The organism is Oerskovia turbata (assembly GCF_000718325.1).
Classification (GTDB): domain Bacteria; phylum Actinomycetota; class Actinomycetes; order Actinomycetales; family Cellulomonadaceae; genus Oerskovia; species Oerskovia turbata.
This window is the reverse complement of the sequence record NZ_JOFV01000020.1, coordinates 1-57671: the sequence shown is the minus strand read 5'-3', so window position 1 is coordinate 57671 and position 57671 is coordinate 1. Positions and strand designations below refer to the sequence as shown.

The following is a 57671-nucleotide window of genomic DNA, read 5'->3' as shown; positions in this document are numbered from 1 at the left end:
CGAACGCAGGAGCACGTCGGCCGGTCGTCCTCGCGGCTCTCGGGCGGAGCGGCGGTATGGCGTCGCTGCTCGAGGTGGCAGGGAACCTGTGGGCGTCGGGAGTCAGGCTGGAAGGGCTCTCCCGGTGGTCCGGGCAGATTCCACGATTGCCTACCACGGTGATCTCGACTCACACTTTTCCGCTGAGGCAGGTGGCCGACGTCGCCGAACCGGTCCGACCTGTGCCGATGCCGCTGCTCGACCCACCGGTTCGAGCGCTCGCGGTGGAACACGCCGCCCGTCCCTACGACCTTGAGGGGTGGGCCGAGTTCCTGTGCTCGCGACTGAGCGTCCGGCTCGACCTCGTTCCGGATCGCATCCCTCGGGAGACCGGTCTGTTCGACCTCGGGTTGACGTCGGTGATCGCCAACGACCTGCGTGAGGAGGTGGCCGCTCTGCTCGGCAGCCCACTCTCACCGACCATCATCTTCGACCATCCGACCATCTCTCTGCTCGCTGCCCACCTGAGCGGCCTGGGGGCAGGTCTCCCTCAAGCGGCGGAGGGACGGGTCCCGTCACCGGGTGCTGGTGGCGTTGCGGCTGCCGAAGCCCACGGGAGCCGAAGAACACCGGAGCCCGTCTCCGTCATCGGGATGGCTTGCCGGTTCCCGGGCGCCAGGACGCTCGCGGAGTTCTGGTCCCTGGTCGTGGGTGGAGGCGAGGTCATGTCCGAACCACCGGCGGACAGGTGGCTCGATGCCGAGGAGGCCCGGTCGACCTGCGAGCGTCAGTGGTCGGAGCGTGCAGGCTTCTTGGCCTCGGATCCTGCGGTCTTTGCCGCAGACCAGTTCGGTATCTCGCCCCGAGAGGCTCGAAGCATGGATCCGCAGCACCGGCTGCTGCTGGAGGTCACGCACGAGGCTCTTGGTGACGCAGGCATCACCAGGGACGAGCTGCGGGGGGCGCGAGTCGGTGTCTGGGTCGGACTGTCCTCCGCCGACTATGCGGCCCTGCGGCCCAGGACCGGCGCACCCGATGCCTATGCCGTCACGGGAAACTCGCCGTCGTTGGCATCGGGGCGCATCGCTCACCATCTCGGGGTCGAAGGCCCCGCTGTCACGCTCGACACGGCGTGCTCGTCGTCACTGGTCGCTTGCCACGAGGCGGTCCAGGCACTGCGCGCCGGGACGGTCGACCTCGCGCTGGTCGGTGGTGTCAACCTCATGCTGTCCGCTCGGACCACGGCAGCCCTCGGCGAGATGGGTGCACTCTCTGCGGCCGGCAGATGCTCGACCTTCGGCGCCGACGCCGACGGGTACGCCCGAGGCGAGGGATGCGGCGTGATCGTCCTGCGCCGACAGCAGGACGCACACGGACGAGGTGACCGGATCTGGTGTGACGTGCAAGGCACCTCCGTGAACCACGACGGTGTGTCTGCAGGCCTCACCGTCCCGAGCGGCGCTGCGCAGCAGCGCCTCATCGTCGACGCTCTTCGCGACGCTGCTCTGTCCGCCCACGATGTCGACTACGTGGAGGCGCACGGCACGGGCACCCCGCTGGGCGACCCGATCGAGCTTGAGGCACTCGCCAAGGTGTTCGACACAGGACGTGATCGTCCGCTGCCGGTGAGCTCCGTCAAGGCCCAGATCGGCCACCTCGAGGCGGCGGCCGGGATCGCGGCGTTCATCAAGGTGGGGCTCATGGCAGGCAGGGGCGTCGTCCCGACGCATCCGCTCGGCATCACCCCCACGCCGCGCTTCGACTGGTCGTCGAGCCGCCTGGTTCTTCCGGGCAAGGACGTGGGAGGACGGCCGGGAGAGCTTCTCACCTGTGGAGTCAGCTCGTTCGGCTTCTCGGGGACCAATGCACATGTTGTGCTGACCGGCTCGTCCGGGCGGTCCCGAGAGTTCTTGCCGCACGGACTCGTGGAGACGCCAGGTAGCGGACCGCAGCTCCTTCTGGTCTCGAGCGAGACCGAAGACGGTCTGCGACGGCAGACGCGTGATCTGGCAGACGTGTTGTCCGATCATCAGGATCGGCTGGACACGGTGGCCAGGTCGCTCGCGCACCGGCACGACCACGCCACGCACCGGTTCGCGACCGTGGCACAGGACTCCGAGGAAGCAATCCTGGCGCTTCGGTCGACCGAGAGTTCTGCCCTGGCCGATTCCGGTCGCCGAGATCGGTACACGGGCCGCGCCTCGAGCAACCGGCGAGCCACCTGGCTGTTCTCGGGAGTCGGGTCCGAGTGGAAGGGCATGGTCACGGAGCTCCTCGGCGAGCCGTCGACCCGAGCGCATCTCGCCGAAGCGGACGAGACCTTGCGCTCACTGGGGCAGCCGCCCCTGACGAACGACCAGTGGCACTCGAGCGGCCGGCAAGAGCACCTGCAGCCCGCACTGACCGCGGTACAGGTGGCGCTCGCTGCCCAGCTCCGGGGCTTGGGTGGTCACCGCGACGAGGTGATCGGCTACAGCGCAGGGACGATTGCTGCCCTCGTGGACACGAAGTGGCTCGATCTCGACACCGGACTGCGGGTCGCTGCCTGGCGTGGCCGCGTGATGGACGCAGCGAGCGGGTCGGGGGCCACGGCCGCCTGCGGGCTCAGCGTCGATGCGGTGCGAGAGTGGTGTCGCCGGGCGGGGCTGGACGACGTCGTCGTCGCCAGCGTCACCGGTCCGTGCAACTGTACTGTCGCCGGCCCCGTCGACCAGATGGCCCGGCTGGAACGCGAGTGCCGTGGAGCGGGGGTCTGGTGGAGTGCCATCTCGCACCGGATCGCATTCCATCACCCCGGTCTCGAGGACGTCGTCTCTGGCGACTTCGACCGGCCGGACGTCGTGTGGGGCCGTGGAGACGGTACGTCGGTGCACCTCGCCGACGGTTCGTCCCTCGAGGGTCTCGTGGCCGACTCGGCGAGGCTCCTCGACGATCTGTGGAGGCCCGTGGATCTGATGGCCGTCCGCAGGAGGCTCGAGGCGACCGAGCGCCCACGTACTCTCGTTGAGGTCGCACCGCAGCCGTCCGTCGGCCTCGCGATGAGCGAGTGGCCTGGCGTGCCGACGATGAGCGCCATCCCGCTCGCAGTACCGGGGAGGAACCTCGCTCGCCAGCTCCGCCGGGTCGCGGCAGCCCTCTGGGTACAGGGAGCGGACACGACCGCCCGCCTTCCCCTCTCCACCGCCCCGCTGCACGGCACGAGGTACTGGTGGCACGACGACCAGGCGAGCGAACGCTCGGAAGAGACCGGTCCCGACGCGAAGCAGGCCGGCTATCGCCTGCGCTGGATGACCGAGAACCAGCCCCCTCAGCGCTGCTCGCCCCGTCCTACCACCTGGGTGGTCGCTGCCGATGCCGATCTGGTTGCGGCCAGGACGATTCGTGATGCGGTCGCAGCCCGAGGGTTCGGCGCCGAGACACTGACGTGGGTGGAAGCCGCGAACCGCTCGATGGACGGCGGGGCCGGCCGGGGCGTCATCGTCGATGCGACGGACGCGCCTGACCCGCGGAGCGACGCGGGATGGCACGGGCGTCTCCTGGGCCTGCTCCAGACGCTGGGCAGAGCAGACAGCGAGGTGTGGGTCGTCACCCGTGGCGCGACGACAGCAGGAGGAAGCACCGAGGTGGGTTCGGCCGCCGTGTGGGGACTGGGACGGGCACTGAGCACCGAGCATCCTGAGTGGTGGGGAGGCGCGGTCGACCTCTCGGCGGCCGAGGTGTGGTCCGAGGAGATCGCCGCCCGCGTCGTTGCGGAGGCTCTCGACGGTGGGACCGAGGACCAGGTCGCCTTCCGTGGAGGGGCGAGAAGGGTGCCTCGGCTCGTCCGCGTGCCTCGGAGCGAGGAGATTCCGGTCCTGCTGGACGGCGAGGCCAGCTACATGGTGACCGGCGGATCGGGAACACTGGGTCGCCGCATGGTGAGGTGGCTCGTCGACAGGGGGGCGCGTCACCTGGTGCTGGCCGCTCGGTCGAACGAACGTACCCAGAGAGAGCGGCTCGCGCTCCTCGTCGACGACCTCGAGGCACGGGGAGCGCAGCTCTACTTCGTCGAGGCGGACGTCGCGGACCTGGCTCAGCTCGAACGGGTCGTCGCGACGACGGACGGCCCGTGGCCGCCGGTCCGTGGGGTGCTCCACCTGGCCGGGCACATGTGCTCCGGTCCCTTCTCGGAGCTGACCCCCGAGGATCTCCGGGCCTCGTGGGAACCGAAAGCAGGTGGTGCTCTCGCACTCGAGGACATCTCACGACGCCATCCCCTGGACTTCGTGGTGCTCTTCTCGTCTGCCTCATCGGTGTGGGGCTCGGCAATGGCCGGCGCATACGTCTCCGCCAACTATGCGCTCGACGTCATCGCCGAGCGCGCAGCGGCCAACGGGCTGCCGTTCATGTCCGCGAACTGGAGCTGGTGGCCGGACACCGCGATGGCTGACGGCGTTCACGAGTACTTCTCCCGGATGGGGCTCGGCCCCGTGGACGAGACGGCCGGGTGGGATGCGATGGACCGCTTGGTCGGGCAGGGTGACGTCGGTCTGGTCGTGGCGCCGATCGACTGGAGCTCGTTCCGGCCTGTCATGGCCGCTCGGCGGCCGCGACCCATGTTCGACGCGATCGCTCATGGGGTCGCCGAGCACTCAGAAGAAGGGGCTGCCGATCATGACGTTCGGACCGAGCCCTGGAACCGGTCCGAGATCGAGGATCGCCTGACTGCTGCGCTCCGTGCGATCCTCGGCACCGACCGGCCGATCGACCCGCGTCAGGGGTTCTTCGACATGGGAGTCGACTCGATCATGACGCTCGAGCTCAAACGGGACATCGAGTCGTGGAGCGGCGAACGGCTGCACGACGCCTTCCTGTTCGAATATCCGCGCCTGACCGACCTGACCGAAGCTCTGCTCCAGGTCCTGGTGCCCGAGAGCGACGCGGACTCCGCCCCTGCGCCCGAGTGCCCTGGTGAGGTACCGGGGTCCCCGGCACGGCCGTCCGGGCCGACATCAGGTCTCGACGACCTGGCGACCGACGAACTTCTCCTGCTCCTGGAGCAGGAGCTGGGCTCTGCGAAAGGACCAGGACATGACTGACGTGCTGCTGACCACTGAGGAGGACCTGCAACGGTCCACGATCACCAGGGCACTGAGGGAGATCCAGTCGCTGAAGCACGAGCTGCAGCACCGCCCTCCCGCCCGGAGCGAGATCGCGGTCGTCTCTGCGGCCTGCAGGCTGCCTCGTGCTTCCACGCCGGAGGAGTTCTGGGACCTGCTCGTCAAGGGTGACCCCACCGCCGGCCCGGTCCCGGGGGACCGCTGGGACAACGAGGCGGTCCTCGCACCCTTCCCCGGCGGTCTCGGGACGTCGTACGCCGACAGCGGATCGTTCCTGGTGGATCCGTTCGACTTCGATCCGGCGCCGTTCGGGATGTCGCCACGGGAAGCGGCATCGACCGATCCGCACCACCGACTTGTCCTGCTGTGCGCCTGGGAGGCCTTGGAACGAGCCGGGATCGCGCCTACCTCCCTGCGAGGAAGCCGCACCGGCGTCTTCGTCGGTATGAGTGGAAACGACTTTGAGCGCCATCGCCTCGCCACGGGTCGGCTCGCCGACATCGACGGCCTCGCCTCGATGGGCAGCTCGGCCAACTTCGCCGCCAACAGGCTCTCCTTTGCACTCGGGCTCCAGGGGCCGAGCCTGGTGGTGGACACGGCGTGCTCGTCGTCTCTCGTGGCCCTTCACCAAGCGCGTCGGGCCCTCGAGGAGGGGGAGTGTGACCTGGCTGTCGTTGCCGGGGTGAACGTGATGCTCTCTGCAGAGGCGATGATCGCGCTCAGCCAGAGCCGCATGCTGTCCCCGACCGGTCGGTGCCACACGTTCTCCGACCGTGCCGACGGCTACGCGCGGGGCGAGGGGTGTGTGGTGGTGGTCCTTCGCCGCGTGGACGACCAGGTCGCGCACGCGGCGACACCACTGGGGATCCTCCTGGCCACTGCGGTGAACCAGGATGGCCCGACGTCGGGAATCACGGTCCCGAGCGGGAGAGCCCAGGCCGACTTGATCCGGCAAGCTATCAAGAGCTCAGGCGTGTCAGCAGAGGACGTGGACTACGTCGAGGCGCACGGCACCGGCACACCCCTGGGCGACCCCATCGAGCTCCGAGCACTCGCCTCGGTCCATGTCGGGCGCAGGCGGGGGCCGTTGCTGGTCGGTGCGACCAAGCCGGTGACAGGCCATCTCGAGGGCGCAGCCGGGCTGGTCGGTCTATTGAAGTGCCTCATGGTCGTGCAGCACGGGACGGTTCCGGCTCAGCCTCTCGACGGACGACTCACGGACGGCATCGACTGGGAAGCGACTCCGCTGTCGGTACCCACGTCAGCCGTGGATCTCGCGCATCCCCTGCCGGTCGCCGGCGTCTCGTCGTTCGGGTACGGGGGGACGAATGCGCATGCGATCGTGCGACGTTGGAATGCGGACCGCCCGATCGGCGACGCACGTGCGACGGACGATGCCGCACCGTTGTCCCTGCGGCTCAGCGGTGCCTCGTCCGACGCCGTAGCAGCGCTCGCCCTGCGTTTCGAGGCCTTCCTCCGCGCGGAGGGTCCCGCTGCCGCGTCCCGGCTGTGCGCGGCTTCCCTCGTGGGACAGGCGGATCTCACTCATCGGTTGTCCGTCGTCGGGTCCGGAGCGGAGCAGCTGCAAGCAGGTCTTCGTGCAGCGGCTCGGGGACGCCCGCACCACACGCATGTGGCGAGGCGGACGATGATCGGGTCCGCTCAGGTCGTGGACGTGGATGGCTTCGGTCAGCCTCGTGCGGGGGACTTGTGGGCCCTTGAACGGATCGTGCCCGGCCTGCGGCAGGATGCGGAACGACTGACTCAGCAGATGCCGGCCGAGGTGGCCCCCTTGTGGCTTCGACCGGAGGACGTGCAGCAGGGAGAGTTCCGGTCGACCCCCGAGGGGACCCTCTACTTCTGGGCGGTGATCGGTCGGGGGCTCGAGAGGCTCGGCCTGACCGCCCGGTACTCGGGTGATGTGCCGGACCACCACGACCCGTCGACCTGGCTCGGGAGCCACTCCTCGACGGCAGGACCCGGCGACGTGGACGTCGTCGACGGTGAGTCACTGGTTGTGCGGTTCTTGCGTGTGGCGCACTCGGCGTGGTGTGGCGGGGCCTCGGTCGTGTGGCACGGTCTGCGCCGGTCGGTGGAGAACGGTCCGCCAATCCCGACATACCCGTGGCGGCTCACGGAACTGCGACCTCCGCTTTCCGGCCGGGCGCGCGACGTCGTGGCGGGCTCCGGCCTCAATCTCCGGATCCTCCGCACAGGTTCACGCTCCGCAGAGGCACATGCGGTTGTCGACGAGCTGTCGGTCCCCCTGTTGCGAGAGCACACGGTCCATGGGCGGATGGTGGTCCCCGGGGTCGTGTTCATGGAGCTCGTCCTGCGTCTGGCCGAGGCCGTCATCGGGACTTCTGCCCGGGTCGTCTCGCTCAACATCGCCCGACCCTGCCTGTTGGGAGACGGGGAAGCGCGTCCCCTGCACCTGACGTGGGACGGAGCAGACGGCGCAGGCTCGATCAGCGTCGCGTCCGGAGTCGGTCCGCGAAAGCAGCACCACGTCACCGCAGTTCTGGCCGTGGACGGACTGCGACCGCTCGAAGAGGCTCCGTTCTGGGCCGAGGAGGAGCCGGTTGACTCTCTGGACCGCGCCGACTTCTATCGGAGGATGTGGCCCGCGGCGTTCCACATCGGACCGAGCCTGACGCTCGTTGAGCACGTCCGCCGAGACGCGGCGGGCGATCTCTACGGCGAGCTTGCCCCCGCGCCCGACGGGTGTGCCGCGCTCAGGAGCGGGATCCGGCGCGAGCTCCTCGTCCTGGACGCCGCGATCCAGGTGGCCGGAGCACTCAGGACCGACCGGTCCGACGGTGTCGTCACGTTGGGAACGGGCTTCTCCGACCTCTTCCTGGCCGACGACGCAGACTTCGCGCGAGGTGCTCGGGTCAGGGCGGTGGCGACCGGAGTCGGAAGGGCGGACGTGATGATCTGCTCGCCGGCAGGAGCGCCGCTCGCTGTGCTCACCGGGGTGACCAACCTACCCGTCAGTGCCGAGCAGCTGACGGGCGTCGCGGACGGAGCGCAGCGATCCGCCGTGGCCGACCTCGATCGCGGTGATGGTGCAGAGGGGCTCGTGAGGAGAGCCATCGCGACGGTCCTCCGCACAGATCCGGCGGCCGTGGCACGCGAAGCGCGGCTCGAGGACCTGATGGACTCGATCCTGCTCGTCGAGCTGGGCGAGCTGCTTGCTCCGCACGCACCGGGACCGCTGGGTGTGCCGGACCTGTTGGACGCCGAGTCCGTCGAGGGGCTGATCGACCTCCTCGACACCGAGACGGCGTCGGTGGGAGAGTCGGACGAGCCCATCGCCGTCGACGGGGGACCGCCGCTGCGTAAGCGCGAGCTGACGGTCGAGGCGATGGTGGCGCTCGCCGAGAAGGAGGACGTGACCGAGGTCGACGTCGTGTCCCGCGACGCGCTGCCGAAGGGGATCCTCCTGACCGGCGCGACCGGGTTCGTCGGGTCCTTCCTCCTGCACGAGCTCCTCTCGACGACAGAACGGCATGTCTACTGCCTTGTCCGCGCAGAGGACGAGGCAGAGGCAGGGCGTCGGCTACGGGCAGCTGCAGCCTCGCACGGGCTGCCCACGGACCTTTTCGACGACAGAGTCTCAGTTGTGGTGGGCGATCTCACTCACGAGAGATTCGGTCTCGACGCGACGTCCTACGAGGACCTCCTTGCACACGTGGGGGAGATCTTCCACAACGCGGGGGCGGTGAAGTGGACGTCATCCTACGAGCAGCTCGCGCCCCACAACGTCGGCGGAACGGCGGAGATCCTCAGATTCGCCACGGCGGGCTCCGCGAAGGTGGTCCACTTCACCTCGACGGTAGGGGTCTTTTCGTCCGACCGGGTCGATCTCGGAGCGGTGGACGAGTCGGTCCCGCTCACCCAGAGCGACGCCTTGATGGTCGGCTACGCGCAGACCAAATGGGTCTCAGAGATGATGATCAGGCGCGCCGGCGAGCAAGGTCTCCGCTTCACGATCCACAGGATCAACAGCGGCCCGTCGTCCACCGCCTCGGGCTTCAATCGTCTGGACCATCTCTCCTTGATCATCAAGGGGTGCGTCGAGTCGGGGCTTGCGCCCCTCGATGGGCCGTTTCCCGTGCAGGCGGCGCCGATCGACCATGTGGCGCGTGCCTACGTCAGGCTGGCTCTCAACCCGGCCTTCGAAGGTGAGACGTCGCATCTCGTGAACGAGCCCGTCGTCAGCTGGTCCGAGTTCTTCGAGCACGTCCGGTCGTACGGCTACCCACTCACCCGGATGCCGTTCGACGAGTGGCGCACGGCTGTCACCGGCCGACGGTCCGGGACGCTCGCCCTACTGGGCCTGGCGCCCTTCCTCACTCGAACGATCGACGACGTCCGCCTGGCGAATTTCGCCGCACCGGGAACGCGCTCGGCGCTCGGCCTGACCGGCCCGTGGTGCCCGGTCGTCGACCGCGACCTCGTTCACACCTTCCTCGACGGATTCGTCGCAGGCAGGTTCTTCCCCGCTCCCACTCCGTAGTCCCGAACTACCAGAAGGGCACGCCATGCGCACGGGATCCCTTGATCTCGCGGACAAGACGTACCGCACCAACCCGTTCCCCACCTACCAGCGGCTTCGAGATGAGCATCCGGTTCATCTCCTCCCGGCGTACACGTTCGACGGGGACGACGTCTATGTCCTGAGCCGATATCACGACGTGAACGCCGCCTTGAAGAACCACGAGGTCTACTCGTCGCAGGTCCGCCAGGACGACTACCTGAACCTCCCCATGATGGTGAACCGCGACGCTCCCGACCACCGTCGGATGCGCCGCTACACCAACCAGGCTCTCAACGCCCGACGGATCGGCACGATGTCCGAGTGGATCCGTGGGCTGGTCACCGAGCTCGTCGACGACGTCCTGCAGAGGGAACGGGTGGAGTTCGTCGAGGGCTACTCCACGATGCTGCCACTGAGGGTCATCAGCGCCATGCTCGGGATCCCTCTCGATCGGCGGCGAGACCTTCGACGATGGTCGCAGGCAGTGATGGACTTCTTCTCGGTGGCCGCAGGTCTGGACCCGGACGACGTTCCCGGGTTCTTCGAGGATCTTGTCGAGTTCGGCAACTACATCGAGGAACAGGCACAGGCGCGGGAGAACGGACTGACCGACGACGTCCTGTCGAAGCTCGTGGAGGGTCAGCTCGCCGGCGAGCTGACCAAGGACGAGCTGATCGCGACGGGATGGTCGTTCGTGGCTGCGGGCCACGAGACGACCATGAATCTCCTGGGTGGCGGGATCCTGCTCCTGACGCAGCGCCCCGACCTCCAGAAGGCACTGTCGGAGGATCCCGCTCGCATCGGCGACTTCATCGAGGAGTACCTGCGCCTCTACTCGCCGACGCAATGGACGGTGCGTCGGACGACGATCGGGCAGACCTTGCACGGTGTCCAGATTCCCGCCGGTGCACTCGTGCACGTCCTCCTCGGGTCGGCCGACCGAGACGGGACCGTCTTCGAGGCACCCGACGACTTCCGGCTCGGACGATCGTCCGAGGAGAAGCACCTCGCGTTCGGCGGTGGCCCGCACTTCTGTCCCGGGGCGGCCCTGTCGCGGGTGATGGCGGAAGAGACCTTCAGGCAGTGGCTCCCGCACCTACATCGACTCCAGATCGATCCGTCCGACCCCCCACGCCTGCGCGAGCGTCAGGGATCGTACGGCTACGCCCACATGCCCTTCATCGTCGCCAAGGAGTTCTGATGGTTGGGAAGAACGTCTCCCGCAGAGTGTTTCTGTCAGCAGCCGGGGCGTCGGTGCTCACCGCTGCTTTGGCCCGTCCTGCTGCGTCGACATCCCTCGTGGAGGATGCGGACGTCGTGGTCATCGGTAGCGGCTATGCCGGCTCCGTGGCGGCACTCCGGCTGAGCCAGGCCGGAGTCTCCACCCTCGTCCTCGAACGTGGACGACGCTGGGAGGTCACCAGCGCGGGTGACACCTTCTGCACCGGTGCGCGGCCCGACGGCCGGGCGGCATGGCTCAGCACTTCGTCGCCCGTCCTGACGGGGAACGTGCCCCGCTACACCGGAGTGCTCCAAGCCGTCGCCGGTGCCGGCATCGTCTGCCTCGCCGGCGCCGGTGTGGGTGGCGGGTCCCTCGTGAACAACGGCGTGATGATGCAGCCGGAGGAGGCGGACTTCTTTCGCTCCTTCGGTGAGCGGGTTGCCTACCCGGAGATGGCCAGCACCTGGTACCCGCGGGCCCGTGCCCTGATCGGAGCCAGTCCCATTCCCGACGACGTCTTGGCGAGCACCGCGTATGCGAATGCCCGTCAGGCACAGTCGGAGCTGGCTGGGGCCGGCATCGAGACAATCCGCCCGGACATCGCCGTCGACTGGTCCGTGGTGCGACAGGAGATCGCCGGCAAGGCCGTGCCCTCGCTCATCGACGGTCAGTCCATCTTCGGGGTCAACAGCGGCGCTAAGCTCAGCGTCGACCGTACGATCCTCGCGCGCGCGGAAGCCTCGGGCCGGGTGCACGTTCGCGAGCTCTCGTCTGTCGAGGCTCTGCACAAGACCGCGACCGGGTTCCAGATCACCGTCCGGCAGATCGACACCGCCGGCGCGACCGTGCGAGAGTACAAGGTCGGTGCGCGGCGAGTGATCCTTGCTGCAGGGTCGCTCAACACCACGCGCCTTCTCCTTCGTGGACGCGCAGAGGGTACGATTCCCCACCTTCCCTCCACGCTAGGTACGACCTGGGGCACGGGTGGAGACGGGATCGTCCTGTTCGGCGGTCTACCGCGCCCGCAGCCGGCCGTGGGAGGACCTGCGCACATCGTGGGCCGCTACCGATCGACCTCCGGACTGCCGGTGTCGCTGCTGAACTTCCCACTGGGCGTCCCGATCATCGACGCTTTCGCGCGCGAGTCCATGGCCGTGGGGCACGTCCCGCCGGTCGGCCACCTGGTGCGGAACTGGTCCGGAGGCGTCGTCCCCGTGTGGAACCCCCTGGACCCTGGGGTTCGTGCGGGGAGACACGCAATGGGCGAGCTGGTGGGGAAGATCGACGCTGCGCTGCCTGACCGCAGCGCGCTGCTCTCCTCGCAGCTCCTGACGTCCCACCCACTCGGGGGAGTGGTCCTCTCCGACCTCACCGACCAGGCGGGGCAGGTGCGAGGCGTCGATGGACTCTTCGTCATGGACTCGAGCCTGATTCCGGGGGCCTCCGGCGGGGTGCCACCTGCTCTCACGGTCGTCGCCCTGGCAGACCGCTGCGTGTCCACTGCGTTGGAGCACGGGCATTTCGGACCGGTGTCAGCGCCACTCAGCGTCGCTACGGAGGGAACACAGTCATGACCGCCCCGATCCTCATCACAGGTGCCACGGCCGGGCTCGGTCGGGCCACGGCCATCTCGCTGGCGCGAGAGAAGCACCCGCTGATCCTCGTCGTCCGTGACCTCGAGCGAGGAGAGCGACTGGCGCAGTCGCTGCGGGAGGAGTCGGCCGGAGCATCCGTCGCGGTGCGCGGCGCGGATCTCTCCGACGTCTCGAGCATGCGAGCGCTCGCCCGCGACCTGATCCGGGAGCAGGTGCGCCCTCGGACGATCGTCTGCAACGCGGGCCTGCAGGTGGTCGATGGTGTCCAGATGTCGGTGGACGGCTTCGAACTCACCATGGCGACGAACGTCCTGGGACACGTCGCACTCCTCGCGCCCCTCCTCGATCACCTCAGCCCTGGTTCTCGGGTGGTCACGCTCGGCAGCGAGACGCATCGTGGCGGGTTGCGGGCGTTCGGCTTCCCGGCCGCGCGGTGGCAGGACATGGAGACCCTCATGCACCCTCCGAGCGATGCTCCGAGAGGTTCAACTGCCGGCCAGGTGCGGTATTCGACGTCGAAGCTGGCCTGCATCGTCCTCGCATACGAGATCGATCGGCGATGGGCCGCCAGAGGCGTGCGGGGTGTGTGCTTCGATCCTGGGCTCATGCCGGCGACGGGGCTCGCTCGTGAGTATCACCCGGTCGTTCGCGCGATCTATGCCCGGCTCACTCCGCTGCTGGTACGTCTGCCTGGGGCGAAGACCGTTCAGGAGTCCGCCACGGACCTTGCGTGGCTCGCCAGCTCACCGGAGGCAGAGGGGCTGTTGGGTCAGTATGTCGCCGGGCGGCACCCTCAGAAGAGCTCCGCGCTCAGCTACCGGGACGGGCTGGGTGCGGAGATCTGGGACACCTGCGTGGAGCTGGCCGGGATCGAGCCGGTTGGTGCCTGATCAGTTCGCGCCGACGCTCGCCGGGATCCTCGTCGTCACGGGGATCCGGGCGGGCTGGCCGCGGCGTCACGGTGCGCGTGAGGTTGCTGAGCGCGAGGAGTCGAGGGCGAGGATGAGCCCAGATCGTCACGACGCCTATCTGAGGGGCCGTGACGCGGCGCACCGTGCCTTGTCCTTGTGGTTGCCGATGGCCGTTCATCAACGTACCGAGGTGCTCCGGGGACCACTCGGACAACCTGTGGCGACCCGAGACGACGCCGATGTGGCCGAGGTATCGATCGCGCACTGCCCGGGTTGGGCGGCCGCGGTGGCCTCCGAGCGTGGTCGGCCTGCCGGCGTGGACGTCGAACCCAGACGGGGGGAGTCAGTGGGCCCGGCGATGCGAGCAGCGTCGTCGGGACAGATGTCGCTCGCGGTCGACGCTGGTCTCCTTCCGGAGACGGCCGCACTGCTACTGTGGACGGTCCGGGAGGCCGCTGGGAAGGCCCTCCGGACGGGCCTCGTCGTCGCATCGGACGTGCTGGACCTTGCGGGCGTCGAGAAGGTCGACGAGGCCACCTACGGGGTCCGGTTTCGCGGTCTGATGGCGATGAAGGGTGTCACGCGCATCCTGGACGATGTCGTCGTCTCGCTCGCCACGCTCGGCGGTCGGGCGGAGCGACTACAACTCACGAACGCACTACCGAAGACAAGTACTGGGGGGCACGCCTGGGGGCTCGCGGTTCGCGAGCCCCCTCGGGCGTGGAACGAGCCGGCCGATTCCGGCCCCTGAGAACTGGAGCGAGAATGAGTCTTCGGGAAGCCCTTGTCGTTGCTGCGACGGAGCTGCTCGACGAGGGGGGTGCGGAGAACGTGACCTTGCGTGAGGTCGGCCGCCGGACGGGGGTCTCACGGACCGCCCCGTACGTACACTTCGCGAGCAAGTCCGCACTGCTGGCCACCATCGCGGCGCGGGAGCTTCAGGAGCTCGTGCTTCAGGTGGAAGCGCTGCCCCTCGAGGGGCGAACGTCTACCGACGTCCTGCGCGGGGCGATGCTCCACTACGTCCGGTGGGCGCGAGAGAGGCCCGAGAGGTTTCACCTCGTCTTCGGACGTTGGCCTGAGGAGAGCGAAGAGCTGCGCCAAGCTGCGGCACGCGCCAATGAGCTTCTCGTCGACTTGGTCCACCGCAGTCAGGCTGAGGGGGCCCTCCCTCCGGGTGATCTGTGGAACACGGCCGCGGCGATACGGGCGTTCGCCCATGGGGTGGCGGTCCTCGACCAGGCGGGCCATCTTCTCGGTGCCGACCGGCGACCGCTCGACGCAGTCACGCTGGTCGAGTCGTACCTTGCGCTGGTGCCGGAGCAGGTCTTCGGTTGTGCCAAGGTCAGGTCGTGAGGCGCGCCGGAGCCGCGGGCGTGCCGTCGGCACGTGCCAACCCTCGAGGCCGGGCGGACACCGCGACCTGGTGGTGACGGCCCTCGCCCGTGCGGAGCTCGTGCTGGGCGAGCGCTGGCACCACGGGGGCCCCTGGTGCCGGCGTGGCGTCAGCCCAGCTCGCTCGTGCCGAGTACAGGTGCAGGACGGGCACGTGCAGCTCCTCGCGGGCCCGCGAGGCCCAGTCCTGGTGGAACGTGTCCTCGATCGCGTGCGGGTAGGAGACGATCGTGACCTCTCGCAGACGTCGCCGGCTGCGACCGCGTTGCGCAGCGCGGGCAGCGGGTCCGCGTTCGCTGCGCGCATCGCGCGCACCTGGGTCGACCTGAAGCGGGCCGTGAGGTGCTCGAGCGTCTCTTCGTAGTGTAGTCCGCGGCGAGGTCTCCGAGGGTGCGGTCTCCAGCCTGGCCGTGCTGCCTGGACAGGGCGTCGTCGATGTCCGTCGCTTCGGTGAGGGCGTGGACCGGATCGCGGCTCACGCTGCGTTGGCAGCGGCGTCCGTCGCGGTCGACGTAGGCCAGTCGACAATAGGGGCGCCGGTCGGCCGGCGAGTACAGGGTGACGTGGCCGTTGACGATCCGGCTGCCGGTGCTGCGGGTTCGGGTGGTGTTCATCGCTGGTGTCCTGCGGCGATCTCCGCGAGTGCGCCTTCACGCGTCATTGGCGCGCGCGACCTGTGAGTGCTTCGTCGGACGGTAGGCGCCGGGCGGGCCGTGATGGTGGACCTGGTGCGGGCCTCGACCTGGACGGTCGGTACGGCGAGTGGTGCCTGGGAGGCGAGGGTCGCGAAGTGGGCGAGCACGTCTTCGCGGAGCCAGTACAGCCGAGCCGTGGGCGATGGGCTGAGCCGGAAGGGCGGCGGGAAGCCCGCTGAGCCCACGGCCGTGCGGGTAGCGCGCAGTCCCAGGCGCAGGACGCGTTGGACGTGCTCGATCGTCCAGACGGGATCGCTGAGGTCGACCGGGGGCAGGGGAGTTGTCCGGGGGTGCATGGCGGGGACGGTGCCGGTCCCGTGCCCTGGTGCAGTCGCCGACCGGGTGAGATGTGGCGTCGGCCGATCGTGTGGCAAAAGTGTGGCACCCCGGTCGCCACGTCGGGCGGCCGGGGTGCCATCACTGCACGTCAGGGGCTCGCTACTACCACCGCGAGCACCGACGATCAGAGGTCGTAGTACAGCTCGAACTCGTGGGGGTGCGGGCGCAGGCGGATCGGGTCGATCTCGTGCGTGCGCTTGTAGTCGATCCACGTCGCGATGAGGTCCTCGGTGAAGACGTCGCCCACCGTGAGGTAGTCGTGGTCGGCCTCGAGGGCGTCGAGGGCCTCGCCGAGGGAGGCGGGGACCTGCTGGATCGCCGCGTGCTCCTCGGGGGGCAGCTCGTAGAGGTCCTTGTCGATCGGCTCGGGGGGCTCGATGCGGTTCTTGATGCCGTCGATGCCGGCGAGGAGCTGTGCGGCGAAGGCCAGGTACGGGTTGGCCGACGGGTCCGGCACGCGGAACTCGACGCGCTTGGCCTTGGGCGAGGAACCGGTGACCGGGATGCGGATGCACGCGGAGCGGTTGCGGGCCGAGTAGACCAGGTTGACGGGGGCCTCGTAGCCGGGGACCAGGCGGTGGTAGGAGTTCACCGACGGGTTCGTGAAGGCGAGCAGCGAGGGAGCGTGCTTGAGCAGGCCGCCGATGTACCAGCGGGCGAGGTCCGACAGGCCGCCGTAGCCCTTCTCGTCGAAGAACAGCGGCTCGCCGTCCTTCCAGAGGGACTGGTGCGAGTGCATGCCGGAGCCGTTGTCACCGAAGATCGGCTTGGGCATGAAGGTCGCGGACTTGCCGGCCTCCCAGGCGACGTTCTTGATGACGTACTTGAACTTCATCAGGTCGTCGGCTGCTGCGGTCAGCGTCGAGAAGCGGTAGTTGATCTCCTGCTGGCCGGCGGTGCCCACCTCGTGGTGCGCGCGCTCGACGTCGAGGCCCACCTGGTCGAGGACGGCGCACATCTCGTCGCGCAGGTCCGCCATCTGGTCGTTGGGGGAGACGGGGAAGTAGCCGCCCTTGTAGCGGGTCTTGTAGCCGAGGTTGCCACCCTCCTCGACGCGGCCCGTGTTCCAGGCCGCTTCCTTGGAGTCGAGGTGGAAGTACGACTCGTTCGGGCTCGTCTTGAACCGGACGTCGTCGAAGATGTAGAACTCGGCCTCGGGGGCGAAGAACGCGGTGTCGGCGATGCCGGTGCTGCGCAGGTACGCCTCGGCCTTGAAGGCGACGTTGCGCGGGTCGCGCGAGTACGCCTCGTCGGTGAAGGGGTCCACGATCGAGAAGTTCACGATGAGCGTCTTGCGCTTGCGGAACGGGTCGACGTAGGCGGTCGTGACGTCGGGGATGAGCTTCATGTCCGACTCGTGGATCGCCTGGAAGCCGCGGATCGAGGACCCGTCGAACATCATGCCGTCCGTGAAGGCGGACTCGGCGAACTGCGAGATCGGGATGTTGAAGTGCTGCATCACGCCCGGCAGGTCGCAGAACCGGACGTCGACGAACTCGACGCCTTCGTTCTGGGTGAAGGCGATTGCCTCCTCCGCGTTCTTGAACATCCGTAACTCCTTGGTAGTGGGTCCTCTGGCCGTACCTCCAGTGGCGCCTCGAACCTAGGCCTCAGGGGTTTCCCCACCGTTTACCGAGTGTTTCGTCCGTGTTACGCAGCGGCGGGCTGTGTGACATCGGCGCGACGGTGCCCGACGGCGGGCCCCGTGCGGGCCCGCTGGGCTCCCTCGACCGGGACGAACCGGGCGGGCGCCGGAACCCGCCTCAGCGCCACGTAGGCTGGTGCCGTGGTGTCGCGTGAAGATGTGGGTTCCTGGCTCGAGGGTACGCCGACCGGTGGGGAGAGCGGTCGAGGCGGCCGCCTCGGCCTGCCGTCCGACGGTCCCGGTTCGTTGGCGACGGTCGGCCGTCGTGCGGTCGCGCTCGTCGTCGACTGGGTGTTGTGCCTGCTCATCAGCTACCTCGTCTTCGACGCGAACTCGATGGCGACGCTCGGCGTGTTCGCGGTCGAGAACCTGCTCCTGGTGAGCACGCTCGGCTATACGGTCGGTCACCGCGTCATGGGCCTGCAGGTGCGGGTCCTGGGCGGCGAGGGGCGCATGGTGGGCCTGTGGCGGGCTCTGGTGCGCACGGTCCTGCTGTGCCTGGTCGTCCCGGCCGTGGTGTGGGACGGCGACGGTCGCGGCATGCACGACAAGGCCGCCGGCACGGTCATCGTCCGCGCCTGACGCGCTCTCTCGGTACGCATCGGCAGGCATCGGCAGAAGGCATCGTGCCCGACGGCGCCGCTCGCCGCGGCGTACGGGCCCGCCTCAGCTCTCGCCCGTCTCCGGGGCACGCCAGACGAGCGTGTACCGCCAGTAGAGCCGGCGGTGCAGCCGTGCGCCGGGCAGGATCTCCCGTGCTGCCGCACGCAGCTCGGCGTGACTCGTGGTGACCTCCGCGATCGGTGAGCCGTGCTCCCACTCCCCGCGACGCCGTCGGGCGATCTTCGCCGCGGGGACGGCAGCCGCGCTGACCGTCCAGTCCCAGGCCGTGCGCGGCCGCGTCAGTCCCACGACGGCGAGCGTCCCGCCCGGGGCGACCAGGTCGCGCAGGCGCCGCAGTCCCGCGTCGAGCGGGAGGTGGTGGAGCGTCGCGACGGTCGTGACGAGGTCGAAGGGCTCGGCGAGCCCAGGGAGCGGGTCCAGGACGTCGCCCGCGAGATAGTCGAGGCCGGTCGGGGAGCCCCCGGCGGTTTGGCGCGCACGGTCCACCTGCTCGGGGTCGAGGTCGAGCCCCAGCACCTCGGCGGCTCCGGCGGCGCGGAGCCGCCGCGTCAGGAGCCCCTCGCCGCAGCCCACGTCGAGCGCGCTGCGGGTCCCGGGACCCACGAGCCGCGTGAGGACGGGGAAGTAGTGGGTGCTGTGGTTCCAGTACGGGTCGCTCACGGGACTCCTTGCACCGTCGGCGTCGGCGTCGTCGGCGGGGGGGCGGGGGAAACGCGACGGCCCGCCGGTCACCGGGAGGTGACCGACGGGCCGGGTGCACGACGGGGCGCGGGTCAGCGCCCGCGCATGCCCTTGCGGTCGGGGCGAGCGCGCGTGGGGTCGATCCCCTTGGGGATCGGCAGCTTGGCGCCGCCGAGCGCCTTGAGGCGCTTGAGGACCTCGGCGGTCTCCGGCTTGGTGAGCGTCGGGCGCAGCTTCTGCACCGTGCGCGCGACCTTCTTGAGCGGGACCTGGCCCTCGCCGTTGCCGCACTGGATCGTGGTGACCGGGACGTTCGGCAGGACGCGCGTGATGCGGCGCTTCTCGCCGTCGAGCAGCTTGGTGACGCGGTGCGTCGGGCCCTCGCCCACGAGCACGACCCCGGCGCGCCCGACGCCGCGGAACACGAGGTCCTGCTGCGGGGTCAGGGCGACGGGCTCGTCGTCGAACGTCCAGCCGCGGCGGATCGTGCCGAGCGCGGCGCGTGCGGCCCCGGGCTGCCCGTCGATGCGGCTGTAGGCCGCGGTCTCCGCGCGGCGCGTCAGGACGAACAGCGAACCGAGGAACGCGAAGGGCAGACCCACGATGAGGGTGTACACCCACGGGCCCCAGGCCAGACCGATCCCGATCGCGACGGCGAGGATGCCGACGAACACGGCGAGCATGATCCACGTGACCGCCGGGTCCTCGGCACGCGTCATCTTGTACGCGTCCCAGACCTGGTGATACCAGCGCTGCTTCTTCTGCTTCTTCGGCTTGGTGCCGTCGACCCCGGTCGAGGGGTCGGTGCTCTTGTTGCGGGCCATGGTGCCTCAGTCTAGTGGTGGCGGAGAGTGCTCCGGTGAAGGGGCGGGGACGGCGGCGAGCCGGTCCCCACCCCCGATTCTCTCGCACGTCGGCGGGGGAACGGGAGCGGGGCCCGGCTCGGGCCGGTCAGGGCCCCGGGAGGTCAGCGGGCCAGCAGGCTCGCGGCCTCCTGACGGGCCGTCGTGGGCTCTGTCAGGTGCGCGAGCGCGGCCGGGATCTCCATGCCGCGACGCTTCATGGCCTGGCCCCACAGGCGGCCCGCGCGGTACGAGGAACGGACCAGCGGGCCGGACATGACGCCGAGGAAGCCGATGCGCTCAGCCTCGTCCGAGAGCTCGACGAACTCCTCGGGCTTGACCCAGCGCGAGACCGGGTGGTGGCGCAGCGACGGGCGCAGGTACTGCGTGATGGTGATGAGGTCGCAGCCGGCGTCGTGGAGGTCCTGCAGGGCCTCCTTCGCCTCGTCGATCGTCTCGCCCATGCCGAGGATGATGTTCGACTTGGTCACGAGACCGGCCTCGCGCGCCCGCGTGATGACGGACAGCGAACGCTCGTAGCGGAAGCCCGGCCGGATCTGCTTGAAGATGCGCGGCACGGTCTCGACGTTGTGCGCGAGGACCTCGGGGCGTGACTCGTTGACCGCGTCGAGCAGCTCGGGGATGGCGTTGAAGTCCGGGATGAGGAGCTCGACGCCCGTGCCCGGGTTGAGCGCGTGGATCTGACGCACGGTCTCGGCGTAGAGCCACGCGCCGCCGTCGGCCAGGTCGTCGCGCGCGACGCCCGTGATGGTCGAGTAGCGCAGGCCCATGGCCTGGACCGACTCGGCGACGCGGCGCGGCTCGTCCGCGTCGAAGTCGGCGGGCTTGCCCGTGTCGATCTGGCAGAAGTCGCAACGACGCGTGCACTGGTCGCCGCCGATGAGGAACGTGGCCTCACGGTCCTCCCAGCACTCGAAGATGTTGGGACAGCCCGCCTCCTCGCAGACCGTGTGCAGGCCCTCCTTGCGCACGAGTCCCTTGAGCTCGGTGTACTCGGGTCCCATGGTCGCCCGGGTCTTGATCCACTCGGGCTTCTTCTCGATGGGTGTCGCAGAGTTGCGGGCCTCGACCCGCAGCATGCGCCGCCCTTCAGGTGCGATCGTCACGCGGTGTCTCCCAGTCCGTGGTGGGCGGTGGCCCCCTGGAGTCGTGCCCGGTATCGGGTGAAAGTCAGACTACGCCAGGAGCCGGCGGGAGGGCGGCGGTGTCCACGAGGGCCGGACGTGACCTGAGCGACAGCCCGGTGACGACGAGCAGCACCGCGGCGACGGCCGGCAGCGCGAACGCGGCCGCGGTCCCCACGCCCTCGGCGACCTGGCCCCCGACGCTCGCGCCGAGCGCCACGCCCACGACGTTCGCGCTCGCGAGCATCGTCATGGCGGCGCCGCTGCGGCTGCTCGGGCTGAGGTCGCCGCCGACCGTGAAGATCGTGACCATGACCGGGCCGACGAACAGGCCCAGCAGCGCGAGCGCACCGATCAGCGCGCCGAGCGACCCGCTGCCGCCCGCGAGGAACGCGAGGACCGCGGTCACCGTGAGGCCCGAGGCGAACGAGACCCAGCGCGAGCGGGCACCGAAGGTCGCGGGCAGCGCGACCACGGCGAGGGCCGTGACGGCCGACCCGAAGCCGAGCACCGCGTAGACCAGCCCGGCCTGCTCCTCGGCGCCCGCGTCGCGCATGAACGACGTGACGGCCGTCTGGGTGCTGCCGAAGAGCATGCCCATCGCGAGCATCCCGAGCACGGGGACCAGGACGCGGCGCAGGAGCCCGACGAACGAGCCGTGGGCGTCGGCGCCTGCTGCGGCCTGCGCCGCGGGGGACGGCTCGGGTGCACCGGGGGTCGCGGTCGGGTGCAGGGCGAACGCCAGGCCGAAGACCGCGCACACCGCGGCGGCGAACAGCATCGCCGCCTGCGGGGACCACACGCTCGCGAGGATGCCGACGAGGGCCGGGCCGAGCACGAAGCCGATCTCGTCGGCCGTGGACTCGTAGCCCATCGCGGCGAGCAGCGTGCGAGGGCGGTGCTGGGTCATCGCGATCCAGCGCACGCGCGCGAGCGGCCCCACCTGCGGGGCGAACGCGCCCACGAGCGCCGCGGCGCCGAGGATCACGCCCGAGGCCGCACCGGTGCTCGCGGCCTGGACGAGCGCGACGACGGCCAGGACGTTGAGCGGCACGACGACGAGGAGCACCTTGCGCTGGCCGACCCGGTCCGCGAGGGATCCCTGCGTCGGGCCGCCGAGCGCCGTACCGACGGCGGCGGCCGCGCTCGCGAGCCCGCCGAGGGCGAGCGAGCCCGTGGTCGTCGTGACCAGGAGGAGGGTGCCGATCGTGATCATCGAGAACGGCAGGCGAGCGAGGAACGCGATCGGCAGGAACGCCTTGCCGGCCAGGCGGGGGAGCTCGCCGTACGTGGCGAGGGTGCCGCGACGGGGTTCCGCAGGCTCGGGGGCCTGCGTGGGGGCGCCGGGCGCGCCGTCAGCCGTGACGTCGGGGCGTGCGGGCGCGAGAGGGCTGGGAGTGCGGGTCATGAGGGTCCTTCAGGGGTCAACCGTTCCGCGCACCGACCCACCCGTACTCCGGTAGCGCCATGATTCCCTTGAGGTGGTCCCCATCCTAGCCGCGAACGGCCTGGAAGGGGAGGGCCCCCGGGGGGGCTAGTCTGCCGAGCAGCCCGAGGAGACGACTGAGGCGGCCGGGGTCGTGGTCGTCGCGCCCGTCGTGGTCGTCGCGGCGAGGAGCGGCCCCAGGTGCTCGTGCAGCGCGGCGACCAGCAGCGGCGTGGCCTCGTCGAGCGTGACCTGTCTGCCGGTCTCGAGCGTCAGGGACGTGACGTCGGCGTCGGAGATGCCGCACGGCACGATCCGGGAGAACTCCCCGAGGTCGGGGCAGCAGTTGAGCGCGAGCCCGTGCATGGTCACGCCGCGTGCGACGCGCACGCCGATCGCGCAGATCTTGCGCTCGCGCCGGGTCCCGGCCGCGGCCAGCCATACTCCGCTGCGCCCGTCGACGCGGTGGGTCGCGAGGCCCAGCGCGGCGCACACGTCCATGACCGCGGACTCGAGCGCGCGCACGTAGGCGACGACGTCGACGGGTTCGGCGAGCCGGACGATCGGGTAGGCCACGAGCTGTCCCGGCCCGTGCCAGGTGATCTTCCCGCCGCGGTCGACGTCGATCACGGGCGTGCCGTCGTCGGGCCGGTCGGAGAGGTTGGTGCGCCTGCCGGCGGTGTAGACGCTTCTGTGCTCCACGAGGATCACGGTGTCCGGCGCGGTCCCGTCCACGACCTCCTGGTGGACCAGGCGCTGGAGATCCCAGGCGTCCTGGTAGTCGGTGAGACCGGGGCCCTCGGTGCGCAGGTGCATGCGGTCAGGCTAGCCCTCACCCGGTCGGGGATGGGCCTCGACCATGGTGATGAGGATCTCACGCAGCGTCGCGATCTGCTCCTCGCTCAACCCCCGCGTGCTGAGCTCCTCGGCAGGGCGCGGGCTCGCGGCGGCGAGGGCGGCGGTGCGGCCGCTCGGGGTGATCGCGACGGCGCGCCGGCGACGGTCGTTCGCGTCGTCCTCGCGGGTGATGTACCCCGAACGTTCGAGGCGCGCCAGGATGCGGCTCATGGTCTGCTCGGTGATGTGCGACTCGGCCGCGAGCTGGCGCTGGGTGCGGGGACCGGCGAGCAGGTGCAGCAGGACGGGCATCGAGGCGTGGTTGAGGTCCCAGCCGTCGAGGTGGTGGTTCCACTCGCGCTCGATCCGGCGGGTCACCGCCGACAGGAGCCGGCCGGTGGGCCAGTCCTTCGGTTCCCTGCTGACCGGGTTTGCGTCCACTTGCTTCTGAGACCTCCGTCGTCAATAGTACTCAGCATGCTGAGTAATCGCTGGAGTGGTGTGCTCCGAGGCCTGGTCATTGTCGCAGTGTTGGGGGTCTGGCTTGCCATCGGCGCGATCGGGGGCCAGGCGCAGGGCAAGCTCAGCACCGTCCAGACCAACGACTCCGCAGCGTTCCTGCCGTCGAGCGCCGAGTCCACCCGGGCAGCAGAGAAGGCTCAGGCCTTCGTGTCCGACGAGTCCCTGCCCGCCCTCGTCGTCACCGTCCCCACCGACGGAGGGGCCGTCACGCCCGCGCAGCTCGAGGCACTCCAGGCCGTTGCCGCCGACCTGCCGGCGCTCCCGCTGCCCGGCGCCGGCCCCGACGACCCTCAGACGGTCGGGGACGCGCTGACCGGGGATCCCGTCGTCGTGCCCTCGCAGGACGGCGAGGCCGCGATGATCGTCGCGTCGCTCGACGCGTCGCAGTCCTCGGACCTCATGGCCGACGACGAGCGCGTCAACAACGCCGTGGTCGCCGAGATCCGGGCCGAGCTCGAGACGGCGCTCGCCGACTCGGGCCTCCAGGCCTGGGTCACCGGGCCCGCGGGCTTCGTCGCAGACCTCGTCAACGCGTTCGGCGGGATCGACACGGTGCTGCTGCTCGTCGCGCTCGGCGCCGTGCTGATCATCCTCGCGATCGTCTACCGCTCGCCCATCCTGCCGTTCATGGTGATCCTCACCGCGGTCTTCGCACTGTGCCTCGCGGGACTCGTCGTCTACCTCCTGGCTGACGCCGGCACGCTGACCCTCAACGGACAGGCCCAGGGCATCCTCTCGATCCTCGTCGTGGGCGCCGCGGTCGACTACTCGCTGCTCGTCGTGGCGCGCTACCGCGAAGAGCTGCGCGTCGTCGAGAGCCCCTACACGGCCGTTCGCCGCGCCCTGCGCGCCTCGATCGAGCCCATCGCCGCCTCGGCCGGGACCGTCATCGCGGGCCTGCTCTGCCTGCTGCTGTCCGACCTCGGGTCCAACCGCTCCCTCGGGCCGGTCGGAGCGATCGGCATCGTGGCCGCGTTCCTGGGCGCGCTGACGTTCCTGCCCGCGCTGCTCGTGGTGGGGGGCAAGCGCTCACGGGGCATCTTCTGGCCCCGCAAGCCCGCGTACGACCCCGCCGCTGCCGACGAGGCGACGACGTCCGTGGCCTCCCCGTCGGTCGAGCCCGGCGCGGGTGCTGACGAGGGCACCCGCGTGGGCACCCGCGAGGGCGCATCCGACGTCGCCCTCGCCGCGAGGCATGACGTCGAGGTGCACGTCGCCGGCCACGGCGTCTGGTCGCGCGTCGCGAGCTTCGTCGGGCGCCGTGACCGCGCGGTGTGGATCGTCACGGCCCTCGTCCTCGCGGGGTGCGCGGCGTTCGTGCCGACGTTCCGGGCCGACGGCACGAGCGACTCCGACGTCTTCCTCACCCAGGTCGACTCGGTCGACGGCGAGCAGGTGCTCGAGGAGCACTTCGGGGGAGTGGGGGTCCAGCCCGCGATCGTGATCGCCCCCGAGGCCGACCTCGACGCCGTGCTCCAGGCCGCGACCGCGACCGACGGTGTCGCGTCCGCCGCCGCCGTGACCGAGGGGGGCACGGGTGGAGCGCCCGGCGCTCCCGCGCAAGGGCCGCCGCTCGTGGTCGACGGCGACGTGCGCGTCGACGTCGTCACCGAGGACCCGAGCGACACCAACGCCGCGACGCAGACCGTCGCCGCGCTCCGCGACGCCGTGCACGAGGTCTCGCCCGACTCGCTCGTGGGCGGGGCCAGCGCGCAGCGGCTCGACACCCAGATCGCGGGCGACCACGACCTGCGCGTCATCGTGCCCGTGGTGCTGGTCGTGATCCTGGCGATCCTCATGCTGCTGCTGCGCTCGGTCCTCGCGCCGGTCCTGCTCATGGCCGCCAACGTGCTCTCGTTCGGCGCGGCCCTCGGGGTGTCGGCGATCGTGTTCAACCACGTGCTCGACTTCCCGGGTGCCGACCCGACCGTCCCGCTCTACGCGTTCTGCTTCCTCGTGGCGCTCGGCGTCGACTACTCGATCTTCCTCATGACCAGGGTCCGCGAGGAGTCCGGCATCATCGGTACGCGCCGCGGCACGCTGCGCGCCCTCGCCGTCACAGGGTCGGTCATCACGTCGGCAGGGGTCGTGCTCGCCGCGACCTTCGCCGCGCTCGGGGTGATCCCGCTGCTGTTCCTCGCGCAGCTCGCGTTCATCGTCGCGTTCGGTGTCCTGGTCGACACCCTGATCGTCCGCAGCCTGCTCGTCCCGGCCCTGGTGCACGACGTCGGACGAGCAGTCTGGTGGCCGGGTGCGCTCCGGCGCAGCGCACCCTGAGAAGCTGCGGGCCCGGCCGGGCCGCCTCGCGTCGGGCGGCTCGGCCGGGACTCGCTCCCTGGTTCGTGGTCCGTGAGGGTCAGCTCCCGGTGGGCAGCGGCTCGGACGGACAGTCGCCGAGCACGGCTGCCATCGCGTCGCGCTCGGACGGGGTGACCCACAGCTCGTAGGTGACCTTGACCGCGATCTGGCGCGCGATGTACGTGCAACGGAACGCGTGGTTGGGCGGGAGCCAGGCCGACGCGTCGCGCGCGCCCTTCGACTGGTTGGCCGACCCGTCGGACGCGAGCAGGTTGAGAGGGTCGTTCGCGAAGCGGCGCCGGGTCTCGTCGTCCCACGACTGCGCGCCCTTGCGCCAGGCGTCCAGCAGCGGGATGACGTGGTCGATCTGGACGGCCGAGCTCGTCTTGTTGCCCCGCACGAAGCTGATCGTCTCACCCGTGTAGGGGTCGTCGAACGTCCCGGTGCGGACCTCGCACCCCTTGTCACGGGTCGAGTACGTCAGATCGGTGAGGTCGCGCGCGAGGATGTCGTTGCGGGTGTCGCACCCGTTGCCGTCGACGTCGGCCCAGGCCGATCCGAAGTTCTCGCGCTCGTATCCGGTCGCTGCCGCGATCCCCTTGACGTCGAGGGTCTCGAGCGCGGCCAGAGCCGACCCGGTCGCGGGGGCCTCGTTCGCCTCGATCGTCGGTTGGTCCACCGCGTTGGCGATGACGATCCCCAGCGCCAGGGCGATGAGGGTGATGCGCAGGGCGCGCCGCAGACGCGCGCTCTTCCTGCTCGTGGGGCTCGTGCTCTTGGTGCTCAACGGACGACCTTCCCGAACTCGGACACAGACCGAGAACGACAGTTCCAGGAGGATTCGGTACATTCTGCCAGCCTTCGGGAGTGCTCCGGGACGGCGGCTAGATTGGTCGGCATGACGACGACGAGCGCACAGCTTCAGGGCCGGGCCGGCACGCCGGTACGGATCGGTCTGGTCGGGTACGGCGGGGCAGGCCGGGGGATCCATGCCCGGCTGGCCCGGGAGGCCGGGCTCGTCGTCACCGCGGTCGTCGCCCGGAACCCCGAGCGCCGTGCGTCGGCAGCGGCGGACTGGCCCGGTGTTCGGTTGCACGACGACCTGACCGGGCTCCTCGGCGACCGCGGCGCGTTCGACGTCGTCGTGATCGCGAGCCCGTCGGCGCTGCACGCCGAGCACGCGGCGCAGGTCTCCGCCGCCGGTGTCCCGTTCGTGCTGGACAAGCCGATCGCGCTCGACGGGGCGCAGGCCGCCGAGGTCGTCGCGACGGCACAGGCCGCGGGCACCCCCTTCACGGTCTTCCAGAACCGGCGGTGGGACCCCGAGCAGCTGACGCTGCGATCGGTGCTCGCGTCGGGTGACCTGGGGCGTGTGCACACGTTCGAGCGCCGCTGGGAGCGGTGGCGTCCGGTGCCGCAGCAGCGCTGGAAGGAGAACGACCCGGTCGGCGGCGGTCTCCTGCTCGACCTCGGCCCGCACCTCGTCGACTCGGCCACGCAGCTCTTCGGGCCGGTCCGCTCGGTGTACGCCGAGCTGCGCGCGCTGACGACCCCGACCGAGGACGACGTCTTCCTGACGCTCCACCACGCGCCGTCGGACGGGCGCGAGGTGGTCAGTCGGCTCTGGGCGGCCTCGGTCGTGGGTGCGCCCGGGCCCCGGACGCGCGTGCTCGGTGACGCCGGGGCCTACGTCGTGACGACGTTCGAGAACGACGCGTCGCCCTTCGAGGTCTTCGACGACGCCGCGCCGGACGGCACCGAGGGGTGGGTCACCCACGGGCGCGAGCGCAGGCCCGTGCCGCGTGCCGCGGGCGGGCACGCCGACTTCTACCGCGCGGTGGCCGGCTGGGTCGACGGCGGGCCGGTGCCCGTCGAACCCGCCGATGCGGTGCGGACCGCGCACGTCCTGGACGTGGCCCGCGACAGTGCGCGCAGCGGGCGGCGGCTCGAGGTCTGACGGGGACCTGCCTGACCGGTCCTGTGGGCACCGACCGGCCCTGACCGGCCCGCGCGGCGCCGTCGCGATCTCGGGCTGTGGACAACCTGCCCGACGGTCCCGGCTCTGCTGGGATGGGGCGATGTCGAGCGCCCGCCCGCCCCGTGCCCCCTGGCCCTCCCGCACGAGGGATCGGGAGCGGAGCGACGCCTCGGCCCCGCCTCCGTCGCTCCAGGATCTCCTGGCACGTCGAGGGTGGGCCGTCGTCGGGCGTGGTGAGGGTGCGGGCCCCGACGGGACGGGGACACGTCGCTGGGTCGTCTCCGACGGCTCGGGGCGCTGTCGCGACGTCGACCTGGTGCACGTGCCCGCAGAGCCCGCGGTGCGGGACGTGCTGGTCGAGCGGCTCGAGGTCCTGCGCAGGCTCGACGACGAGCACCTCGTGCACCTCGACGAGGTCGTCGCGAGCGACGAGGAGGGTCTGGTGCTGGTCTCCACGCGGCCGCCGGGCGTGGGCCTGCCGCTCCTGCGGGTCTGCCGCGGCCCCTTCGAGGCCGGCGAGGCCGTGACGCTGCTCGTGCCCCTCGCGCACGCGCTGGCCACGCTGCACGCGTCAGGCCTGTCGTACGGCGGCCTCACGGAGTCGGACGTCCTGGTCGACGCCGAGGGGCGGGCCGTCCTGCGGATGCCGCTCGACCTGTGCGCCGTCACCGCGGCGGACGACGTCAGGTCGCTCGCGGAGCTCGTCGTGGGCGTCCTCCCTCGTCCCGCCGCCACGGCCCCGGGCGGTGCCGTCGAGGAGGACGACCCGCAGCTGGCGGCCCTGCGCGCCGAGCTCGCGACCGCCTGCCGTGCGGATCCCCGCGCACGGCCCGAGGTCGGGACGTTCGCGGCGCTCTGCGACGAGGCGGCGTCCCCGACCCCGATCGTGCTGCCCGACGGCGCCCGGCTCGCCGCCGCAGCGATCGCCGCCCGGCCCGGGCCCGGGTCCTCGGGCCGGGCGTCGCCATCGCCCGGCGACGCCCGGTGGCGCGACGAGACGGTCGTCGGGCCGCCGGGGGCATCTGGTCGCGGCGCCGCTGTCGCCCGCCGGCGCCGCGGCGCGGGCGAGAAGCCGTCACGTACGCGACGGGCGCACGCTGCCCGACGACGTCGCTCGGCCTCGGGCTCCCGGCGTCACCCCGCGCTCGTCGCCGGCCTCGTCCTGGTCGCGTGCTCGCTCCTCGTGGTGGGAGTGCTGCTCGTGGGACCGCACCGTGCGGGCGACTCCGCCGGTCCGCCGCCGGTGCAGGCGCGTCCCGGCACCGAGCGTGCTGGGGCCGAGGGGGCCGACCCTCCGAGGTCCGCCGACCCCGGCCCCGCCGTGCTCGACCGCACCTTGCAGGCCGACGACCCGGCAGGAGCCGCCGTCGAGCTCACCGAGCGCCGCGTCGAGCTGCTCGCCGGGAAGCGGGAGCCGTCGGAGGTCCTGGCGCCCGGGTCGCCCGCCGAGGCCGCGGATGCCGACCTCGTGGGCCGGGTCACCGCCTCAGGAGTCGTCATCGACGGTGCGACGGCCTCGGTCGTGGACGCGCGTGCCGTCACGCCGGGCGAGGAGAGCACGGGGTCGGGTCCCGGTACGGAGCCCGCACCGGGGACCGAGACGCAGGTCGACGTCACCTACTCGGTCTCCGAGCACACCCAACGGGCCGCCGACGGTTCGATCACGACGGTCACGGCGACCGCACGGTCGACAGCTCGCCTGACGCTGCGGTGGACGGACGTCGGATGGCGGGTGAGCGCGGTGGCGTGAACGTGGACCGGTCAGCGTGCCGCGACCCACTCGGCCGCGGACTCCAGGTCAGGGTGCTCGAACGCGAAGCCGCTGGCCTCCAGGACCCGCGGCACGGCACGCTGCGACCCGAGGATGTCCGACGCGAACTCGCCGAGCACGACCTTGAGCGCGACCGACGGGACGGCCAGCACGGCAGGGCGGTGCAGAGCGGCGGCCAGCGCCCGGGTGACCTCGGCGTTCGTCGCGGGCGCCGGACCCGTGAGGTTCACCGGGCCGTGCACGTCCGTGCCGAGCAGGTGAAGCACGGCCGAGACGTGGTCGCGCAGCGTGATCCAGCTCCAGTACTGTCGGCCGCTGCCGAGCCGACCGCCCACACCCCACCGCAGGAGAGGCAGCATGCGGGCCAGCGCTCCGCCGTCGGGCGTCATGACGATGCCCGTGCGCAGGTGCGCGACCCGCACGCCCGCATCCTGCGCCGGGCGCGTCGCGGCTTCCCACTCGGTGACGACCCGAGCGAGGAAGCCCTCACCCGGCGACGACGTCTCCGTCAGCACCTCCGCGCCCCGGTCGCCGTAGTACCCCACGGCGGTGCCTTGGAGGAAGACCGGCGGGGGAGCGTCGAGGTGCGCGAGCGTGCGTGCGAGCAGCCCTGTCGTGCGCGTCCGGGACTCGAGGATCGTGCGCTTGTACTCCGTCGTCCAGCGATGGTCGCCGACCCCGGCTCCCGCGAAGTTGACCACGGCGTCCGCGCCCTCGAGCGCGCGCGGGTCCAGGGCGTCCTCGTCCGGGTCCCAGAAGTGCTCGTGCGCGGTCTGCGGGGGCCTGCGCACCAGTCGGCGCACCGTGTCACCGCGCTCCCGCAGACGTTCGAGGAGCTCCGTACCGATGAGACCGTGCGACCCGGCCACGACGATGTCCATGCGACCACGGTACGGCCCCGGCGGAGGGCCTGCGCCGCCTACGGCCCGTCGGACGCTCGACCGCCGTTCCCCGAGCACGGGACACGCGCGAGGCCCCCCGACCCGGAAGGGTCGAGGGGCCTCGCGCGTGGTGGGCTCAGCGAGCGCCGAGGGTCACAGACCGACCTCGGACTCGAAGGCACCCTCCTCGATGCGGTTCTTGATCGCACCCAGGAAGCGGGCTGCATCCGCGCCGTCGACCAGGCGGTGGTCGTAGGACAGGAAGATGTAGCTCATCGAACGGATCGCGATCGACTCGTTGCCGTCGGCGTCGGTCACGACGACCGGACGCTTGACGATCGTGCCCGTGCCCAGGATCGCGACCTGACCGCCCGGGACGATCGGCGTGTCGATCAGCGCGCCACCGGAACCGGTGTTCGTGATCGTGAACGTCGCGCCGCCCAGCTCGTCCGGCCCGATCTTGTTGACACGGGTACGGCCGGCGAGGTCGGCGATCTTGCGGGCGATCCCGGCGAGGTTGAGGTCACCGGCGTCCTTGATGACCGGCACGACCAGGCCGCGCTCGGTGTCGACCGCGATGCCGACGTTCTCCTGCGGGTGGTAGACGACCGAGTCGCCGTCGATGCTCGCGTTGATCTTCGGGTAGGCCTTGAGGGCCTCGACCGCGGCGAGCGTGAAGAACGGCAGGAACGTGAGGTTGGCACCCTCGCGAGCCTTGAAGTCGTTCTTGGCCTTGGCGCGCAGCTTGGCGACCTTGGTCACGTCGACCTCGACCACCGTGGTGAGCTGGGCCTGGGTCTGCAGCGCCTCGACCATGCGCGTCGCGACGAGCTTGCGCAGGCGTGACATCTTCTCGGTCGTCCCGCGCAGCGGCGAGACGGCCGGGACGCTGGCGGCCTTGGGCGCGGCGCCCGACGGCGCAGCAGCGGCAGGTGCCGGGGCCGCCTTGGCAGCCTCCGCCTTGGCGGCCGCCTCGAGGACGTCCTCCTTGCGGATGCGGCCACCGACGCCCGTGCCCGTGAGGGACGCGACGTCGACACCCTTCTCCGCGGCGAGCTTGCGCACGAGCGGGGTCAGGTAGGAGCCTCCGGTCGCGCCCGAGGTGGCACGCGAGGCGGGGGTCGCGGGAGCGGCGGGCGCCTCGGCTGCCGGAGCCGCGGCCGGGGCAGGCGCTGCTGCAGGCGCTGCGGGTGCCGGTGCCGGGGCAGGTGCGGCCTCGGGGGCCGGTGCCGGGGCGGGCGCGGCCTCGGGGGCCGGTGCGGCGGCGGCCGGAGCCGGTGCTGCCGCGCCCGAGCCGACGATCGCGAGGACGGTGCCGACCTCGACGGTCTCGTCCTCCTGGACGAGGATCTGCTGGACGGTGCCCGCCACGGGGGAGGGGACCTCGGTGTCGACCTTGTCGGTCGAGACCTCGAGCAGGGGCTCGTCGACCTCGACGGTCTCGCCGACGGCCTTGAGCCAGCGGGTCACGGTGCCCTCGGTCACGGACTCGCCGAGCGCCGGGAGCTTGATCTCCTCACCACCCGAGGCAGCGGGCGCCTCGGCAGCGGGAGCGGGCGCTGCGGCCGGAGCCTCGGCAGCGGGGGCCGGTGCCGGCTCCGCCGCGGGGGCGGGCTCGGCGGCCGGGGCCGGGGCCTCGGCGGCGGCCGGGGCTTCGGTAGCGGCCGGGGCTGCGCCCGCGCCGGAACCGATCACGGCGAGGTCGGTGCCGACCTCGACGGTCTCGTCCTCCTGGACGAGGATCTGCTCGAGCACGCCGGCGAACGGCGAGGGGATCTCGGTGTCGACCTTGTCGGTCGAGACCTCGAGCAAGGGCTCGTCGATCTCGACGCTCTCGCCGACGGCCTTGAGCCAGCGGGTGACGGTTCCCTCGGTGACGGACTCGCCCAGTGCGGGCATCTGCACGTTGTCAGACATGACCTCTCGGGTCTCCTTCGATCGTTGGGTCAGTTGTGGGCGTGCAGCGGCTTGCCGGCGAGGGCCAGGTGGGCCTCTCCGAGAGCCTCGTTCTGCGTGGGGTGCGCGTGGACCAGGGCGGCGACGTCCTCGGGGTACGCCTCCCAGTTCACGATGAGCTGGCCTTCGCCGATGAGCTCGCCGACGCGGGCGCCGACCATGTGCACGCCGACGACGGGGCCGTCCTTCTGGCGGACGAGCTTGACGAAGCCCGTGGTCCCGAGGATCTTGCTCTTGCCGTTGCCGGCAAGGTTGTACTCGAGCGTCTCGACGCCGTCGGCGCCGTGCAGCTCCTTGGCCTTGGCCTCGGTCAGGCCGACCGAGGCGACCTCGGGCTCGCAGTACGTCACGCGGGGGATGCCCGACTCGACGATCGGCGTCGGGTCGAGGCCCGCGATCTGCTCGGCGACGAAGATGCCCTGGGCGAAGCCTCGGTGCGCGAGCTGGAGCCCGGGGACGATGTCACCGGCGGCGTAGATGTTGCCGACGCCCGTGTGCAGGCGCTCGTCGACGATCACGAAGCCACGGTCCATGGTGATGCCCTGGGCCTCGAAGCCCAGGTCGGCGGTGCGGGGGCCACGCCCGACGGCGACCAGCAGGAGGTCGGCGTCGAACGTCTTGCCGGACTCGAGGGTCACGTGCACGCCCGAGTCGTCCTGCGTGACGCCCGAGAAGCGGTCGCCCAACGTGAAGCCGATGCCGCGCTTGCGGAACGCGCGCTCGAGCGCCTTGGACAGCGACTCGTCCTCGTTCGGGACGAGGTGGGGGAGCGCCTCGATGATCTGCACGTCGGCGCCGAACGACTTCCAGACGCTCGCGAACTCGACGCCGATCACGCCGCCGCCCAGGACGATCGCCGTCTTGGGCACGTAGTCCAGGGTCAGGGCCTGGTCGGACGTGATGACGCGGCCGCCGATCTCCAGGCCGGGGAGCGAGCGGGCGTAGGAACCCGTGGCGAGCACGACGTTCTTGCCCGTGTAGCGCTGGCCCGCGACCTCGACCGTGTCCGCGGCGACGAGCGTGCCGTGGCCCTCGATCACCGTGATCTTGCGGGACTTGATGAGACCCTGCAGGCCCTTGTACAGCCCGGCGATGACGCCGTCCTTGTACGAGTTCACGCCGTTCATGTCGATGCCCTGCAGCTGGCTCAGGACGCCGTACGCGCTGCCCTCACGGGCGTTGTCGGCGAGCTCCGCGGCGTGCAGCAGAGCCTTCGTGGGGATGCACCCGTTGTGCAGGCAGGTCCCACCCAGCTTGTGCGCTTCGACGAGAGCGACGTTCAGGCCGAGCTCGGCGGCACGCAGCGCGGTGGCGTAGCCGCCGCTGCCTCCGCCCAGGACGAGGACGTCGAAAGGTGTGCCGGTCTCGGCCACGTGCAGCTCCTTAGGCATACGAAAAGAGGGAGAGCAAAGTTCTCGTGACATCTTGGCACTTTGGGCACCCGTACCCCAATCGGAACGCAGACTCTTGCGTGTGATGCTCAAGACAGCCACGCCGGGCGTCCCGGTCCGCCCCCACCCACAGGCGGGGCAGAGCCCGATCCCAGGAACGCTCCAGGCGGAGCAAGTACCCTTCCTCCATGTCCAGGCTGTCGCAGCTCTTCTCCCGCAAGCCCGCGAACGGTTCCGGTGCTCCCGCCGGCGCCCCGTCGACCGCGGACCAGCGCCGCGCGACCGTCGAGCACCTCGCCGACTTCGCCCGCACCCGCGTGGGTGTCGAGGCGTACATCGAGCCGCCGACGAACGACACCCCCACGACGCTCATGCTCATCGCGACCACGGGAGAGTGGACGAGGCGGCGGGTCCCGGACGCCAAGACCGCGCGCAAGGTCGCCGAACAGCTCGAGCTCCCCGTCTACGACGTGAACTTCACGGGCTACCCCCAGCGCATGCGCGACTGGAATTCCAGGCAGCGCAGGCGCTGAGCCAACCCGCAGGTGCGCACCCCGCCGGGCGGTGGTCGGCGCGCCCACCGGACGAGATGCGGCCATGTGGGGTCGAGACCTCTCCCTGACCCCACATGGCCGCATCTCGACGTCGTCTCGAGGTCGTGGCCGGTCGACAGAGCCGTCGAGCGCGGCCGCGGGGGTGGCTACTTCTTCGCCGCGCGCGCCTCGAGCAGCTCGACGAGCGTGCGGACCGCGACGCCCGTGCCGCCCACCGGCGTGTAGCCGAACGCCGAGCCCTCGTTGAACGAGGGGCCCGCGATGTCGAGGTGGGCCCACGGCGTGGTGCCGACGAACTCCTGCAGGAACAGGCCCGCGACGAGCATCCCGCCGAAACGGTCGCCGATGTTCGCGATGTCCGCGACCTTCGACTTCATCGACGCGGCGAGCTCCTCGGGCAGGGGCATGGGCCAGAACTGCTCGCCCGCCGCCTCGGCCGCCGCGACGACCTCGCCGCGGACGTCGTCGGACCCCATGACGGCCGAGACGCGCGTGCCGAGCGCGACCATCTGCGCACCCGTGAGGGTCGCGACGTCGAGCACGACGTCGGGCTTCTCCTCGACCGCGGCGACGAGTCCGTCGGCCATGACGAGGCGCCCCTCGGCGTCGGTGTTGAGGACCTCGACGGTCTTGCCGCCGCGGATCGTGATGACGTCCGAGGGACGCTGAGCGGTGCCCGACGGCATGTTCTCGGCGAGGCAGAGCCACCCGGTCACGGCGACGGGCAGGCCGAGCCTCGAGGCCGCGAGCACGGTGTGCAGGACGGCGGCCGCACCGGCCATGTCGGACTTCATGGCCTCCATGCCCTTGGCGGGCTTGATCGAGATGCCGCCCGAGTCGAACGTGATGCCCTTGCCGACCAGTGCGACCTTCGCGTGCGGGCGCGAGGGGGAGTAGGACACCTTGACGAGGCGCGGGCCGCGCGAGGACCCCTGGCCGACCGCGAGGATGCCCCCGTAGCCGCCTGCCGCGAGGGCCTTCTCGTCGAGGACCGTGACCTTGACGCCCGTACCCTTCGCGGCGGCCTTCGCGATGTCGGCGAAGGCTGCGGGGAACAGGTCGTTCGGGGCGGTGTTGACCAGGTCGCGCGTCGCGTGCACCGCTGCGGCGATCGTCGCGGCACGCTCGACCGCGGCCTTCGCCTTGGCCCCGCGGGCCAGCGGCGTGAGGACCTCGACGGTCGAGACGGCACCCGCGGGCTTGGCCGTACCCGTCGTGCCCGACGCGTCCCGGTAGCGCGTGAACGAGTACGCGCCCAGGAGCGCGCCCTCGGCGATCGCGGCGACCTCGGCGTCGTCCGTGGCGGGCAGGGCCACCGCGACCGACGCCGCACCCTTGAGGTCGCGCACCGCGGCCCCCGCCGCACGGCGCAGCGTCTCGGCCGGGAACGAGCCCGACTCGTCACGGGCACCGAGCCCCGTCAGGACCAGGACCCCGGCCTTGAGGTGCGAGCCCGCAGGCACCGTGCGCACCTCGTCGCGCGCGCCGGTGATGCCCAGCACGGGGGCGAGGGCCTCGAGCTCGGCGACCACGTCGCGAGGGAGGTCGTCCCCCACGACGGCCACGCCGTCCGAAGTCGTCTGGGTCCCGACGACGAGCGCGTCCACCTTCACGCCGGTCGGGTTCTTGCTGGAGAGAGTGAGTTCAGCCACGGCTCGATGCTAGCCGCTGCGCCGACCAGGGCCACCGGTAGGGCGAGCGGCGGGCGATTCCTGCCCGCGGGCCGGACGCCGGTAGGCTCGGCGTCGTGGTCCTCCCCCTCGTCCTCCTCGTGGTCGCCCTGTGCGCGGCCCTCACCGGTTGGGCCGGGTGGTTCGTCGCCCGCGACCGTGCCGTCGTCCTCAAGCAGCTCTGGGGCGGTGCCGTCATCGAGGGCGCGATCGTCCTGCAGATGATCGTCGCAGGCGTCCTCGCCGCGACGGGGAGCTCGGCGAGCGACCCCGTGAAGCTCTGGGGCTACCTGATCACCGCCCTGTTCATCCTGCCCGTCGCCGCCGTGTGGGCGTTCGCCGAACGCTCCCGCTGGAGCTCGGTCGTGCTCGCCGTCGCCGCGATCACCGTCGCGTTCCTCGAGTGGCGGCTGTGGCAGATCTGGACCGCCTGAGGAGAGATGGCGTGACGCACCCCGAGACCCCCGAGGCCGCACCCGACCCGGCGACGCACGCGCCGCCGTCGGGCGCCCCCGACGTCCCCGACACCCAGGGCGTCCCCGACGCACCCCGCAGGACGGGCAGCGGCTTCGGCCGCGTCCTGGTCCTCGTCTACGGGATCTTCGCGATCTCCGCGACCGCGCGCGCCTCGATCCAGCTCCTGCGCGACTGGCACGAGGCCCCCGTCGCGTACGGGCTGTCGGCGCTCGCGGCCGTGGTCTACATCGTCGCGACCGTCGCGCTCGCGCGCGGGTCACGCACCTCGCGGACCGTCGCCTGGACCGCCGTGACGGTCGAGCTCGTGGGAGTGCTCGCCGTGGGCGCCTGGTCGCTGCTGGACCCGGCGGCGTTCCCGAAGCCCACGGTGTGGTCCGACTTCGGGATCGGCTACGGGTTCGTGCCGCTGGTCCTGCCGGTCGTGGGCCTCACCTGGCTGTGGCGCACGCGCCCGCCCCAGACCTCCACCACCGAACCGAAGGATCGCGCATGAGCCGGCTCTACTCCCTCCTCTTCAACGGCGTCTTCAAGCACATGGACCCCGAGAAGGCGCACGAGGTGGTGTTCCCGCTCATCTCCCTCGCCGGTCGCACACCCGTCGTGGGCGACGTGATCCAGGGGGCCGCGGCCCCGTACCTGGGCCGCGGCGCGAACGGCCCCGGCAGCGTCCAGGCGCTCGGCCGCTCGTTCCCCGCGCCGTTCGGGCTCGCGGGCGGGTTCGACAAGAACGCCAAGGCGATCCGCGGGCTCACGATGCTGGGCTTCGCGTTCATCGAGATCGGCACCGTGACCGCGCACGCGCAGCCCGGCAACGAGAAGCCGCGCATGTGGCGCGAGCTGTCGCTGCGCGGCATCCGCAACCGCATGGGCTTCAACAACGAGGGGGCGGCCGCCGCGGCGCAACGCCTCGAGTCCCTGCGCCGGTCGGCGTCAGGTCGCGCGATCATGATCGGCGCGAACATCGGCAAGACCAAGGTCACCCCGGCGGAGGACGCCCCGGGCGACTACGCAACGAGCGCCGCGCTCCTCGCGCCCCACGCCGACTACCTCGTCGTCAACGTGTCCTCGCCCAACACCCCGGGCCTGCGCGACCTGCAGTCGACCGAGGCCCTGCGCCCCATCCTCCAGGCGGTCCGCGAGGCGGCCGACGACGCCACGCGCGCGGCCGACGTCCGGCGCATCCCGCTGCTCGTCAAGATCGCGCCGGACCTCGCGGACGAGGACGTCGACGCCGTCGCCGACCTCGCGCTCGAGCTCGGCCTCGACGGCGTCATCGCGGTCAACACGACGATCGGGCACGACCTGGGCCCCGGCGGGCTCTCGGGTCCGCCGCTGCTCACCCGGGGGCTCGACGTCGTCGCCCGCCTCCGCGGCCGCCTCGGCCCCGACGTCACGATCATCGGTGTGGGCGGCATCTCGACCGCCGACGACGCGCGCGCCTACCTGGCGGCCGGAGCCGACCTCGTGCAGGGTTACACCGGCATGATCTACAACGGTCCGTTCTGGGCCGCCAGCATCAACCGGTCCCTGGTGCGCGGCACGGCCCGGGAGCCCCGAGGTGGAGGCGCACGATGATCCGACCCCAGTGGGTCTGGGAGCTCGACGACGCGGACGGACGCCCGCTCACGACACCCGTGAGCCCGGCGTTCACCAACCAGTTCGACGCAGAGCAGTGGCTCGGCGAGACGTGGCGCGAGCTCGCCGCGCAGGGAGCGGTCGCCGCGCGGCTGCTCAACGACGGCGCACAGGTCACGGCGACCGTGGAGCTGCGCACGGCGTAGTCCGGGCTCCGGGCTCCGGCGGCGCTGGTCGCGGCCGACCGGCGGTGGCCGACCGGCGCGGACCGCGGCACCCTAGACTCGCGGACCGTGGACGACACGGTGTTCGGTCAGGGGAGCGCGCGCATCCGGTTCGACTGGGGGCTCAGCGGGGCGCGCGCCCTGCGCGGGGCTGCCCCGCCTGGGGATGCAGGGTTCCTGGCCGTCGTGGTCGACGTGCTGTCGTTCACGACCTCGGTCAGCGTCGCCGTCGACCGAGGCGTCGAGGTCTTCTCCTTCCCGTGGCGTGACGAGCGTGCCGCCCACCATGCAGCCAGGCACGGGGCGACGCTCGCGCGCGCCCGGTCCGAGCGCGACGTGAGCCTTTCCCCGGCCTCGCTGCGCCACGCCCCCGGGCTCGCTCGGGTCGTCCTGCCCTCGCCCAACGGGTCGACGATTTCGCTCTCGCTCGCCGAGGACGGCGTGGCCGTGGTCGCGGCGTGCCTGCGCAACGCGGCTGCCGTCGGCGCGTACGTCGCGCGCTTCCTCGACGAGGATCCGGGGCACGTCGTCGCGGTGGTGGCCGGCGGTGAACGGTGGCCGGACGGATCCCTGCGCCCGGCGGTCGAGGACCTCTGGGGAGGCGGCGCGGTCGTCGCCGCTGTCGAGGGCCATGAGCACGACCTGTCACCCGAGGCGGAGGTCGCGGCGGCGGCGTTCCGGTCGGCGTGCGACGGCCCCGACGGCCGTGACGCGCCCGCTGCCCTGCAGGACCGGCTCCGACGCTGCGTGAGCGGGCGCGAGCTCGTGAGCCAGGGGTTCGGGGCGGACGTCGAGATCGCGGCGGAGCTCGACGCCTCGGGCGTGGTGCCGGTGCTCGTGGACGGTCGGTTCGTGGGGCGCAGGGCAGGCGAGTCGCACTGACCCGCGGGGCTCTGTCGCCGAGCATGCGGTTGTCGTCGGTCGAGCATGCGGTGGGCGTCGAGAACTCGCCGAATCGCGACGTCAACCGCATGCTCGGCACCCAGGGGCACCCAGGGGCACCCAGGGATACCCAGGAGCGACCGAGGGACGCTAGCCCGCCACGTGCTCCCAGGCCGCCACCAGCCGGGGAACGGCCCGGCGGATCGCCTCGGCGTCGGGCGCGAAGGTGAGCCGGACGCGGGAGGTCGCTGCGCCGTCGGGCGTGAGGGACGGGCCCGGGTTGATGACGAGGCCCCGTACCGCCGCGGCCGCCGCCAGGGCGTGCGCGAGCGGGCGCCCCAGGTCGACCCACAGCGAGAGCCCGCCCGCGGGCGCGGTCACGTGCCACGAGGGGATCGCGGCTGTGACGGCCGAGCGCAGGAGGTCGCGCTGCGAGCGCAGCAGGGGCAGGCGTTGGGCGAGGACCTCGTCGCGTCGGGCGAGCAGCTCGACGACCGCGAGCTGTTCGAGGACCGACGTCGCGATGTCGGCCGCGCCGCGCACGCGCGCGAGGTGCGCGACGACGTCGGGGTGCGCGCGAACCCAGCCGACACGCAGCCCGCCCCAGAACGTCTTGGAGGCCGACCCCACGGTGAGCAGGTGGCTCGTCGCGGACCCGTCGCCCGCGAGCGGCTCGGGCGCGGGGCCGTCGAGCGCGATGTCGGTGAGGGTCTCGTCACCGATCACCGTGACCCGGTGCCGCAGAGCGATCCGCCGGACCTCGGCACGCTCGTCGGGCGTGAGGCTGTAGCCCGTCGGGTTGTGGAAGTCGGGCACGAGGTACGCGAGGCGGGGTGTCGCCGCGCGGATCGTCGACTCGAACAGTGCGACGTCGAACCCCGGACCGTCGCCCGGCAGGCCCGCGCCCACGGGAGACCCGACGACGCGCGCCCCGCGCGCGACCATCGCCTCGATGCCGTGCGCGTACGTGGGGGACTGGACCACGACGCGGTCGCGCGGCCCCAGGAGCGACTGGGCGACCGTCGAGATCGCGTGCTGCGCGCCCGTCGTGACGAGGACCTGGTCCGGGGTCGTGGGCGTGCCGCGCTCGGTGAGCCGCTGCGCGACGGCCTCGCGCAGGGGTTCGAGGCCGAGCGGCTCGTACCCGCGCCCCGACAGGTAGCCGGGCAGGACCTCGAGGGCGCGACCGTAGGCCGTGTGGAGCTGTGGCGGAGCGGCGGGGGCCGCCTGCCCCAGGTCGACGAGATCCTCGGGCGGCTCGGTACCCACCGGCACGGGCGCGTCGCCGCCGCCCCACCGCGGCTGGGCGCGGCGGGTGGGCCTGGGCAGGACCGCGACGGTCCCGACGCCCGTGCGGCTCGTGACGAACCCCCGCTCGCGCAGGGCCGCGTACGCCGCGGCCGTGGTGGTCCGGGAGACGCCGAGCGCTGCGGCGAGGTCGCGCTCGCTCGGCAGCCGGGTGTGCGGGGCGACCGTGCCCGACAGGACCGCGCCGCGGACGGCGTCGGCGAGCGCGGCGTACGCAGGGCCAGCGGTCTGCCACCCGGCGACGAGCGCGGCGAGAGCCGTCGCGCTCAGGCGGCGGTGGACGGGCGGGAGCGGCGCTACCGGCGTGCTCGGTGTGCGTGCGGACGTGACAGAGGCCATGAGGCCACTCTTGCGCGATTGGCTATGGATAACCAGTCCATCGACATCGCACAGTAGGGGAGTGCCCACGACCTTCAGCCCCCTGCGCCGGACCGTCCAGCTCACGCTCGGGCTCTTCGGCTTCTCCCTGACCATGGCCATGCTCATCCACTCGGGCCTGGGCGCCATGCCGTGGGACGTCTTCCACCAGGGCGTGGCCCTGCGCTCGGGCCTGCCGCTCGGCGTCGTGGTCGTCGCGTCGAGCGTCGTCGTCATGCTGCTCTGGATCCCGCTGCGCCAACGCCCCGGCATCGGCACGATCGCCAACATCGCCGTGATCGGCGCGACCCTCGACCCGTTCCTCCTCCTGCTTCAGCGCATCGACCCCGACCCCTCGACCGGTGCCCGCGTGGCGCTCGCGGTCGCGGGCGTTCTTCTCAACGGCGTCGCGACCGCCGCGTACCTCGGCGCCCGCCTGGGGCCAGGCCCGCGCGACGGCCTCATGACCGGCCTCGTGGCGCGCACGGGCTGGCCCGTGCGACGCGTCAAGACCGCGATCGAGGTCCTCGTGGTCGCGATCGGGTTCGCGCTCGGCGGGACCCTCGGCTGGGCCACGGTCCTGTACGCGCTGGGCGTCGGGCCCGTGGTCCAGGTCGCGGCGAGGTGGCTCGCGCCGCACCTGCGCCCGTCGGTCGTCCCGGTGCCCACGCCCCTGCCCGACGGCGCCGCGCACCTCCCGGGCATCGTCGCCCGGGGAGACCGTCCGGAGGAGACCGAGCCAGACGCCGCGTAGGGCCGGCAGTCGGCCGGTTCGGCAGGACGCCCGACGGCGGAGCGCACCCGACTGCACGGGTGAGCTCCGCCGTCGGGCACCCGGCAGCCGGGGAGCACCGGGGCTCGAAGCCCCGGTGCTCCGAGATCAGCGGGGCCCGGGTGCTCCCGCAGCGGTCTTGCCCGCGTCGCGCTCGACGACGTCGCCGAGGATGTCGTCGATCTTCGCCATGAGCTCAGCGGGGATGACGACGCCGGACGCCTTGACGTTCTCCGCGACCTGCTCGGGGCGCGAGGCACCGATGAGGGCGGCCGCGACGTTGTCGTTCTGCAGGACCCAGGCGACCGCGAGCTGCGCCTGCGTCAGGCCCAGCTCGTCCGCGACCGACTTGAGCTGCTGCACCCGGGTGAGCACGTCGTCGGTCATGAACTGCTGGATGAAGCGCGAGCCGTTGGCGTCCGTGGCGCGCGACCCGGCGGGGGCGGGCTGGCCGGGCAGGTACTTGCCTGACAGGACGCCCTGCGCGACGGGGGACCACACGATCTGGGAGACGCCCAGCTCGCGCGAGGTCGGGACGACCTCGTCCTCGATGACGCGCCACAGCATCGAGTACTGGGGCTGGGACGAGATGAGCTGGAAGCCGAGCTCCTTGGAGAGGGCGTGGCCCGCGCGGATCTGGTCCGCGGTCCACTCGCTCACGCCGATGTAGAGGGCCTTGCCCTGGCGGACGATGTCGGCGAACGCCTGCATCGTCTCCTCGAGCGGCGTCGACCGGTCGAAGCGGTGCGCCTGGTAGAGGTCGACGTAGTCGGTGCCGAGGCGCTTCAGCGAGCCGTTGATCGACTCCATGACGTGCTTGCGGGACAGGCCCGAGTCGTTGGCCCCGCCGGGGCCGGTGGGCCAGTAGACCTTGGTGAAGATCTCGAGGGACTCGCGGCGCTGTCCCTTGAGGGCGTCACCGAGGACCTGCTCGGCCTTGGTGTTGGCGTAGACGTCGGCGGTGTCGAACGTGGTGATGCCGGCGTCGAGCGCGGCGTGGACGCACTGGGTGGCGACGTCGTTCTCGACCTGCGAGCCGTGGGTGAGCCAGTTGCCGTAGGTGATCTCGGAGATCTTGAGGCCGGAGTTGCCGAGGAAGCGGTAGTTGGGCATGGGGACAACACTAAGTTGCCCGGGGCACCTCGGGGAACCGCAGTCCGTCGGGCGGACCGGCGTGTGACTACTCGGGGAAGCTGCCGTGCTTCTTGTGCATGGGCTTGGGCAGGCGTGCGCGGCGCAGCTGGAAGGCGCGCATCACGGCGTACATCGCGTTGCCCTTGGGGGAGTCCGGGCCGAACTTCGCGACCAGGCGCTTCTTGAGCGAGCGCCACATGATGAACGCGTCGATGATCGTGATGAGCACGATCCCGTAGAGCACGAAGATGATGATCGTCGCCATGTTCAGGTTCTGGGAGAACACGAACGTCAGGACGATGAACACCAGGGCGACGGGCAGGAAGAACTCACCCAGGTTCCAGCGGGCGTCCACGTAGTCACGCACATAGCGCTTGACCGGACCCTTGTCGCGGGCTGGCATGTAGCGCTCGTCGCCCGTCTGCATGGCCTGGAACTGGCGGTCGCGTGCGTCACGCTGCTGCTGGCGCGCCGTCTTGGCCGCGGACTTGCGGTCCGAGGGCACCAGGGGGCGCTTGTTGGCGGCCTCGGCGACCTTGCGCTTGGGCGTCGGCCTGCCCTTGCCGCCGGCCTTCTCGATCTCGGCTGCGGCGGCAACGGGATCGGGGGCGTCGTTCGACGAGGGCACGGAGGACTTGTTGCGTGAGAACACAGGTCCAGCGTAGTCGAGGACAGGGGCTGCCTCGTCACGGTCCGGGCAGGAACGGACGCGTACCGGCGGGTAGCGTTGCCCGGGTGAACAGCACACCTGGAACCAGCCCCCTTCCCGAGCCCGACGACGTCGCTCACCTGCGTGCCCGGGTCGCCGCGCTCTTCCCCGCCCTGCGCGGGGACCTCGAGGCGCTCGTGCGCATCCCGTCCGTGTCCAACTCCGCGTTCGACCAGGCGCACGTCGCGGCGAGCGCCGAGGCCGTGGCCGAGCTCCTGCGCGGGGCCGGTCTGCCCGAGGTGCAGATCCTGCACGCGACGGGCGTCGCGGGCCCGCTCGGTGCGCCCGCGGTCGTCGCTCGCCGCCCCGCCCCGGAGGGTGCCCCGACGGTCCTGCTCTACGCGCACCACGACGTGCAGCCCCCGGGTGACGCGGCCGCGTGGGACACCGACCCGTTCGTCCCGACCGAGGTCGACGGCCGGTTGTTCGGCCGCGGCGCAGCGGACGACAAGGCCGGGATCGTGGCTCACGTGGGTGCGCTGCGTGCGCTGTCCGCGCTGGACGACCTGCCGATCGGCGTGACTGTCTTCGTCGAGGGGGAGGAGGAGGTCGGGTCGCCGAGCTTCCTGCCGTTCCTGAACCAGCACAAGGACCTGCTCGCGGCCGACGTGATCGTCGTCGCGGACTCCGCGAACTGGAAGGTCGGTGTCCCGGGTCTCACCACGAGCCTGCGCGGCCTGGTCGACTGCGACGTCGAGGTCGCGGTGCTGGGCCACGCGGTGCACTCGGGCATGTTCGGCGGCCCGGTGCTCGACGCGCTCACGCTGCTCTCTCGCCTGATCGCCACGCTCCACGACGAGCAGGGCAACGTCGCGGTCGAGGGACTGGTCTGCGCGCCGGACCCGACCGTCGACTACGAGGAGGCGGACTTCCGGGCGGACTCCTCGGTGCTCGACGGCGTCCGGCTCGCGGGCGAGGGGACGCTGACGGGTCGCCTGTGGACCAAGCCGGCCCTGTCGGTCATCGGGATCGACGCGCCGAGCGTCGCGCACGCGTCCAACACGCTGACCCCGCGCGCGACGGCAAAGATCTCGTTGCGCATCGCACCCGGCCAGGACCCGGCGGCCGCGCTCGCGGCGCTGCGCTCGCACCTCGAGTCGAACGCGCCCTTCGGCGCGCAGGTCACGGTGCGCGACGGCGAGACGGGCAAGCCGTTCCTGGCGCCGGCGGACTCGTCCGCGATGCAGGCCGCGCGCTGGGCGTTCGAGACGTCGTGGGGCACGGCGCCCGTCGACATCGGCATCGGCGGGTCGATCCCGTTCATCGCGGACCTGCTCGACGTTTTCCCCGACGCGGCCATCCTCGTGACGGGTGTCGAGGACCCCGACTCGCGCGCGCACGGCGCGAACGAGTCGGTGCACCTCGGCGAGCTCGAGAAGGTCGTGCTGGCCGAGGCGCTCCTGCTGACGCGTCTCGCGCAGGGCTGATCGGTCACCGAGGACGGGCTTGCGGTCGCCATCGGCTCCATGACGACCGCAGACCCGTTCTCGTCGGGCGACCCCGGTCGCCCGACGGGACCCCGGGCGCCCCCGGTGCTACGTTCGCAGGATGACCCCGCAGGAGATCGAGGAGCTCGTGCTGCTGCGCCGTGCCCGGGACCTCATGGACCGGGAGTACGCCGCGCCGCTCGACGTCCCGACCATGGCGCGCAAGGCCCTCATGTCTCCCGCGCACTTCTCGCGCCGGTTCCGGGCGACGTACGGCGAGACGCCCTACTGCTACCTCATGACGCGACGGATCGAGCGGGCGATGGCCCTGCTGCGGGGTGGCGCGAGCGTCACGGACGCATGCATGGCGGTCGGGTGCACGTCGCTCGGCTCGTTCAGCTCGAAGTTCACCGAGGTCGTGGGCGAGACGCCCTCGGCGTACCGGAGCAGGGAGCACGCCGCGGTCAAGGCCATGCCGCCGTGCGTGGCCCAGGTCCTGACGCGTCCGGCGCGCAGCGCTGCGGCGACCGCCGGGGCCACCGCGCGCTGAGCACGGCGCGGGCCCGCGGAGGGCCGCCCGCATCGAGCAGGATCGGAGAAGCGGGCGCGCGAGCCGCGTCCTAGGGTCGCTGTCATGACCATCTCGCTGAAGTTCTGCAACATCACCGTCCACGACATCGACGCGTCGATCGCGTTCTACAGCGACGCGCTCGGGCTCAAGGTGCACAACGACGTGGGCTCCGAGGGGTTCCGGTGGGTCACGCTCGGGTCGGACGCCCAGCCCGGGCTGGGCATCGTGCTCTCGGCGCCGCACGCGGGTCGCTCGCAGGCCGACGGCGACGCGCTCCAGGAGCTCATGATCAAGGGCGTCCTGCCGATCCTCGTCTTCGCGACCGACGACGTCGACGCTCTCTTCGAGACCGTCCGGGCATCAGGCGCCGAGGTCCTGCAGGAGCCCATGGACCAGGACTGGGGTCCGCGCGACTGCGCCTTCCGGGACCCGTCGGGCAACATGGTCCGGGTCGCCCAGGCCGTCTGAGGACGTTCGCGAGACCGGGCCGCGGTCTCGGGCCGTCAGCGGGGGAGGCCATGGAGCTCCCGTCGACGGCTCGCCCCTCCCGCAGCCACGGCTGTGGTGATGAGATGGGGTCATGGCGAACGAGACGATGGTCCCCCTGCTGCCGTGCGCGTCGATCGACGAGATCCACGACTTCGCCGTGGCCCTCGGGTTCGAGGTGACCTACCGGCAGACCCGGCCCAACCCGTACCTCGCGCTGCGCCGCGGCGGCATCGACCTGCACTACTTCGCGATGGACGGCTTCCGTCCCGAGGACTCGTACGGCTCGTGCCTGGTCGTGGTCGACGACACCGAGCCCCTGTACGAGGCGTGGGCTGCCGGGCTGCGCGCGCTCCACGGGAAGCTGCCGCTGAGCGGGTTCCCGCGCATCACGAGGCCCCGTCGTCGGGCGAACGCGGGCGGGCTCAGCGGGTTCAGCCTCGTGGACCCCGCCGGGAACTGGTTGCGGGTCGTGCGGCGCCCCGAGGACCCCGACCCGGGGACGGAGGATCTCGCGGTCCCCGGCGCCTCGGCGGGCCGGTCGCCCGTGGCGCCCTCGGGCTCGGGCGAGGACGCCGACCACCCGGCCGGCCGGCCGGGGGAGTCGTGCCTGCTGCTCGCCGTGGCCAACGCGGTGGTCCAGGCGGACTCGCGCGGCGACGTCGGGCAGGCCGTGAAGATCCTCGACGGCGCAATGCGCCGCGACGCCGAGGCCGGGGATCTGGGCGCCTCCGCGCGCGACCGGGTCGAGGCCCAGGCCTTCCGGGCTGAGCTGGCCGTCCGGCTCGACGACGCCGCGACCGCCCGGCGGATGGTCGACGAGGTGGACCGGTGCGTGGCCTCGGCCCGGGGTCAGCACCTCACGCAGGACCTGACGACCGTCCTGGCCCAGCTCGACGACGTCAGGGCGTGGCTGTCGGCCCAGGGATGACGGACACCTCGCGGTAGTGCTCGACGACCGGGAACGGGTCGTAGAAGTGGTGCAGCAGCGCCTTCCACCGCAGGTACTCGGGCGCGCCGCGGAAGCCCTCGGTGTGCGCCTCGAGGCTGTCCCAGCGCACGAGCAGGAGGTACGTCGAGGGACGCTCGACGCACCGCGACACCGAGAGCCCACCGAAGCCGGGCATCGTGGAGATGATCGTCCGCGCGTGCTCGAAGGCCTCCTCGAAGGCGGCCTCCTGGCCGGGAACCACGTGCAGCAGGGCGTGCTCGAGCACCTCGTCCGTCATGGCCCGCAGCCTAGGGGGTGAGGGCTCAGCGTGCGGCGACGTCCACGGCCTGGGCCCAGTCGCGCACGTCGGCCGGCAGGTCGGGGCTCACGGTCGAGGTGCCCAGGAGGGCGACGACGTCGGGTCCCGGGATGCGCTCGCCCGTCCTCGAGAGGAACCGGCCGGCGATCAGGCCGCGCGCGCACAGGTCGCCGCCGCGCGTGAAGACCTGCTCGAGGTAGACGACGCGCTCGTCCCACCCGAGCACGCGCGTCGTGATCTCGAAGCGGTCCCAGAGCTGGAGCGAGCGGCGGTACTTCATGGTCGAGGACGCGACGACGGGGTACCAGCCCTTGTCACGGAGGAGTCCGAAGGCGCCGAGGTCGGCGAGGAAGTTGCTGCGGGCCACGTCCATCATCTGCAGGTACACGCCGTTGTTCACGTGCAGGTAGAAGTCGAGGTCGCCGGGGCGCACGCGCATGCGGGTCACGGAGGGGTCGAGGACCCCACGGTCGGGGACGGCCTTGCGCGGCAGGGTGCTGGCGATCGTGAGCTGGATCTGTCGGGTCACCGTCGCAGGCTACTACCGAGCACGGGCGGTATCAGGTATCGCGGGTCGGTCCGCCGGGGCCCGCCAGAGCCCGCCAGGGCCCGCACTGCCGCGCCGCGCCGGCCGCGCCCCCGCCGGCGATTCGGTCTGCCCAGGGAGCCGTGTGAGGATGACGCCCGTGACTTCCCGAACCGCCGCTCCTGTTCCTGACGCCGCACCGACGCCCGCAGCCGTCGACCCCACGTCCGTGCCCACCGTGCCCATCGTGCCCACGTCGTCCCACCACTGGACTGTCCGCGCGTTCCGCGTCGTCGCGATCGCCGAGGCCTTCTCCTGGGCCGGGCTGCTCGTGGGGATGTACGTCAAGTGGATCGCCGAGGCCTCCGAGATCGGCGTCAAGATCTTCGGTCCCGTCCACGGCGGCCTGGTCGTCGCGTACGTCGCGCTCGCGCTCGTCGTGGCCGTCCGTCAGCGCTGGTCGCTCCTGACGGTCTTCTTCGCGCTCGCCGCGACGCTGCCGCCGTTCCTCACGGTCTTCTTCGACCGGTGGGCGCACCGCTCGGGCCGCTACGAGGAGCGCGCGGGCGCCTGACCCCGGGCGGTCGCAGCACGGCAGGGCCTCAGCCCTCGTACTGCAGGGCGCGCCGGACCTCCTCGGCCACCTCGGCGTTCTCGAGCCGCTCGACGAGGTGCAGCGCCATGTCGATCCCGGCCGACACCCCGGCCGAGGTGACCACGTCACCGTCGTCCACGAACCGGGTCTCGGTGTCGACGAGGATGCTGGGGTCGAGGCGTGCCAGCTCGTCGACGTGGTCCCAGTGGGTGGTCGCCGGACGTCCCGCCAGCAGACCGGCCGCCGCGTACGCGAGCGAACCCGTGCACACGCTTGTCAGGAGCGGGGTCCGGGCTCGCATCGCGTGCAGCCAGGCGAGGTGCGCCGGGTCACCGACGAGCCGCCGGACGCCGGGCCCTCCAGGGTGCACGAGCACCTGGACCGGGTCGACGTCGTCGGCGGACCCGTCGGGGACCATGTGCAGCCCCTGCGCGAGCCGCACCCCGCGCCCGTCCCACGAGAACGTCGAGACCCGCGGCTTGAGGGACGAGCGCTCGCGCCAGGTCGTGAACACCTCGTAGGGGCCCGCGACGTTGAGCTCCTCGGCGCCGTCGAACACGAAGATCCCGACGCTCAGACCGTTCCCGGTCGTCATCCGTCACCCCCGAGGGTCGATGCGATGGTGCGACCGTCGGGTCCGCCGGCGGGTGCCGACGGGCCCGACGGATGGTTCTACAGCCCCGGCAGGGCGAGCATCTGGTCGAGCGCGACGCGTGCCCAGTGGGCGTCGTCGGCGTCGACCACGATGCGGTTGACCGTGCGCCCCGCGACGAGGGACTCCATGGCCCACACGAGGTGCGGCAGGTCGATGCGGTTCATCGTCGAGCAGAAGCAGACGGTCGAGTCGAGGTAGTGCACCTGCTTGTCCGGGTGCGCGCGCGCGACACGGCGCACCAGGTTGAGCTCGGTGCCGATCGCCCAGGACGAGCCGGGCTCGGCGGCATCGAGCATCTTGATGATGTACTCGGTCGAGCCGACGTAGTCCGCGGCCTCCACGACCTCGTTCTTGCACTCGGGGTGCACGAGCACGTTGACGCCCGGCACCGCGGCACGGATGTCGGTGACGTTGCGCTCGGAGAAGCGCCCGTGCACCGAGCAGTGCCCGCGCCACAGGATCATGCGGGCGTCGCGCAGTTCGGCGTCGGTCAGGCCGCCGTTCGGCTTGCGCGGGTCGAACACGACGCAGTCCGCGGGGGACATGCCGAGCTTGAGGAGCGCGGTGTTGCGTCCGAGGTGCTGGTCGGGCATGAACAGCACCTTGCTGGGGAGGGAGCCGCCCGCAGCGTCCAGCTTGTCGAACGCCCAGCGCAGCGCGACCTCCGCGTTCGAGGACGTGCAGATGGTCCCGCCGTGCCGACCCGTGAAGGCCTTGATCGCGGCGGTCGAGTTCATGTACGTGACGGGGAGCGTGACGTCGGCGATCCCGGCGTCCTGGAGGACCTCCCACGCGTCCTCGACCTGGTTGATCGCGGCCATGTCGGCCATCGAGCAGCCTGCCGCGAGGTCCGGCAGGACGACCTGCTGGGCGTCCGAGGTGAGGATGTCCGCGCTCTCGGCCATGAAGTGCACGCCGCAGAACAGGATGAACTCTGCCTCGGGGCGGGCCGCGGCCTCGCGCGCGAGCTTGAACGAGTCGCCCGTGACGTCCGCGAAGTCGATGACCTCGTCGCGCTGGTAGTGGTGGCCCAGGACGAAGGCTCGCGAGCCGAGCGCGGCACGGGCCGCGCGGGCACGTTCGACGAGGTCGGGGTCGCTGGCGGCCGGCAGCTCGCCGGTGCACTCGACTCCTCGCTCGGAGGCCAGGTCCCGGCCCTGTCCGAGGAGCAGGAGGGGGGAGGGGGCAGGTTCCGCGAAGGCGCTGTCCAACAGGGTGCTCACGGGACCATCGTCGCACAACGGTCGGTCGGTCGAGCAGCCCTGCCGGGGTTGACGGCCTGGCACAATCGCGGCATGCACCTCCTCCTCGTCGCCGCGGAACCGCTCGCCCTGCCGGACGGGAACCTGCCCGTCGAGGACGTGTGCGCCCTGGTCGCCGAGACCTGGGCGGCCACGGTGCGCGGCGACGTGGACGCGTGCGTCCTCAACCCTGGAGCGGCCGGTTTCCTGCGCGCGCTCGCGGTCCACGCGCCCGAGCAGGTCGCGGTCGTCGCACGCGGTGCGGCCGGTGACGACGTGCCCGTGACGTTCCGGCTCGGCCGCCCCTCGACGACCGGGGCGCGCACGGCCTACGTCGAGGCCGCGCTCCTGGGACCTGCGGCTATCGGCGGGAGCACCTCCGGCGGTGGGCCGGGCGCGGCGACTACCTACGGCGTCGGGCAGGTGGTCGCGCTCGCTGCCCGACGGGCCACGCGCGTCGTCGTGGCGACGGGGGACAGCGGTGCGCACGACGCCGGTGCCGGGATGCTCGCGGCGCTCGCAGGCGCCGGCGCGGGGCCGCTGACCTGCGGCGGGTCGGTGCTCGGCGCCATCACCGCAGCGGATGCCGCTGTCGCGCTGCGTGCTCGGGACGCGCTGCGGTCCGTCGAGCTCGTCGGCGCGGTCGAGTCCGACCTGCCGCTGCTGGGCCTGCACGGGGCCAGCGGTGCGCTCGCGGTCGCGCGGCCCGCGCTCGCGGCGCTCGCCCAGGATCTCGAGCGGGCGCACGGCCACTACGCGCACGAGGTCACGCGCGCGCTGGAGGGCGCGGCACGCCGCGACCTCCTGGCAGGTGCTCCTGGCCTCTCGGGCGTCCCCGGCCCGACGGCGTCGCCCGCCCCGGGCGGTGGCCGTACCGCCGGCGTCGCGTCGCGCGCGGCCGCCGACCGGGCGTTGACCGGGCTGCCGGGCGCGGGTGCGGGCGGAGGCTTGGGCTTCGGGATCGCCGCCGCCGGCGGCCGCCTGCTCCCGGGGACGTCGCTGGTCGCGGACGTCGTCGGTCTGGGGCCGCGGACCCGGGCCGCCGACGTCGCGATCGTGGTCGTGGACCGTCTCGACGCGTCGACGACGCACGACGGCGCCCTGCCCGAGGTCGCGCGCCGGGCCGGCGCGGTCGGGGTCCCGGTCGTCGTCCTGGCGCGCGAGATCCTCGCCGGGCGACGCGAGCAGGCGGCCGCGGGGATCAGCGGCGCCTACGAGCTCGGGCCGGACAGCGGCGCGGCGCGGGCTCGGGTCGCGCGCGTGGCCCGTACCTGGGCCGGCGGCGAGAGGTGAGCGCGGGCGTCGTACACTCGGGAACAGAACCATCTCCCGTCGTGTTGACGGGTATGCGACAAGCCTGAGGACCGATCGGCCTGCCCGGGAGCGGGAGCCGCAGACCGACGGCACACCACGGGGCGAGAGCCCACCGAAGACTGTGCGGAGAACACGATGAGCGAGACCACCGAGACCGCCACCCACGGCGTCCTGCTGACGGACTTCGCGGCCGGCAAGATCCGCAGCCTCCTCGAGCAGGAGGGCCGCGACGACCTGCGTCTGCGCGTCGCCGTCCAGCCCGGTGGCTGCTCGGGCCTGATCTACCAGCTCTACTTCGACGAGCGTGTCCTGGACGGGGACGCGCTCAAGGACTACGACGGCGTCGAGGTCGTCGTCGACAAGATGAGCGTCCCCTACCTGGACGGCGCGACCATCGACTTCGCCGACACGATCGAGAAGCAGGGCTTCACGATCGACAACCCCAACGCGGGCAGCGCCTGCGCGTGCGGCGGTTCGTTCGGCTGATCCGAGCGTCGGCGGCCCGGCTGCCGACCAGGAGCCACGACGGCCCGGCCACCTCACGGTGACCGGGCCGTTCGCGTCCGCGGCGGCACCTGGGTGGTCACCCGCCCAGGCGGACGCTGATCGCCCAGGTCGTGGCGCCGTCGGGCGTGCTCCCGCCGGGGTCCGTGGCGTCCGCGGCGTCCGCGTCCTGTGCCTCGGCACCCTTCACGACCGTGCTCTCCACGACCGTGCTCTCCACGACGGTGCTCTCCACGACGGTGCTCTCCACGACCGCGTGGCCCCGCATGCGGGCCCAGGCCGGGACGTCGTGGCGGGCCGCGGGATCGGTCGACCAGACGGTCAGGACGTCGCCCGGCACGTGGTCGCGCGCGGCGGCCGCGAGCCGGATGACGGGCAGCGGGCAGCGCAGGCCGCGCGCGTCCACGAGCGTGACCGGCTCGTCGCTCACAGCCCGCTCACCCCGAGCGAGGCACGCACCCGCGCGACGGCCCCGGGCAGGACCGCGAGGAAGCGGTCGACGTCGTCCTCCGTGGTGGCACGGTCGAGCGCGATGCGCACGTTGCCGTGCGTCAGGACGCCCATGGCGGCCAGGACGTGGCTGGGCTCGAGCGTGCTCGACGTGCACGCCGACCCCGACCCGACCGCGAACCCCGCCCGGTCGAGCTCGGTCACCAGGGCCTCGCCGTCGACGAACAGGAACGAGAACGTCACGACGTGGGGGAGCCGGTCGTCGGGGTCGCCCACGACCTCGACGTCGGGGATCTGCCCGACGACGGCGCGCACCTTGTCGACGATCGCCCGGCGCCGCGCGTCCTGCGCCGCACGGTCGGCCAGGACCGACTGGAGCGCGACGGCGGCTGCGAACGCGGCGGGCACGCTGACCCCGCCCGGGAACCACGGCTCGGCGTCCTCGGGCCAGGTGCGCCGCCAGCGGACCCGGTTGCGTACCGCGAGCACCCCCACGCCCGCGGGGCCGCCCCAGTCGGCGGGATCGGCGGCGAGGAGGTCCCACGCGTCGGGAACCTCCGCGTGCCCGACGGCGGCCCCCGCGTCCACGAGGAGCGGCACCCCCGCGCGGCGCGCGGCCGCGTGGACCGCGGCGACGGGCTGGATCGTGCCGACCTCGCCGTTCGCGACCTGGAGCGCGGCGAGCGCCGTGCGAGGGCTCGCGACCGCCTCGGTCATCGCGGCCTCGTCGACGCGGCCCACCTCGTCGACCGGAACCCTCACGAGGGCGTCAGGGCTGCCCGCGTCCGTGACCGCGAGCTCGGCGGCGTGCAGGACGGCCGCACGCTCGACCGCCGAGACGACGATCCCCGGTCCCGTGCGACGACGTCCCAGCGCGACCGCACCCACCGCGGCGTGCAGGGCCGCCACGTGCGAGGGCGCGAGGTGCACCTCCTCGGTCCTGGCGCCGAGGGCGGCCGCGATCGCCTCGCGGGCGCCGTCGAGGAGCACCGCGGCGCGGCGCGCCTCGGCGTACAGGCGCCGGGGGTCGGCCCACCCGTCGTCGATCGCCTGGGCGAGGGCGGTGCGCGCGAGGGGGTGCAGGGCCGCCCGGCCACCGTTGTCGAGGTAGACCCGACGCGGTGACGTCGTGGTGTCGGTCACATGAGCTCCAGAGGGCGTGCGAGGCGGACGGGGGAGGGCTCCCGAACCGCCGATCGGCGAACTTTCATTGCAGACGCGCCGAATGTGCCACGGGCGCGAGGTACACCGTGCACCGTAGCGCGGGCCGCGCGGGAGACGACGATCTGACAGATGCGCCGAGGGTGTGCGCAACCCCGGGATCTTGCGGGAAGTTGGCGGATTCGTCACGCTCGGAAGCCGGGTTGACGGCGCGAGAGAGGGCATTTGCGCGCTAGGCTCTGTGGGTCGAGGACGAAGGTTCTGCGGGGAACTCGTGGAGAAGATCGAGCCCCCCTGTCGAACGTTGAAGTGAAAGGCCCCCCTTGCACTCGCAATCCCCTAGCCGCACACGGCGAACCATCCTGCGAGCGACGGCTTCCGCCGTCGCGGTCGCAGCCTTGGCGTCCGGTTGTGCCAGTGAGACCGTTCAGCGCGGATTTCTCCCCGGATACTCCGACGGTGAGGTGACCGACCAGACCGCCCGCATCACGTCGCTGTGGAACGGGTCCTGGATCGCGGCACTCATCGTCGGCATCATCACGTGGGGACTGATCCTGTGGTGCGTGGCCGCCTACCGCAAGCGCAAGGACGACCACGTCCTGCCCGTGCAGACGCGTTACCACCTGCCCCTCGAGATCATGTACACGGCAGTGCCGATCGTCATGGTGCTCGTGCTCTTCTACTACACCGACCGTGACATGACGGCGATCAAGGACCTCTCCGGAGAGCCCGACGTCGAGATCCAGGTCATCGGCAAGCAGTGGAGCTGGGACTTCAACTACCTCACGGACGACGTCTACGATACCGGCCAGCACGAGGCCAACGTCGGCGACCTCCGCTCGGAGGACGAGATCGAGGGTGCTCCCGGTACCGCGACCTCGCTGCCGACGCTGTACCTGCCGGTCAACGAGGTCGTCAGGTTCACGCTGGACTCCCGCGACGTCATCCACTCCTTCTGGGTCCCCGCGTTCCTGTTCAAGATGGACATGATCCCGGAGCGGACCAACGAGTGGCAGTTCACCCCCACGCGTGAGGGTGTCTACGCCGGCAAGTGCGCCGAGCTCTGCGGTGAGCACCACTCGGGCATGCTCTTCAACGTCGCCGTGGTCTCCCGTGCGGAGTACGACGCGCAGATGCAGGAGCTCGAGGACAAGGGGCAGACCGGCGAGCTCGGGCTGGACCTGAACCGTCTCCAGGACCCGAACCCCCCCGTCGTCACGGAAGGTGAGAACTGATGGTCGCGCAGGCCGAAGTCATTCCCGGTCTCGCCCCGAAGCGCCAGACGCTCGGACGAACCGTCATCAAGTGGGTCACCTCGACCGACCACAAGACCATCGGGTACATGTACCTGATCGCGTCGTTCATCTTCTTCTGCATCGGTGGCCTCATGGCCCTCGTGATCCGTGCCGAGCTCTTCGAGCCCGGCATCCAGATCGTGCAGAGCAAGGAGCAGTACAACCAGCTCTTCACGATGCACGGCACGATCATGCTGCTGCTGTTCGCCACCCCGCTCTTCGCGGGCTTCGCGAACGTCATCATGCCCCTGCAGATCGGTGCCCCCGACGTCGCCTTCCCGCGACTGAACATGTTCGCGTTCTGGCTCTACCTCTTCGGTGGGCTCATCGCCTCGGCCGGGTTCTTCACGCCGCAGGGTGCCGCGTCGTTCGGGTGGTTCGCGTACGCACCGCTGTCGAACACCACGTTCAGTCCAGGGGCTGGTGGAGATCTCTGGGTGTTCGGGCTCGCGCTCGGTGGGTTCGGCACCATCCTCGGCGCCGTCAACTTCATCACGACGATCATCACGATGCGCGCCCCGGGCATGACGATGTTCCGCATGCCGATCTTCACCTGGAACACGCTCGTCACGAGCCTCCTGGTCCTGATGGCGTTCCCCCCGCTGGCCGCCGCGCTGTTCGCCCTCGGAGCGGACCGCCGCCTCGGTGCCCAGATCTTCAACCCGGAGAACGGTGGAGCCATCCTCTGGCAGCACCTCTTCTGGTTCTTCGGTCACCCCGAGGTCTACATCATCGCGCTGCCGTTCTTCGGCATCGTCTCGGAGATCCTGCCGGTCTTCAGCCGCAAGCCGATCTTCGGCTACAAGGGGCTGGTCTACGCGACGATCGCGATCGCGGCGCTGTCCGTGACCGTCTGGGCCCACCACATGTACGTGACCGGCGCGGTCCTGCTGCCGTTCTTCGCGTTCATGACGATGCTCATCGCGGTCCCGACCGGTGTGAAGTTCTTCAACTGGATCGGCACGATGTGGCGCGGCAAGCTCACGTTCGAGACGCCCATGCTCTGGTCGATCGGCTTCCTCGTGACCTTCCTCTTCGGCGGGCTCACGGGCGTCATCCTCTCGAGCCCGGCGCTGGACTTCAGCCTCTCCGACTCGTACTTCGTCGTGGCGCACTTCCACTACGTGGTCTTCGGCACCGTCGTGTTCGCGATGTTCGCCGGGTTCTACTTCTGGTGGCCCAAGTTCACCGGGCGCATGCTCAACGAGAAGCTCGGCAAGATCCACTTCTGGCTGCTCTTCATCGGCTTCCACGCCACGTTCCTCGTCCAGCACTGGCTGGGTGTCGCCGGCATGCCGCGTCGCTACGCGGACTACATGCCGGAGGAGGGGTTCACGTGGATGAACCAGGTCTCGACTGTCGGCGCGTTCATCCTCGCGGCCTCGACCCTGCCCTTCCTCTGGAACGTCTACACGACCTGGCGCAACGCCCCCAAGGTCACCGTGGACGACCCCTGGGGGTACGGCGCCTCGCTCGAGTGGGCGACCTCCTGCCCGCCGCCGCGGCACAACTTCACGTCGCTGCCCCGGATCCGGTCGGAGCGTCCCGCGTTCGACCTGCACCACCCCGAGGTCGCTGCCATGGATCACGCGGAGCCCAACCCGAACGTCCTGCAGCAGATCTACGGCGACGCTGACCGACGTGGCGAGCAGCAGGTAGCCGCGGAACGCGTCGAGGGCACGGAGCGTTCGAGCTCCTCGACCTCGACGATGATCATCGACGAGCCGCGCGACGGCGAGAAGGAGGACGGCAAGTGAAGGTCGAATCGAGGCTGCACCTCTTCCTCGCACCGTTCTTCCTCCTGATGGCGCTCGTCTACGGGTTCTGGAGCCACTGGGAGCCGGTCGGCTCGGCAGCGCTGTTCCTGACGTTCGGGCTCGCTGCCATGATCGGTGGCTACCTGGCCCTCACGGCCAAGCGCATCGACTCACGCCCAGAGGACGACCCGGACGGTCTCATCGAGCAGGGCGCAGGCGACCAGGGCGTCTACGCGCCCTGGAGCTGGTGGCCGCTGGCCATCGCCGGATCGGCCGCGATCTGCTTCCTCGGTCTCGCGCTCGGCTGGTGGATCCTCGGGATCGGCGTCGTCCTCGGCGCCGTCGCCCTCGTGGGTTGGGTCTTCGAGTTCTCTCGCGGACAGCACGCGCACTGATCGACCGCACGACACGACGGGGTCCCGTCTCCCACTGGGAGGCGGGACCCCGTTCGCGTTCTCCGGGTGCGTGCGAGGTGTCAGGCTGCGGGAGTGCGTTGTCCGCGGCTGCGACCGGCGGAAGCAGCAGTGCGAACGCCTACGGACCGACGCCCGGCGCGCAGCCGAGGACCCCTCCTGGACGAGAACGGTCACGTGGGTGACCCGGATCTCGTCTCCGGTCCCCAGACCCCGACCAACGTCCACGACGGCGCCGTGGCGCCGTCCGGCGGGCCCAGGGCTTCACGCCCAGCACGAGCGGGCCGCACAGACCCCGGGAAGGGGTCTGTGCGGCCCGTGGAGCGACGCAGAGGGTCAGGCGGGGATGATGAGGCCTTCGCCCTGGGTGCGGGCGCGGGTGAGGCGTGCGTCGGCGTCGGCCCAGTTGACGAGGTTCCACCAGGCGGTGACGTAGTCGGCGCGCACGTTCTGGTAGTCCAGGTAGTAGGCGTGCTCCCAGACGTCGAGCAGGACGATCGGGACCAGGCCCAGGGCGATGTTGCCCTGCTGGTCGTAGAGCTGGACGATGATGAGCTTCTTGCCGAGGGTGTCCCAGGCGAGGATGGCC

51 protein-coding genes (1 of these 51 running past the window's edge) are annotated in these 57671 nt (G+C 71.5%); 28 read left to right on the top strand and 23 right to left on the bottom strand.

What is annotated here, in order from left to right:
* The 7 genes in view from IE95_RS0117160 to IE95_RS19840 are tightly spaced (at most 25 nt apart) and all read left to right on the top strand, a layout consistent with a single transcriptional unit that may run on beyond the window.
* Positions 1-5057, top strand: partial view of a type I polyketide synthase gene (locus IE95_RS0117160; RefSeq protein WP_030153162.1) — the 3' portion only. It extends 4378 nt beyond the left edge of the window; the window shows 5057 of its 9435 coding nt (coding positions 4379-9435); its start codon lies beyond the left edge, outside the window; the stop codon is at positions 5055-5057.
* Positions 5050-9600 carry a thioester reductase domain-containing protein gene (locus tag IE95_RS19845; protein WP_051703255.1) on the top strand — a complete coding sequence of 1517 codons (4551 nt, stop codon included), beginning with the start codon at positions 5050-5052 and terminating at the stop codon, positions 9598-9600. Before IE95_RS0117160 ends, IE95_RS19845 begins: the two co-directional genes overlap by 8 nt.
* A gap of 25 nt (positions 9601-9625) precedes the next feature.
* Positions 9626-10822, top strand: coding sequence for a cytochrome P450 (locus tag IE95_RS0117150; protein WP_084690388.1), 1197 nt, complete (start codon positions 9626-9628; stop codon positions 10820-10822).
* Entirely contained in the window at positions 10822-12417 is a 1596-nt protein-coding gene (locus tag IE95_RS0117145; RefSeq protein WP_084690387.1) for a GMC family oxidoreductase N-terminal domain-containing protein, read from the top strand. The genes IE95_RS0117150 and IE95_RS0117145 overlap by 1 nt, the downstream gene beginning before the upstream one ends.
* Positions 12414-13328 (top strand): SDR family NAD(P)-dependent oxidoreductase, encoded by a 915-nt coding sequence (locus IE95_RS0117140; protein WP_030153153.1) that lies wholly within the window; start codon positions 12414-12416, stop codon positions 13326-13328. The genes IE95_RS0117145 and IE95_RS0117140 overlap by 4 nt, the downstream gene beginning before the upstream one ends.
* On the top strand, positions 13321-14100 hold the full coding sequence (locus IE95_RS0117135; protein ID WP_030153150.1) for a 4'-phosphopantetheinyl transferase family protein: 780 nt from the start codon (positions 13321-13323) through the stop codon (positions 14098-14100). Before IE95_RS0117140 ends, IE95_RS0117135 begins: the two co-directional genes overlap by 8 nt.
* A 14-nt stretch (positions 14101-14114) precedes the next feature.
* Positions 14115-14705 (top strand): TetR/AcrR family transcriptional regulator, encoded by a 591-nt coding sequence (locus tag IE95_RS19840; protein WP_051703253.1) that lies wholly within the window; start codon positions 14115-14117, stop codon positions 14703-14705.
* On the opposite strand, the gene IE95_RS20715 is transcribed toward IE95_RS19840, so the two are convergent.
* Positions 14695-14898, bottom strand: coding sequence for a hypothetical protein (locus IE95_RS20715; RefSeq protein WP_030153145.1), 204 nt, complete (start codon positions 14896-14898; stop codon positions 14695-14697). The two genes, IE95_RS19840 and IE95_RS20715, sit on opposite strands and share 11 nt — an antisense overlap.
* Positions 14899-15902: 1004 nt before the next feature.
* Positions 15903-17327, bottom strand: coding sequence for a type I glutamate--ammonia ligase (glnA, locus tag IE95_RS0117115; RefSeq protein ID WP_030153140.1), 1425 nt, complete (start codon positions 17325-17327; stop codon positions 15903-15905).
* Between the two features lie 237 nt (positions 17328-17564).
* Here glnA and IE95_RS0117110 point away from each other — a divergent pair, with 237 nt between their 5' ends.
* Complete coding sequence (locus IE95_RS0117110; RefSeq protein WP_030153137.1) at positions 17565-18005, top strand: RDD family protein; 441 nt, start codon at positions 17565-17567, stop codon at positions 18003-18005.
* 84 nt (positions 18006-18089) lie between these two features.
* Here the strand turns inward: IE95_RS0117110 and IE95_RS0117105 are convergent, their stop codons facing one another.
* From IE95_RS0117105 to IE95_RS0117080, 6 genes are all read right to left on the bottom strand, one after another.
* On the bottom strand, positions 18090-18707 hold the full coding sequence (locus IE95_RS0117105) for a class I SAM-dependent methyltransferase (protein WP_030153134.1): 618 nt from the start codon (positions 18705-18707) through the stop codon (positions 18090-18092).
* A gap of 113 nt (positions 18708-18820) precedes the next feature.
* Positions 18821-19552: a DUF4191 domain-containing protein gene (locus IE95_RS0117100; protein ID WP_030153131.1), complete on the bottom strand. Its 732-nt coding sequence runs from the start codon at positions 19550-19552 to the stop codon at positions 18821-18823.
* Positions 19553-19695: 143 nt separating this feature from the next.
* Entirely contained in the window at positions 19696-20697 is a 1002-nt protein-coding gene (gene lipA, locus IE95_RS0117095; protein WP_030153123.1) for a lipoyl synthase, read from the bottom strand.
* 64 nt (positions 20698-20761) lie between these two features.
* On the bottom strand, positions 20762-22123 hold the full coding sequence (locus IE95_RS0117090; protein ID WP_051703252.1) for an MFS transporter: 1362 nt from the start codon (positions 22121-22123) through the stop codon (positions 20762-20764).
* 126 nt (positions 22124-22249) lie between these two features.
* Entirely contained in the window at positions 22250-22957 is a 708-nt protein-coding gene (gene lipB, locus IE95_RS19225) for a lipoyl(octanoyl) transferase LipB (RefSeq protein ID WP_051703251.1), read from the bottom strand.
* A gap of 9 nt (positions 22958-22966) precedes the next feature.
* The gene (locus IE95_RS0117080) at positions 22967-23419 is read right to left on the bottom strand and encodes a MarR family winged helix-turn-helix transcriptional regulator (RefSeq protein ID WP_036572489.1); all 453 of its coding nucleotides are present in this window, start codon (positions 23417-23419) and stop codon (positions 22967-22969) included.
* Positions 23420-23455: 36 nt separating this feature from the next.
* On the opposite strand from IE95_RS0117080, the gene IE95_RS0117075 reads away from it, so the two are divergent.
* Positions 23456-25777, top strand: a complete 2322-nt coding sequence (locus IE95_RS0117075; RefSeq protein ID WP_030153112.1) for an MMPL family transporter — start codon at positions 23456-23458, stop codon at positions 25775-25777.
* A 79-nt stretch (positions 25778-25856) separates the two neighbouring features.
* Here IE95_RS0117075 and IE95_RS0117070 read toward each other — a convergent pair whose 3' ends face one another.
* Entirely contained in the window at positions 25857-26585 is a 729-nt protein-coding gene (locus tag IE95_RS0117070) for an HNH endonuclease family protein (protein ID WP_051703249.1), read from the bottom strand.
* Positions 26586-26696: 111 nt separating this feature from the next.
* Between IE95_RS0117070 and IE95_RS0117065 the strand changes: the two genes are divergently transcribed.
* Positions 26697-27755: a Gfo/Idh/MocA family protein gene (locus IE95_RS0117065; protein ID WP_051703248.1), complete on the top strand. Its 1059-nt coding sequence runs from the start codon at positions 26697-26699 to the stop codon at positions 27753-27755.
* Between the two features lie 343 nt (positions 27756-28098).
* On the top strand, positions 28099-29526 hold the full coding sequence (locus tag IE95_RS0117060) for a hypothetical protein (RefSeq protein WP_129429611.1): 1428 nt from the start codon (positions 28099-28101) through the stop codon (positions 29524-29526).
* A gap of 11 nt (positions 29527-29537) precedes the next feature.
* Here IE95_RS0117060 and IE95_RS0117055 read toward each other — a convergent pair whose 3' ends face one another.
* The 3 genes from IE95_RS0117055 to lpdA form a co-directional block, all read right to left on the bottom strand.
* Entirely contained in the window at positions 29538-30428 is an 891-nt protein-coding gene (locus IE95_RS0117055; RefSeq protein ID WP_030153101.1) for a TIGR01777 family oxidoreductase, read from the bottom strand.
* 153 nt (positions 30429-30581) lie between these two features.
* Positions 30582-32345, bottom strand: a complete 1764-nt coding sequence (gene sucB, locus IE95_RS0117050) for a 2-oxoglutarate dehydrogenase, E2 component, dihydrolipoamide succinyltransferase (RefSeq protein ID WP_030153099.1) — start codon at positions 32343-32345, stop codon at positions 30582-30584.
* Between the two features lie 29 nt (positions 32346-32374).
* Positions 32375-33775, bottom strand: coding sequence for a dihydrolipoyl dehydrogenase (lpdA, locus tag IE95_RS0117045; RefSeq protein WP_051703247.1), 1401 nt, complete (start codon positions 33773-33775; stop codon positions 32375-32377).
* A gap of 188 nt (positions 33776-33963) precedes the next feature.
* Here lpdA and IE95_RS0117040 point away from each other — a divergent pair, with 188 nt between their 5' ends.
* A complete protein-coding gene (locus tag IE95_RS0117040) occupies positions 33964-34308 on the top strand; it encodes a hypothetical protein (protein WP_030153093.1) in 345 nt (114 codons plus the stop codon).
* 167 nt (positions 34309-34475) lie between these two features.
* Here IE95_RS0117040 and IE95_RS0117035 read toward each other — a convergent pair whose 3' ends face one another.
* Positions 34476-35981, bottom strand: a complete 1506-nt coding sequence (locus IE95_RS0117035) for a leucyl aminopeptidase (protein WP_030153090.1) — start codon at positions 35979-35981, stop codon at positions 34476-34478.
* 95 nt (positions 35982-36076) lie between these two features.
* Here IE95_RS0117035 and IE95_RS0117030 point away from each other — a divergent pair, with 95 nt between their 5' ends.
* From IE95_RS0117030 to IE95_RS0117010, 5 genes are all read left to right on the top strand, one after another.
* Positions 36077-36433 (top strand): hypothetical protein, encoded by a 357-nt coding sequence (locus IE95_RS0117030; protein ID WP_030153088.1) that lies wholly within the window; start codon positions 36077-36079, stop codon positions 36431-36433.
* Between the two features lie 11 nt (positions 36434-36444).
* The gene (locus IE95_RS0117025; RefSeq protein WP_036572486.1) at positions 36445-36969 is read left to right on the top strand and encodes a hypothetical protein; all 525 of its coding nucleotides are present in this window, start codon (positions 36445-36447) and stop codon (positions 36967-36969) included.
* Entirely contained in the window at positions 36966-38051 is a 1086-nt protein-coding gene (locus IE95_RS0117020; RefSeq protein WP_030153083.1) for a quinone-dependent dihydroorotate dehydrogenase, read from the top strand. The genes IE95_RS0117025 and IE95_RS0117020 overlap by 4 nt, the downstream gene beginning before the upstream one ends.
* The gene (locus IE95_RS0117015; RefSeq protein ID WP_030153080.1) at positions 38048-38257 is read left to right on the top strand and encodes a hypothetical protein; all 210 of its coding nucleotides are present in this window, start codon (positions 38048-38050) and stop codon (positions 38255-38257) included. Before IE95_RS0117020 ends, IE95_RS0117015 begins: the two co-directional genes overlap by 4 nt.
* 87 nt (positions 38258-38344) lie before the next feature.
* Positions 38345-39157, top strand: coding sequence for a 2-phosphosulfolactate phosphatase (locus tag IE95_RS0117010; RefSeq protein ID WP_084690385.1), 813 nt, complete (start codon positions 38345-38347; stop codon positions 39155-39157).
* Positions 39158-39307: 150 nt separating this feature from the next.
* Here IE95_RS0117010 and yczR read toward each other — a convergent pair whose 3' ends face one another.
* The gene (yczR, locus tag IE95_RS0117005; protein WP_084690384.1) at positions 39308-40804 is read right to left on the bottom strand and encodes a MocR-like transcription factor YczR; all 1497 of its coding nucleotides are present in this window, start codon (positions 40802-40804) and stop codon (positions 39308-39310) included.
* A 61-nt stretch (positions 40805-40865) separates the two neighbouring features.
* On the opposite strand from yczR, the gene yczE reads away from it, so the two are divergent.
* Entirely contained in the window at positions 40866-41576 is a 711-nt protein-coding gene (gene yczE, locus IE95_RS0117000) for a membrane protein YczE (protein ID WP_420819394.1), read from the top strand.
* A gap of 126 nt (positions 41577-41702) precedes the next feature.
* On the opposite strand, the gene IE95_RS0116995 is transcribed toward yczE, so the two are convergent.
* Both IE95_RS0116995 and IE95_RS0116990 read right to left on the bottom strand, forming a co-directional pair.
* Positions 41703-42707, bottom strand: coding sequence for an aldo/keto reductase family protein (locus IE95_RS0116995; protein WP_030153071.1), 1005 nt, complete (start codon positions 42705-42707; stop codon positions 41703-41705).
* A 67-nt stretch (positions 42708-42774) separates the two neighbouring features.
* Complete coding sequence (locus IE95_RS0116990; RefSeq protein ID WP_030153069.1) at positions 42775-43380, bottom strand: DUF3043 domain-containing protein; 606 nt, start codon at positions 43378-43380, stop codon at positions 42775-42777.
* 83 nt (positions 43381-43463) lie between these two features.
* On the opposite strand from IE95_RS0116990, the gene IE95_RS0116985 reads away from it, so the two are divergent.
* From IE95_RS0116985 to IE95_RS0116970, 4 genes are all read left to right on the top strand, one after another.
* The gene (locus IE95_RS0116985) at positions 43464-44864 is read left to right on the top strand and encodes a dipeptidase (protein ID WP_030153066.1); all 1401 of its coding nucleotides are present in this window, start codon (positions 43464-43466) and stop codon (positions 44862-44864) included.
* A 121-nt stretch (positions 44865-44985) separates the two neighbouring features.
* A complete protein-coding gene (locus IE95_RS0116980) occupies positions 44986-45414 on the top strand; it encodes a helix-turn-helix transcriptional regulator (protein WP_030153064.1) in 429 nt (142 codons plus the stop codon).
* 84 nt (positions 45415-45498) lie between these two features.
* The gene (locus IE95_RS0116975) at positions 45499-45903 is read left to right on the top strand and encodes a VOC family protein (protein WP_030153061.1); all 405 of its coding nucleotides are present in this window, start codon (positions 45499-45501) and stop codon (positions 45901-45903) included.
* A 112-nt stretch (positions 45904-46015) separates the two neighbouring features.
* On the top strand, positions 46016-46852 hold the full coding sequence (locus IE95_RS0116970) for a VOC family protein (RefSeq protein ID WP_030153059.1): 837 nt from the start codon (positions 46016-46018) through the stop codon (positions 46850-46852).
* Here the strand turns inward: IE95_RS0116970 and IE95_RS0116965 are convergent.
* Together IE95_RS0116965 and IE95_RS0116960 are read right to left on the bottom strand one after the other, a co-directional pair.
* Complete coding sequence (locus IE95_RS0116965; protein ID WP_030153057.1) at positions 46824-47150, bottom strand: antibiotic biosynthesis monooxygenase family protein; 327 nt, start codon at positions 47148-47150, stop codon at positions 46824-46826. The two genes, IE95_RS0116970 and IE95_RS0116965, sit on opposite strands and share 29 nt — an antisense overlap.
* A 25-nt stretch (positions 47151-47175) precedes the next feature.
* Positions 47176-47700: an acyl-CoA thioesterase gene (locus IE95_RS0116960; protein WP_030153055.1), complete on the bottom strand. Its 525-nt coding sequence runs from the start codon at positions 47698-47700 to the stop codon at positions 47176-47178.
* Between the two features lie 157 nt (positions 47701-47857).
* On the opposite strand from IE95_RS0116960, the gene IE95_RS0116955 reads away from it, so the two are divergent.
* A complete protein-coding gene (locus IE95_RS0116955) occupies positions 47858-48271 on the top strand; it encodes a DUF3817 domain-containing protein (RefSeq protein WP_240666414.1) in 414 nt (137 codons plus the stop codon).
* 28 nt (positions 48272-48299) lie between these two features.
* On the opposite strand, the gene IE95_RS0116950 is transcribed toward IE95_RS0116955, so the two are convergent.
* Together IE95_RS0116950 and nadA are read right to left on the bottom strand one after the other, a co-directional pair.
* Positions 48300-48887 (bottom strand): DJ-1/PfpI family protein, encoded by a 588-nt coding sequence (locus IE95_RS0116950; protein WP_030153050.1) that lies wholly within the window; start codon positions 48885-48887, stop codon positions 48300-48302.
* 77 nt (positions 48888-48964) lie between these two features.
* Positions 48965-50170, bottom strand: coding sequence for a quinolinate synthase NadA (nadA, locus tag IE95_RS0116945; RefSeq protein ID WP_030153048.1), 1206 nt, complete (start codon positions 50168-50170; stop codon positions 48965-48967).
* Positions 50171-50242: 72 nt separating this feature from the next.
* On the opposite strand from nadA, the gene IE95_RS19220 reads away from it, so the two are divergent.
* On the top strand, positions 50243-51481 hold the full coding sequence (locus IE95_RS19220; protein ID WP_051703246.1) for a glycerate kinase: 1239 nt from the start codon (positions 50243-50245) through the stop codon (positions 51479-51481).
* Between the two features lie 156 nt (positions 51482-51637).
* Positions 51638-51988, top strand: a complete 351-nt coding sequence (locus IE95_RS0116935; protein WP_030153043.1) for a HesB/IscA family protein — start codon at positions 51638-51640, stop codon at positions 51986-51988.
* Positions 51989-52085: 97 nt separating this feature from the next.
* Here the strand turns inward: IE95_RS0116935 and IE95_RS21325 are convergent, their stop codons facing one another.
* Positions 52086-52436, bottom strand: coding sequence for a sulfurtransferase TusA family protein (locus tag IE95_RS21325; protein ID WP_084690382.1), 351 nt, complete (start codon positions 52434-52436; stop codon positions 52086-52088).
* Positions 52433-53599: a cysteine desulfurase family protein gene (locus tag IE95_RS0116925; RefSeq protein ID WP_030153039.1), complete on the bottom strand. Its 1167-nt coding sequence runs from the start codon at positions 53597-53599 to the stop codon at positions 52433-52435. Before IE95_RS0116925 ends, IE95_RS21325 begins: the two co-directional genes overlap by 4 nt.
* Before the next feature lie 341 nt (positions 53600-53940).
* Between IE95_RS0116925 and ctaC the strand changes: the two genes are divergently transcribed.
* From ctaC to IE95_RS0116910, 3 genes are read left to right on the top strand one after another with little or no spacing between them, the layout of a single operon-like run.
* The gene (gene ctaC, locus IE95_RS0116920; RefSeq protein ID WP_030153036.1) at positions 53941-54852 is read left to right on the top strand and encodes an aa3-type cytochrome oxidase subunit II; all 912 of its coding nucleotides are present in this window, start codon (positions 53941-53943) and stop codon (positions 54850-54852) included.
* Positions 54852-56669: an aa3-type cytochrome oxidase subunit I gene (gene ctaD / locus IE95_RS0116915; protein ID WP_030153034.1), complete on the top strand. Its 1818-nt coding sequence runs from the start codon at positions 54852-54854 to the stop codon at positions 56667-56669. The genes ctaC and ctaD overlap by 1 nt, the downstream gene beginning before the upstream one ends.
* Positions 56666-57064: a cytochrome c oxidase subunit 4 gene (locus tag IE95_RS0116910; protein WP_030153031.1), complete on the top strand. Its 399-nt coding sequence runs from the start codon at positions 56666-56668 to the stop codon at positions 57062-57064. Before ctaD ends, IE95_RS0116910 begins: the two co-directional genes overlap by 4 nt.
* A gap of 354 nt (positions 57065-57418) precedes the next feature.
* On the opposite strand, the gene IE95_RS0116905 is transcribed toward IE95_RS0116910, so the two are convergent.
* The coding region (locus IE95_RS0116905) for a superoxide dismutase (RefSeq protein WP_030153029.1) at positions 57419-57671 on the bottom strand (253 nt) is incomplete at its 5' end.

Coding starts and splice junctions, on each gene's coding strand:
- IE95_RS19845 (WP_051703255.1), top strand. CDS start 5,050: ATGACTGACGTGCTGCTGACCACTGAGGAGGACCTGCAACGGTCCACG.
- IE95_RS0117150 (WP_084690388.1), top strand. CDS start 9,626: ATGCGCACGGGATCCCTTGATCTCGCGGACAAGACGTACCGCACCAAC.
- IE95_RS0117145 (WP_084690387.1), top strand. CDS start 10,822: ATGGTTGGGAAGAACGTCTCCCGCAGAGTGTTTCTGTCAGCAGCCGGG.
- IE95_RS0117140 (WP_030153153.1), top strand. CDS start 12,414: ATGACCGCCCCGATCCTCATCACAGGTGCCACGGCCGGGCTCGGTCGG.
- IE95_RS19840 (WP_051703253.1), top strand. CDS start 14,115: ATGAGTCTTCGGGAAGCCCTTGTCGTTGCTGCGACGGAGCTGCTCGAC.
- glnA (WP_030153140.1), bottom strand. CDS start 17,327: ATGTTCAAGAACGCGGAGGAGGCAATCGCCTTCACCCAGAACGAAGGC.
- IE95_RS0117100 (WP_030153131.1), bottom strand. CDS start 19,552: ATGGCCCGCAACAAGAGCACCGACCCCTCGACCGGGGTCGACGGCACC.
- IE95_RS0117090 (WP_051703252.1), bottom strand. CDS start 22,123: ATGACCCGCACTCCCAGCCCTCTCGCGCCCGCACGCCCCGACGTCACG.
- lipB (WP_051703251.1), bottom strand. CDS start 22,957: ATGCACCTGCGCACCGAGGGCCCCGGTCTCACCGACTACCAGGACGCC.
- IE95_RS0117075 (WP_030153112.1), top strand. CDS start 23,456: ATGCTGAGTAATCGCTGGAGTGGTGTGCTCCGAGGCCTGGTCATTGTC.
- IE95_RS0117065 (WP_051703248.1), top strand. CDS start 26,697: ATGACGACGACGAGCGCACAGCTTCAGGGCCGGGCCGGCACGCCGGTA.
- IE95_RS0117055 (WP_030153101.1), bottom strand. CDS start 30,428: ATGGACATCGTCGTGGCCGGGTCGCACGGTCTCATCGGTACGGAGCTC.
- sucB (WP_030153099.1), bottom strand. CDS start 32,345: ATGTCTGACAACGTGCAGATGCCCGCACTGGGCGAGTCCGTCACCGAG.
- lpdA (WP_051703247.1), bottom strand. CDS start 33,775: ATGCCTAAGGAGCTGCACGTGGCCGAGACCGGCACACCTTTCGACGTC.
- IE95_RS0117040 (WP_030153093.1), top strand. CDS start 33,964: ATGTCCAGGCTGTCGCAGCTCTTCTCCCGCAAGCCCGCGAACGGTTCC.
- IE95_RS0117020 (WP_030153083.1), top strand. CDS start 36,966: ATGAGCCGGCTCTACTCCCTCCTCTTCAACGGCGTCTTCAAGCACATG.
- IE95_RS0117015 (WP_030153080.1), top strand. CDS start 38,048: ATGATCCGACCCCAGTGGGTCTGGGAGCTCGACGACGCGGACGGACGC.
- yczR (WP_084690384.1), bottom strand. CDS start 40,804: ATGGCCTCTGTCACGTCCGCACGCACACCGAGCACGCCGGTAGCGCCG.
- IE95_RS0116995 (WP_030153071.1), bottom strand. CDS start 42,707: ATGCCCAACTACCGCTTCCTCGGCAACTCCGGCCTCAAGATCTCCGAG.
- IE95_RS0116980 (WP_030153064.1), top strand. CDS start 44,986: ATGACCCCGCAGGAGATCGAGGAGCTCGTGCTGCTGCGCCGTGCCCGG.
- IE95_RS0116975 (WP_030153061.1), top strand. CDS start 45,499: ATGACCATCTCGCTGAAGTTCTGCAACATCACCGTCCACGACATCGAC.
- IE95_RS0116970 (WP_030153059.1), top strand. CDS start 46,016: ATGGCGAACGAGACGATGGTCCCCCTGCTGCCGTGCGCGTCGATCGAC.
- IE95_RS0116965 (WP_030153057.1), bottom strand. CDS start 47,150: ATGACGGACGAGGTGCTCGAGCACGCCCTGCTGCACGTGGTTCCCGGC.
- IE95_RS0116950 (WP_030153050.1), bottom strand. CDS start 48,887: ATGACGACCGGGAACGGTCTGAGCGTCGGGATCTTCGTGTTCGACGGC.
- IE95_RS19220 (WP_051703246.1), top strand. CDS start 50,243: ATGCACCTCCTCCTCGTCGCCGCGGAACCGCTCGCCCTGCCGGACGGG.
- IE95_RS0116935 (WP_030153043.1), top strand. CDS start 51,638: ATGAGCGAGACCACCGAGACCGCCACCCACGGCGTCCTGCTGACGGAC.
- ctaD (WP_030153034.1), top strand. CDS start 54,852: ATGGTCGCGCAGGCCGAAGTCATTCCCGGTCTCGCCCCGAAGCGCCAG.